We start from the raw sequence: 57,486 nt of genomic DNA on the forward strand, positions 1-57,486 counted from the left end.
ACTTGAGCAGCCATTGCTGGAACACCTCAAAGCCTGCTGAGTCATTGGTCAGCTTGCCTTTGGTGCGGTGCTTGCCGTTGCTCTGCAAGGTTGCGATGTCGAATGTGTGTTTGGCGATGTCGACGCCGACGACTATGGTCATGGTTTTCCTCCTCAGTGAACGGGTAGATCGTCACTGCATCCGTCCTACCTTGCTAATGCGAGCTCGTGGCTCAAGATACCGTTCGGACTTGCTGGATGAGTGCGGAGGAGTGCAGCGTTATCTACGTCACAAGCTCGAAGCTTAAGGGCGGGTACTACTTGCACTCTCTCCCCCGATGATCAGCCGGGGACTATCACCTCCTGAAAGGCTGCAGTCGAGATACAAGGTCGGGTCAGACTTCATCGACCCGACGGGCGGAGCCGAAGGCCCATGTCTACCTTTACGCCTGGTCTCCAGCGGAGCTAAACACGCCTGCTATTGGCTCGACAGCCGGTCGCCGCGCTCGAAACGCCAGGTCCTGATGATTTCCACCTGGTCGAAATGCTTTGCAAGCTCGCCCGCGAACGGGGCGAAGGGGGCCGCGAGGCGGACGATCCGCATGGCGGCTTCATCGAGTACGGTATGCCCGGAGGATTCCAGCACCCGTAGTTCCTGCACGCTGCCGTTGCGGTCCACCACCACCAGCATCCGCAGGCTGCCGTGGATGCGCTGGCGGCGAGCCTCTTCCGGGTAGTTGAGGTTGCCGACGCGCTCGACCTTCTTGCGCCACTCGTCGCGATACCAGGCGCTGATGTCGCGCATGGTGGCGGCGGTGTTCTGGCGGCTGACGCGGGGGCGCTTGGCGTATTGCTGGATATCCTGGGACAGTTGCGCTTCGAGGCTGGCGATCTCGGCGCTCAACTGCGAGCTGTCGAAGGTCGGCGCTGGTGGAGTCTGGGGCTGCGGCTTGTTCTTCTGCGGTGTGTCCGGGGTCTTTTCCGGTTGTGGCGCGCGCGTCGCGACGGCGGTTTTCGGTGCTTCGCTGCGATTGCTGGGCGGCGGTGCGGCTGCGGGCGAAACCTTGCGTACCTCGGTGTCCTGGAAGGGCGCCTGCTCGCTGGTTTTCGGCGCGGCCTTGTGCTCCAGGGTGCCGCTGCCCTGCTGATTGTCCTGGGCGAGAAAGTCGGCTTCCTTGGGCTTGTCTTCGCTCTTGAAGGTCGAAAGGGTGATTTCCAGTGTCTTGCTGATCTGGTTGGGCTCGGTCAGGGTAAAGCCGAGACCCAGGATCAGCGCCACATGCAGCGCAGCGGCGAGAAACAGGGTAAAGCCGAGGCGATCCGCAGGGCGGACACCGGGGCTGACGGGAACAGGTTGGCGTGTAGCGGCGTTCATCGCATTTCAGTCGACTCGAAGTGCGCGCAGTCTGCCGACTTTGCGCGGCAAGCCGCAAGTTTCACGCGCAAAGCTGTAGGTCGGGTCACGCTTCACCGACCCGACGAGCGGCGATGAGTCCAGCTTCCAGCCGCTATCGCTTCAACTTGTCGGCAATCGCATCCATCAGACGCTCTCCGATGCGGGTGTCGAAGGCGTTGTCGATCTCGCGGATACAGGTCGGGCTGGTGATATTGATTTCGGTGAGGTAATCGCCGATCACGTCCAGACCCACGAACAGCAGGCCGCGCTTGCGCAACTCCGGGCCGACGATGGCGGCGATCTCGCGGTCGCGATCCGACAGCGGCTGAGCCACGCCGCGCCCGCCGGCGGCGAGATTGCCGCGGGTTTCGCCGGCGGCAGGTATACGTGCCAGGCAATAGGGAATCGGCTCGCCGTCGATCATCAGGATGCGCTTGTCGCCGTCCTTGATGGCCGGGATATAGCGCTGCGCCATGATCTGGCGGGCGCCGTGCTCGGTCAGGGTCTCGAGAATCACCGAGAGGTTGGGGTCGCCTTCCCGGTGGCGGAAGATCGAGGCGCCGCCCATCTCGTCCAGTGGTTTGAGAATGACGTCACGCTGCTCGCGGGCGAACTCGCGGAGAATGTCCGCGCGCCGGCTGACCAGGGTCGGTGGCGTGCATTGCGGAAATTGCGTGGCGAAGAACTTTTCGTTGCAGTCGCGCAGGCTCTGCGGGCGGTTGACCACCAGCACGCCGGCGCGCTCGGCCATTTCCAGCAGGTAGGTGGTGTAGACGTACTCGCCATTGAAGGGCGGGTCCTTGCGCATCAGGATCACGTCGAGCCCGCCCAGAGGCGCGTCGATTTCCTCGCCGGTTTCATACCAGTGCTGCGGATCGTCGAATACCTGCAATGCGCGCATGCGCGCACGGGCTTCGCCGCCAAGTTGATAGAGATCGCACTGCTCCATGTAATAGAGCGTCCAGCTGCGTGCCTGGGCGGCCAACAGCATGGCGAGGGAGCTATCCTTCTTGAAAGCGATCCGCGCAATCGGATCCATGATGATCCCGACGCGAACAGTCATGTGGTGATCTCCGGCGATAAGGCAGTACGAGGCTGCGGGACATTGAAAATGTCGACGCAGATTGGCGGCGGTTGTGCGCTGGGTCAAGGAAAATCCAGCTCCTTTTCCGGTCGATAGCATGGGCATCAGGAGTGTGCTAAAAAGGTCCGGCGATTGGGTGCAGCCCATCGATGACAGGGCCTGTAGCGCACTGACATAACGATAAACTACGACTCACCGAGGCGATGGTAGGGCGAAATGGAACAGCACTCCGAGGGCTTGAAGGTCATGGTGATCGACGATTCGAAGACGATTCGTCGCACCGCCGAAACGCTGCTGAAGAAAGTAGGTTGTGACGTGATCACGGCGGTGGATGGCTTCGATGCGCTCGCCAAGATCGCGGACACCCATCCGCGCATCATCTTCGTCGATATCATGATGCCCAGGCTCGATGGCTATCAGACCTGCGCGCTGATCAAGAACAACAGTGCCTTCAAATCCACTCCGGTGATCATGCTGTCTTCCAAGGATGGCTTGTTCGACAAGGCCAAGGGACGCATCGTCGGGTCGGATCAATACCTCACCAAACCTTTCAGCAAAGAAGAGTTGCTTGGCGCGATCAAGGCCCATGTGCCTGACTTTGCGCCGATAGAGCAAGTATCCTGAAGTTCGGCCCTGTGTGCCGCTGAAGCCTTTCCCACGGAGAAACCATGGCTCGCGTTCTGATTGTTGATGACTCGCCGACCGAAATGTACAAGCTGACAGCCATGCTGGAGAAACATGGCCACGTCGTGCTCAAAGCCGAAAATGGTGCGGATGGTGTGGCGCTTGCCCGCCAGGAAAAGCCCGATGTCGTCCTTATGGATATCGTGATGCCGGGCCTCAACGGTTTTCAGGCTACCCGCCAACTGACCAAAGATGCTGAAACCAGTCACATTCCTGTAATCATTGTGACCACCAAGGACCAGGAAACCGATAAGGTCTGGGGCAAGCGTCAGGGGGCCAAGGATTACCTGACCAAGCCCGTCGACGAAGCGACACTGCTGAAGACCCTTAACGCCGTGCTTGCGGGCTGATCTGGCAAATCTGCAAACCGGACGAAGGGAAGTGGCAGCATGTCGGACAGGCCAACACCGTTTCAGCGACTTCTGGATATCGATGCACGTTGCCGGGCGCTGGCAGCCGGACTGCCTTCCCAGCAGGAAGCTGTCCAGACCTGGGCCGGTATCGGATTTCGGATGGGTGAGCGGTTGTTCGTCGCACCTATGGGGGAGGTCGGCGAGATACTGCATGAGCCACGTTACACGCTTCTTCCCGGCGTGAAGAGCTGGGTCAAGGGTGTGGCCAACGTGCGCGGCAGATTGCTGCCGATCATGGACCTGTGTGGCTACTTCGGGCTGGAATTGTCGCCGTTGCGCAAGCAGCGACGGGTATTGGTGGTCGATCACCAGGACGTGTTCGCCGGGCTGACGATCGACGAAGTGTTCGGCATGCAGCACTTTCCGGTCGATGCCTTTTCCGAACAGCTGCCACCAGTGGAAGCATCGATCCAGCCCTTTATCCATGGTGTCTTCCAGCGCGAGCAGCCCTGGCTGGTCTTCAGCCCGCATGCGCTGGCTTCGCATCAGGCATTTCTGGACGTGGCGTATTGATTTAGGCGGGTCGGCAGGCGCCGGCCTTTGGTTCTTGGAAGGAAACGTAAGGGTGGTCCAGGCGGGGGCCGGATAATGAAAAAAATGAACGCAAATGCGCTGCTGGCCGGTGTGCGCAGCAATACGCTGATCGCCGGGCTGTTTATTCTCCTGATCGTGTCGATGGTGCTGTTGTTCGCCAACTTCGCCTACGTCAGCACCCAGGCCGACAACGACAGTGAATACATCGGACACGCGGGCGAGCTGCGAGTTCTCTCCCAGCACATCGCGAAGAACGCGGTGGAAGCGGCTGCCGGTAAACCAGAGGCGTTCGACTCGTTGAAGGATGCGCGCAACGATTTCAGCCGTCGCTGGGGTTATCTGTCCCAGGGTGACGACAGCATCGGCCTGCCCGCCGTGCCTCAGTCGCTGCAGGGCGAGATTGCCGCCGTGCAGCAGGACTGGGATACCCTGCGGCAGAACACCGATGCCATTCTGGCCAGCGAGCAGACCGTACTTTCCCTGCACCAGGTCGCCGCGACCCTTGCCGAAACCATTCCGCAGCTGCAAGTGGAATACGAAGAGGTCGTCGACATCCTGATCGAAGGTGGCGCCCCCGCGGCCCAGGTTGCCGTTGCCCAGCGTCAGTCTCTGCTGGCCGAGCGTATTCTCGGCTCGGTGAACAAGGTGCTTTCCGGTGACCAGGACTCTGTTCAGGCTGCCGACATGTTCGGACGCGATGCCAGCCTGTTCGGTCGAGTGCTCAACGCGATGCTCGATGGCAACGAAGCCATGGGCATTGTCAGCGTAAGTGATGCCGAGGCGCTGGACCGCCTTGGCGCGATTGCCGAGCTGTTCCAGTTCGTTTCCGGCTCCGTGGACGAGATTCTGGAAACCTCGCCGGAGCTGTTCCAGGTGCGTGAATCGTCCAACAGCATCTTCGAGGTTTCGCAGACGCTGCTCGACAAGACCTCGGCGCTGACCGAAGGCCTGCAGGGCCGTGCTGATGCCCGCTACATCAACACCCTGGCCGGTTATGTGCTCGGCGCTCTGGCGTTGGCATCGATCCTGTTGATCGGTCTGGTCATGGTTCAGGAAGCACGCCGTCGGCTGACCGAGACTGCGGAAAAGAACGAGCGTAACCAGACGGCGATTCTGCGTCTGCTCGATGAAATCGGTGACCTCGCTGACGGTGACCTCACCGTAGCCGCAACGGTTACCGAAGACTTCACCGGCGCTATCGCCGACTCGATCAACTATTCCATCGACCAGTTGCGCGATCTGGTCGAGACGATCAACCAGACTGCCGTTCAGGTATCCGGTGCCGCCCAGGAAACCCAGGCCACCGCGATGCATCTGGCCGAGGCTTCCGAGCATCAGGCGCAGGAAATTGCCGGGGCTTCGGCGGCGATCAACGAAATGGCCGTGTCGATCGACCAGGTATCGGCCAACGCCGCCGAATCCTCGGCGGTAGCGGAGCGCTCGGTAGCCATCGCCAACAAGGGCAACGAAGTGGTGCACAACACCATCACCGGCATGGACAACATCCGCGAGCAGATCCAGGACACCTCCAAGCGAATCAAGCGCCTCGGTGAGTCGTCCCAGGAGATCGGTGACATCGTCAGCCTGATCAACGACATTGCTGACCAGACCAACATCCTCGCACTGAACGCGGCGATCCAGGCCTCCATGGCCGGTGACGCCGGTCGTGGCTTCGCGGTGGTCGCCGACGAAGTACAGCGCCTTGCAGAACGTTCCTCGGCGGCAACCAAGCAGATCGAGGCACTGGTCAAGACGATTCAGACCGATACCAACGAGGCGGTCATCTCGATGGAGCAGACCACCTCCGAAGTGGTACGCGGTGCACGCCTGGCGCAGGATGCCGGGGTCGCTCTGGAAGAGATCGAGAAGGTATCCAAGAGCCTTGCGGCGCTGATCCAGAACATCTCCAACGCCGCCCGGCAGCAGGCTTCGTCCGCCGGCCATATTTCCAACACCATGAACGTGATCCAGGAAATTACCTCGCAGACTTCCTCGGGCACCACCGCGACCGCCAAGAGCATTGGTAATCTCGCGAAGATGGCCAACGAGATGCGGCATTCGGTTTCCGGCTTCACCTTGCCGGAAAACCAGGATCAGGCCTGACTGGGACGCGGGGGCCTGTTAATGGTCTCCGTGGACGTTCATGAGTGAGGGGCAGGGCATGCAGCCGAGCGTTGACTGGTCACTGAGACCCTTGGCCGATATGTCATCAGCGGAGTTTCGCGAGTGGCAGGCCTTGCTTGAAGAGCGCTCCGGCATGGTGATTTCCGAGCAGCGTCGGTCATTCCTGCAGGCCAATCTGAGCAGCCGCATGCGCGAAGTCGGCGCTGCCGATTACGCCAGCTACTACCGCCAGGTCACTGCCGGTGCCCGTGGCGCGGTCGAGTGGTCGATGCTGATGGACCGGCTGACCGTACAGGAAACCCGCTTCTTCCGACATCCCCCCTCGTTCGCCCTGCTTTGCGAATATATCAGGCAGCGCCAGGCATCCCGTGACGCGGCCTTGCCATGGTCGTTGTGGAGTGTCGGCTGTTCCAGTGGTGAGGAAACCTACTCGCTGGCCATCTGTGCTGCCGAGGTGCTGGCTGCTGCTGACGGAGAAACCTGTTACGGCGTGACCGGCACGGATATCAGCCTCAGCGCCCTGAGCCGGTCCCGTGACGGTATCTATGGCCCTCGGCGGCTTGAGCAGGTGGAGCCGCAACTGCGTGAACGCTACTTTCAGTCCCTGCCGAATGATCGCTTTCAAGTGATACCCAGCCTGGCGGCACGCGTGTGCTTCGCCAGGCTCAATGTGCTGGAGCTGGCCGGTGCGCCAATGTCCGATATGGACGTCATTTTTTGTCAGAACCTGTTGATCTACTTCCGCCGCTGGCGTCGCCGCGAAATCCTCAACCGCCTGGCCGAGCGCCTGGCGCCTGGGGGATTGCTGGTTATCGGTGTGGGCGAAGTGGCTGGTTGGCAGCACCCGGAACTGCTGCCGGTGGCCGACAGTCGGGTTCTGGCCTTTACCCGGAAAAGTTTATGAGCGGAGTCGCTATGGGTGATCGGCACGATTATGTCGCCCTGGAGTGGGTGAAGGGCGAAATTGCCGAAACGCTGAAGCAGGCGCGGCAGGCGCTGGAAGCGTTCGTCGAAAACCCGCAGGACTCGACGCGGATGCGCTTCTGCCTGACCTATGTGCATCAGGTCCAGGGTACCCTGCAGATGGTCGAGTTCTATGGTGCGGCCCTGCTCGCCGAGGAAATGGAGCAGCTCGCCCGCGCCTTGCTGGATGAGCGTGTCGCCAGCCGGACCGAGGCGCTGGAAGTGCTGATGCAGGCGATCCTGCAGATGCCGGCCTACCTTGATCGAATCCAGAGTGCGCGCCGCGATCTGCCCATGGTCGTGCTGCCGTTGCTCAATGACCTGCGCGCCGCGCGTGGCGAGAAACTGCTGTCGGAGACCAGCCTGTTTTCGCCGGACATGTCCGCGCGCCGTCCGGCTCTTTCAGGGGAATTCCTGGCGCAGCGGCAAACCGCCGACTTGCCTGGCTTGCTGCGAAAGATGCGGCAGATGCTGCAGGTTGCCCTGGTCGGGGTCATCCGCAATCAGGATCTGCCCACCAATCTGGGCTACATGGCGCGTGTGTTCGCGCGCCTGGAAATGCTCTGCAAGGACGCGCCGCTTGGCGCCCTGTGGCAGATCGCATCGGGCGTGGTCGAAGGGCTGGCCAGTGGCGGGGTCGCCAATGGCACCACGATTCGCACCCTGTTGCGCCAGGTCGACCGGGAGCTCAAGCGTCTCGTTGAGCAGGGCGCAGACGGCATCAATCAGGCCGCCCCCGATGAATTGACCAAGAACCTGCTGTTCTACGTCGCCAAGGCGCCCGCTCAGTCTGCACGCATCCAGGCCCTCAAGGCCGAGTACAGCCTCGACGAGGCATTGCCCGACAGCACTGTCGTGGATGAGGAGCGCGCCCAGTTGGCCGGCCCGGATCGCGGCGCCATGCGCTCGGTGGTGGCAGCGCTGTGCGAAGAGCTCGTTCGGGTGAAGGACAGCCTGGATCTGTTCGTGCGCAGTGATCGCATGGACCTGGCCGATCTCGGCGCGTTACAGGTGCCTCTCAAGCAGATTGCCGACACCCTTGCGGTGCTGGGTTTCGGTCAGCCGCGGCGGATCATTCTCGATCAGATTGAAGTGGTCGAAGCCCTGGCGCGTGGCCAGCGCAAAGCCGACGATGCCGCCTTGATGGATGTTGCCGGTGCGCTGCTGTACGTCGAGGCGACGCTGGCCGGCATGGTGGGTGGCACCGCGGAGGAACGAGACGAGGCCAGTCACCTGCCGACCACCGATGTCGCACAGATCCATCAGTTGGTCGTTCGCGAGGCGCGTACCGGGCTCGAACAGGCCAAGGATGCCATCATCGAGTTCATTGCCTCGCAGTGGAATCACCAGCATCTGGCGCGGGTACCCGATTTGCTGACCCAGTCCCGTGGCGGATTGGCGATGATTCCGCTGGCGCGTGCGGCAGCCTTGCTGGATGCCTGCAACCGCTATATCCAGGAGCAGTTGCTGGCGCGCCAGGCAATCCCGGACTGGCAGAGTCTGGACATGCTTGCCGATGCGATCACCAGCGTCGAGTACTACCTTGAACGCCTCAGCGAAGACTGCGGTTCTCAGGGCGATCTGATTCTCGATGTGGCGCAGGAGAGCCTGGAAGCGCTGGGTTATCCGCTGAGCGAGCCTGCCTCGATCCTTGAGCCGGAGCCCGCTGACGCCGCGCCGGAATTCGAGCTGGCCAATCCGCTGGATGAGATAGAAGTGCTGCTGCCGGAGCTGCTTGCCGATGCCTCTGTCAGTGAGGACGTAGAGCTGGTTGCAGGGCCTGACGCTCTGACGAGCGAGGCGTGCACCATCGAATCGCCGGTGATTGGGCAGCCGCCTGCTGACGATCCTGATTCGCAGGCATGGGCTCTTGCACCAGAAGTCGCCGAATACGAGCAGGATGAATGGCTGCTGACAGCCGACGCCGAAGTGGGCGCATCCTTCGCTGAAACGTCGCCTGCCGAGCCTGTAGCCGCTGAATCGGACGAGCAGGCGAACACCGAGTCTCTCGACTATTCGATGGTGTGGAGCGAGGCCGAGATGGCCGGGATGGGCATGCCCGCAGTCGTCCTGCCGGAGCCGGTGGTAGCACTGCCGGGCAGCGAGCCGGCGATCAGCCTCGATGACGTCATGGCCGCTCCCGTCGTTGCCATCAACCCGCCTGCACAGGATGTGCCGCCGAGCCTGTTGCCGCCCCCGGAAGACAAGGAGCCGGTCGACGACGAACTGCTTGAAGTCTTCATCGAGGAAGCTGCCGAGGTCCTTGAGACGGTCGGCGAGTATCTGCCTCGCTGGCACGCCGATCACGACGACAAGGAAGCCCTGACCGAGGTGCGCCGCGCCTTCCATACGCTCAAGGGCAGTGGCCGCATGGTCCGCGCGCTGGTCATTGGCGAGCTGGCGTGGTCCGTCGAGAACCTGTTCAACCGAATCCTGGACCGCAGTATCGAGGTGAGTGAGTCGGTCAGCAAAGTCGTCGACGATGTCGTCCGGCTGATGCCGGCACTGATCGAGGAGTTCGCGGCCAAAGCCCAGCGCCAGCGTGATGATGTCGACCGGTTGGCGGCTGATGCCCATGCGCTTGCCAAGGGACAGCCGATTGCTGCCGAAGCGGTCGTGTCGCCTGGGCCGGAGCAGAGCGCGCGGGAAGAGGCACTGGACCCGCAGTTGCTGGAGATTTTCCGTAACGAGGCGGAAGCCCACCTTACAACCCTGGTGGATTTTCTCGCCGATTGCGCCCAGCGCCTGCCACAGCCGGTTACCGATGATTTGCAGCGTGCCCTGCATACGCTCAAGGGCAGCGCCCATATGGCGGGCATCCTGCCCATGGCGGAAATTGCCACCCCGCTGGAGAAAATGGCCAAGGAGTTCAAGGCCAACCTGATCGCCATGGAGCTGGCCGATGCGCAGCTTCTGCACAGCGCAGAGCAATTGCTGCGCCGAGGTCTGGAGAATCTGGATCATGATCCGCTGGCGCCCATCGAGGGTGCCGAGGCGTTCATTGAGCAGGTGCATGCCTTGCATCAGGCGCGCCTGGCCGCTGCCGGAGCGCGTGGCGAAACGGATCAGGGCGAGGCGCGCGATCCGGGAATGATTGCGCTGTTTCTCTCGGAAGGCATGAACATCCTTCTGGATGCCGAGGATCTTCTGCACAGCTGGCGCGAACATCCGGAGGAACGCCAGGAGTTGACCGCACTGCTGGAGGAACTGACGACCCTCGGGCTTGGCGCGCAGATGGCGGATCTGCCGCAGATCGATGCGCTCTGCCAGGTGCTGCTCGACCTCTATGCGGTTGTCCAGGATGGCCGTCTTGCGGTCAGCGAGCGGTTTTTCGACGATGTCGAGCAGGGCCACGAAGCGCTGGTTGGCATGATGGATCAGGTCGCGGCAGGCTTGCAGGTCAGCGCGCAGCCTGAGTTGGTCGCTCGTCTTGAGGCCTTGCTGGCTGAAGCGGGCGAGTCGGATGTCCTATCGGTCGATGACCCACTGCAGGCAGTTGCAACTCCTGAGGCCTGCGCCGTAGATACTGCTGAAGCCGAATTCCAACCTGTCGAGTTTCTCGCGCCGGACGACGAGCAGGACCGGGAAATGGTCGAGATTTTTCTCGATGAAGCCGTCGACCTGCTGGAAAGTGCCGGGGGGGCACTGGAGCGCTGGCTGGCCGATCCTGCCAACCAGTTGGCCCTGTCTGCGCTGTTGCGGGACCTGCATACCCTCAAGGGTGGTGCACGGATGGCTGCGATTAGGCCCATAGGTGATCTGGCCCACGAGTTGGAGGCGCTCTACGAGGGGCTCACCGACGGGCGTTATGCACATTCGCAGGAACTTGCCGCACTGCTTCTGAGCAGCCACGATCTGCTTGCGATGCAGTTGGAGCAGTTGCAGGCATACCAGCCGATGGACACGGCACTGGTACTGATCGAGCGTATCCAGGCGTACCGTCGGGGTGCTGCGCCGGGTTTCGAGAGCGACATGGCGGACAGCGATGAGCCGTCTGTGGCAGTAGCCGATGCCGAGCCGCTCGCGAATGAACCCGTTGATTCGGATTTTCCAGGCCTGATCGATGAAGCCTGGCTGGTCAGCGACGATGAGATGCAAGCCGAGCGCGCTGCAGCGCCGATAGATAACGATGCCGCCCCGACTGAGGTTGAGTGGACACCGGATCCCAGCTTCGATATCGAGTCATGGATGTCGGACGGCGAAATCGGAGAGCCCGCAGGGAATGTGTCGGAACCTCCCGCGGGCCAGTCCGCGACGGAGCCCACCGAGGCGGGCAGCGGAGGCTGGGAAGAGCGCGATCCCGAACTGGTGCAGATATTCCTTGAAGAAGGCTTCGATATCCTCGAGCGCGCCGGCTTGTCGCTGCAGCGCTGGATGAATGATGTCGACAACAGCTTCGAGGTCGAGGCACTGCAGCGAGACCTGCATACCCTCAAGGGTGGCGCGCTGATGGCCGATATCCGCGAGATCGGCGATCTCGCCCATGAACTCGAATACCTCTACGAAGGCCTGTGTGCCGGCCATTATCGGGCGAGTGAAGCCCTGTTCGCTCTGCTCCAGTCCTGCCATGACCGGCTTGCTGCGATGCTCGATGCGGTGCGCAGCTATCGCGAGCTACCCAGCGGACTGGACCTGATAGAAACCATTCGGCGCTTTCGGGCCAACCCCGATGAGCAGTTGAGCATACCCAGCAGCGTCGCTTTGAAGGCGGCTGAGGAGGTTGCTCGCAATGCGGCCGATGCCGAAATTCTGGACATCTTTATCGAAGAGGCCGATGACCTCCTGGAAGAGATGGAGGCGCTGCTGGCCCGTTGGGATGCAGCGCGTGACAGCGCGGCTCCGCTGGTTGACATGATGCGTATCCTGCACACGCTCAAGGGTGGTGCGCGGCTGGCCAGCCAGAGCGGTCTGGGCGATATGGCGCATGACCTGGAGCAGCGTCTCGGAGAAGCCCAGGCGCAGGGTGGAGCCTGGTCGGAGAGTCTTTTCCTCGATGTGCAGCGTGGCTACGACGCCCTGCTTGGTGAAGTGGAATCGATGCGCGCACTGTTGGCGAGCGAGCCGGAGACGATCAACGATGATCACAAGCCGGCGACGTCTGAACTGACTCGTACCGATGCTGCGGTGATCACGCTGGATACGCCGATCGTTGCCGCCAGCGTCCCGGCGCCGGTTGTCAGTACGCCGGCCAAGGTTCTGCCGTTCATTCGTCGTGCCGAGCAGGCCGCGCTGGATGCCGCATCGCGGCGTGCGCCGCAGGAACTGGTCAAGGTGCCGGCCGATCTGCTCGAGGGGCTGGTCAACCTGGCGGGTGAAACCTCGATCTTCCGCGGGCGGGTCGAACAGCAGGTCAGTGACGTCGGCTTCACTCTGGGTGAAATGGAAGCCACCATCGAGCGGGTCCGCGATCAGTTACGACGGCTGGATACCGAGACCCAGGCGCAGATTCTGAGCAGCTATCAGGCCGAAGCCGAGCGCGCCGGTTATGACGATTTCGACCCTCTGGAAATGGACCGGCACTCGCAGCTCCAGCAACTTTCCCGTGCGTTGTTCGAGTCGGCGTCCGACCTGCTCGACCTCAAGGAAACCCTGGCGGCGCGTAATCGCGATGCGGAAACGCTGCTGTTGCAGCAGGCACGGGTCAACACCGAACTCCAGGAAGGCCTCATGCGGACCCGCATGGTGCCCTTCGATCGACTGGTGCCGCGCTTGCGCCGCATCGTTCGGCAGATTGCCGGCGAGCTGGACAAGCAGGTCGAGTTCCACGTCGGCAACGCGACGGGGGAAATGGATCGCAGCGTCCTCGAACGTATCGTCGCGCCGCTGGAGCACATGCTGCGCAATGCCGTGGACCACGGCATCGAGGCCGGTCCCAGGCGTCTCGCCGCAGGCAAGCCCGAGCAGGGCAATATCCGCCTGGAACTGACGCGTGAGGGCGGTGACATCGTCCTGGCGCTCAGCGACGACGGGGCGGGGATCAATATCGAGGCCGTGCGGCGCAAGGCGCTCGAGCGCGGCCTGATGCTTGCCGGTGCCGAGCTGAGCGATCATGAAATCCTGCAGTTCATTCTCGAGGCGGGTTTCTCCACGGCCGAGCGGGTCACGCAGATCTCGGGTCGTGGTGTCGGCATGGATGTGGTGCACTCGGAGGTCAAGCAGCTTGGTGGCTCCATGGGCATCGAGTCGAAGCAGGGCGTCGGTACGCGCTTCCTGATCCGCCTGCCTTTCACCGTATCGGTCAACCGCGCCCTGATGGTGTATTCCGGTGAGGATCTTTATGCAATCCCGCTGAATACCATCGAAGGTATCGTGCGCGTTTCGCCTTATGAGCTCGAAGCCTATTACCAGCCGGGCGCCCCGCGTTTCGAGTATGCCGGGCAGACTTACGAGCTGCGCTACCTGGGCGAGCTGTTGAACAACGGCCAGCGGCCCAAGCTGGTCGTTCAGAGCCTGCCGTTGCCGGTGATCCTGGTGCGCTCGAAGGAGCACAGCGTCGCGGTGCAGGTCGACAGCCTGGCCGGCTCGCGGGAAATCGTGGTGAAAAGCCTGGGGCCGCAGTTCGCCACGGTGCCGGGCATTTCCGGTGCGACCATTCTCGGTGACGGTCGCGTGGTGGTGATTCTCGACCTGCTGGCGACCATTCGCGTGCTTCATGCCCATCTGCTGACACAACAGCAGCCGCTGCGACTGATTGGCGAAGACCCGCCAGCCGAAGTGGAAATCGACAGGCCGACCCTGGTCATGGTGGTGGACGATTCCGTCACCGTGCGCAAGGTCACCAGCCGCCTGCTGGAACGTAACGGCATGAACGTACTGACCGCCAAGGATGGTGTCGATGCGATCACCCAGCTGCAGGAACGCAAGCCGGACATCATGCTGCTGGATATCGAAATGCCTCGCATGGACGGTTTCGAGGTGGCGACACTGGTGCGCCACGATGAGCGGCTCAAGCAGCTGCCGATCATCATGATCACCTCGCGAACCGGCGAAAAGCACAGGGACAGGGCAATGGCCATCGGCGTGAACGAGTATCTCGGCAAGCCGTACCAGGAATCGCTGCTGCTCGAAACGATCCAGCGACTGGTTATGCATCATGAGTGAGCTGGAGGCGGCACGCATCGGGGTGATTGCCGACACCTCGCTGCAGCGCCATGTGTTGCAGCAGGCATTGAGCGCCAATGGCTACCGGGTGGTGCTCAACAATGATCCCGCTCGGCTGGAGGAGGCGGACCTGGCAGCGGTCGATGCCGATCTGTGGCTTGTCGATCTGGCCCAAACCGAGGATTCGCCCCTGGTCAATGCGCTGCTGGAGAGCGACCGCTGTCCGGTTCTCTTTGGTGAAGGGCATGCGCCGGAGCGGCAGTCGGAACACTACCCGCGCTGGGAGCGCCGCCTGTTCGGCAAGCTCAAGCGGTTGGTCGGCGATCCGTCGCGTGTGGTCGGTCCGCGTCTGGAGATCATGCGTGACGACATGCAGCGTCCCGCCTGCCTGACATTGCCGAGCGCTCTGGCTGCTACCGGTTCGGCAGTCGGTGAACCAGCAAATGAGGTCTGGTTGCTGGCTGCGTCGCTGGGTGGGCCAGAGGCGGTCAAGGCATTCCTCGATGCACTGCCAGCCGGGCTGCCGGTTGGCTTCGTCTACGCACAGCACATCGGAGCGAGTTTCGAGTCGGCACTGTCGCAAGCCGTCGGTCGCCATAGCCTGTGGCAGGTCAACCAGAGCCGCGCCAGCGACAGGATTCGCTGCGGCGAGGTGGTGATCGCGCCCATCGCCCAGGAAATGAGCTTCGGTCAGGAAGGCGCCATGCTGCTGAACGGACGCAGCTGGCCCGAGCCCTACAGCCCTTCCATCGACCAGATGATGCTGAATCTGGCGCAACAGTTCGGCAGTCGCTGTGGCGTTATCGCCTTCAGCGGCATGGGCAGCGACGGCAGCGCCGCGGCGGCCTATCTGCTGCGCCAGGGCGGGCGGGTCTGGACCCAGCGTGCCGACTCATGCGTGTGCTCAAGCATGCCCGACAGCCTTCGCGAAGGGGGCTACAGCTCCTTCAGCGGAGACCCGCGAGAACTGGCCCAGGCCATGCTCGACCATCTTGCGCGGCAGGCCGGCAGGCCTGCCGTCGCCCTGCAACCGGATACTCCATGAGCCAGTCGCTAACCACTCAGGACGCTGCCAGCAGCCTCACCGGCCTGCTGGTGCCACTCGCCGATCGCACGCTGCTGCTGCCTAACGTGGCGGTTGCCGAACTGATTCCCTACCGCGCGCCGCAAACTGTTCAGGGCAATGCGCCCGCCTGGTTTCTCGGCCAGGTCCCCTGGCGCGATCTGATGCTGCCGCTGCTGTCGTTCGAGGCGGCCTCGGGGGGGCAGACAGAAACCGGTTCACGGGCTCGGGTCGTGATCCTCAACGCCCTGGGCGGTCGCGATCACGTGAAGTTCATTGCCTTGCTGGTCCAGGGCATCCCGCGTTCGATCAAGGTCGATGCCAGCCTGGCACGTACGGATGCGCCGTTGGCGCCGCTGGAACTGGATGCGGTGAACCTTGGCGATATCCAGGCGCGTATTCCTGACCTTATCGCTCTCGAACAGAAACTGGCCGATGCCGGATTGATATAAACGCCTCGACAGGCTTCGGGTGGGCTGTCGCTTTCAAGTCGTCGGATCAGGCATTCCGAACGTCGGATTACGCCTTCGGAAACCCGGATTACGCCTTCGGCTAATCCAGGCTACGGTCTGGCGTAGGTCGGGTCACGCTTCACCGACCCGACGAGCGAGGCCAAGGTGATATAAAAAACGACATTCCCCTGCATTTGCGTTCACTTGACGCTTGCGGCTCAGAAATCTCCCCATAACTGCTGCGCCACGCTCAGAGCGACCACCGGCGCGGTCTCCGTGCGCAGTACACGCGGGCCGAGGCGGGCGGGATGGAAGCCTTGGTTTTTCGCCTGTTCCACCTCGATCTCCGTCAGACCACCTTCCGGGCCGATCAGAAAGGCCAGTGAGTCCGGGCGCTGATGGCCTGACAACGGTTCGGCGACAGGATGCAGGACCAGTTTCAGCGCGGCCTCAACCCCGAGCCATTGCGCGAGAGGCGTCGGTGGGTGGATCACGGGGATGACCGAGCGTCCACATTGCTCGCAGGCACTGATGGCGATCTGGCGCCAGTGGGCCAGGCGCTTGTCGGCCCGCTCGTCCTTCAGCCGCACTTCGCAGCGTTCGCTGACGATCGGCGTGATGTCCGCAACACCCAGTTCGACGGCTTTCTGGATCGCCCAGTCCATCCGCTCGCCTCGGGACAGGCCCTGGCCGAGATGAATCCGCAGGCGCGACTCGGGCAGGCCGGCCAGTTGCTGGCGCAGCTCGACACGCACCTGCTTCTTGCCCACCTCGACCAGTTCGCCCTGGTATTCCTGGCCACTGCCGTCGAACAGCTGCACGGCAGCGCCAGGCGCAAGACGCAGGACACGACCGATGTAGTGGGCCTGGGCTTCGGGCAGTTCGTGCTGGCCGAGGGAGAGCGGGGCGTCGATAAAGAAGCGGGATAGGCGCATAGGGGGGAACCGAAAAAGCCGCTGGAGGCTGAAGGCTGGACGAGGACGGCATGGTGCAACCCTGGCTTCCTTTCGTCCAGCCTTCAGCGCTGTTCCCGGTTGTTATCCCGGATCGTGGAAGTTCGCTGGCGCGCCCGGCGTCATGGCCACGCTGACCGCTGCCCGGGTGGCGATATCGATGCCTTCGCTGGCAACTTCGGCGAGGAAGTCGATCTGCTCCTCGGTAATGGTATAGGGCGGCAGGAAGTAGACCACGCTGCCCAGCGGGCGCAGCAGGGCGCCGCGTTGCAGGGCGTGCTGGTAGACCTTGAGGCCGCGACGTTCCTGCCACGGATAGGGCGTCTTGCTGGCTTTGTCAGCGACCATCTCGATGGCGACGGCCATGCCGGTCTGCCTGACTTCGGCAACGTGCGGGTGATCGGCCAGGTGCGCGGTGGCGGTTGCCATGCGCGCGGCCAGCGTCTTGTTCGCCTCGATCACGTTGTCCTGCTCGAAGATATCCAGTGTCGCCAGTGCCGCCGCGCAAGCCAGCGGGTTGCCGGTGTAGGTGTGTGAATGGAGGAAGGCGCGCAGGGTCGAGTAGTCGTCGTAGAACGCCTGGTAGAGCCTGTCCGTCGTCAATACCGCCGCCATCGGCAGATAGCCGCCGGTGAGGGCCTTGGACAGGCAGAGGAAGTCCGGGGTGATGCCGGCCTGTTCGCAGGCGAACATCGTCCCGGTACGCCCGAAGCCGACGGCGATTTCGTCATGAATCAGGTGCACCTCGTAGCGATCGCAGGCCTCGCGCAGCAGTTTGAGGTAGACCGGGTGATACATGCGCATGCCGCCCGCGCCCTGGATCAGCGGTTCGACGATCACGGCGGCGATTTCCCCGTGATGCTCGGCCAGGGTCTGTTCCATGTGCGCGAACATCGTGCGCGAGTGTTCTTCCCAGCTCACGCCTTCGGGGCGCAGGTAGCAGTCCGGGCTCGGCACCTTGAAGGTGTCCAGCAACAGCGGCTTGTAGGTATCGGTGAACAGTGCGACATCGCCCACCGACATCGCCGCGACGGTTTCGCCGTGGTAACTGTTGGTCAGGGTGACGAAGCGCTGCTTGGTCGGCTGCCCGCTGTTGCGCCAGTAATGAAAGCTCATCTTCAGGGCGACTTCGATGCCGGTCGAGCCGTTGTCGGTGTAGAACACCCGCTCCAGTCCCGGCGGCGTGAGCGCCACCAGTCGCTCGGAGAGTTCGATCACCGGCTGGTGGCTGAAACCGGCGAGCATCACGTGTTCGAGCTGATCGAGCTGATCCTTGATGCGCTGGTTGATGCGCGGGTTGGCGTGACCGAACACATTGACCCACCAGGAACTGACGGCATCGATGTAGCGCTTGCCATCGAAATCCTCCAGCCAGACGCCTTCGCCGCGGCGGATGGGAATCAGTGGCAGCTGTTCGTGGTCCTTCATCTGGGTGCAGGGATGCCAGAGCACGGAGAGGTCGCGCTGCATCCAGCTGTCGTTCAGGCTCATCATTGCTCCTTGTCGGTCGTGCGGGATGCGCAGCCTAGCAGAAAGTGGCTGCCCGGCATTTGTGGGCCGGCGACCTATCTATCCGTTCGATATTTTGAAACTAAAAAATACGCCTTACTTCGATGAGTTAATCGTTAGGCTTGTCATCTATCGATTTCACGGAGCTGTAACGATGCAGTGGCGAAACTCCTCAACCAACTACGGTCTGATCAGCATCCTGATGCACTGGCTGGTTGCGCTTGCCGTAGTGGGCCTGTTCGCGCTGGGTTACTGGATGGTCGGGCTGAACTATTACAGCAGCTGGTATCGCACGGCTCCGGACATTCACAAAAGCGTCGGGATCCTGCTGTTTGGTCTGATGCTGGTACGGGTCATCTGGCGCTTCGCCAGCGCCGGTCCGGCTCCCCTGCCGAGCCATGGCCGCGGGACGCGCCTGGCGACCAAGGCCGGGCATGGCCTGCTTTATGTGGGGTTGTTCGTTCTGATGTTTTCCGGCTACCTGATTTCCACCGCCGATGGCCGTGCCATCAGCGTATTCGGCTGGTTCGAGGTGCCTGCGCTGATTACCTCGCTTCCGAACCAGGCGGACGCAGCCGGCCTGGTTCACGAATACCTGGCCTGGGGGTTGCTGATCTTTTCCGCTCTGCACGCCCTGGCTGCACTCAAGCACCACTTCATCGACCGCGATCCGACCCTGAAAAGGATGGTCGGTCGCGCTGATGAATAACTTTAGATAAGGAGAACTCACCATGCTCAAGAAAACTTTCGCCGCCCTTGCCCTGGGTTCGCTGATCTTTGCCGGACAGGCTGCCGCCGCCGATTACGCCATCGACAAGGAAGGCCAGCATGCCTTCATCAATTTCAAGATCAGCCACCTGGGCTATAGCTGGTTGTACGGCACCTTCAAGGACTTCGATGGCAGCTTCAGCTTCGATGCGGCGCAGCCGGAAGCCAGCAAGGTCGAGGTGACGCTGAAAACCGCCAGCCTGGACTCCAACCATGCCGAGCGTGACAAGCACCTGCGCAGCGATGATTTCCTCAATGTCGCCAAGCATCCGACGGCCACCTTCAAGTCGACGTCGGTCAAGTCCACCGGCGAGGGTACAGCCGACATTACCGGTGACCTGACCCTCAATGGTGTGACCAAGCCCGTGGTGATCGCGGCGAAATTCATTGGCGAAGGCCAGGACCCATGGGGCGGCTACCGCGCCGGTTTCGAAGGCGCCACCACGCTGACGCTGAAGGATTTCGGCATCAAGATGGATCTTGGCCCGGCTTCGCAGACCGTAGACCTGATCATCTCCGTCGAGGGTGTTCGCCAGTAAGCGGAGAGCCGCAGCAGGCGCCGGCGCAAGCCGGCGTTCTGCTTTTAGGTGCGCTAAAAAGACATCGGCTTCGAGCGTGCTGACGGCGAGATAATCTGTTTACAGACAAGGCTGAATGTAAGTATATTTCCACCACTCTGCCATTCGAGTCTGCCGGTGCTGTCCTGCACCGGTACTGTCCGTTCAACGAGGTTTCTTTTCATGTCATTCAAGCCAGCCAGCGCTGCCCTGATCACTCTCTTCGCCGCATCCTTGCTCGCCGGTTGCCAGGAAGAGGCCGCAGCACCCGCAGCCCAGCAAGCACCGCAGGTTGGCTTTGTGACGCTGAAGGCCGAGCCTTTTGCGCTCACCACTGAACTGCCGGGGCGTGCCCAGCCCTTCCGCATCGCCGAGGTGCGCCCGCAGGTCGATGGCATCATCCAGAAGCGCCTGTTCACCGAAGGCAGTGACGTCAAGGCCGGGCAGCAGCTGTACCAGATCGATGATTCGGTCTACCAGGCCGTCTACAAGAGCGCCCAGGCCAGCCTGGCCTCGACCAAATCCCTCTCTGACCGTTATGCCCTGCTGGTCAAGGAGCAGGCGGTGAGCAAGCAGGCCTATGACGAGGCGCGTGCGGCCAACCTGCAGGCCGAGGCGGATCTGGAGCGTGCGCGGATCAATGTGCGTTACACCAAGGTGCTGGCGCCCATTTCCGGGCGGATCGGTCGTTCAAGCGTGACCGAGGGCGCGCTGGTCGGCAGCGGCCAGGCACAGGAAATGGCGATCATCCAGCAGCTGGACCCGATCTATGTCGATGTCACCCAGCCGGCCCGTGACCTGCTCAACCTGCGTCGCGACCTGGCCGAGGGGCGCCTGCAAAAAGCCGGTGAGAACGCGGCGAAGGCGACTCTGACCCTGGAAGACGGCACTGCCTACGCGCATGAGGGCAAGCTTGAATTCTCCGAGGTGTCGGTGGATGCCGGAACCGGCTCGGTGGTGCTGCGCGCGGTATTTCCCAATCCGGACAAGGTGCTGATGCCTGGCATGTTCGTACATGCCCAGTTGGTCGCCGGGGTGAAGAGTGAAGCCATTCTGGCGCCCCAGCAGGGCATCACCCGGACCCCGACCGGCCAGGCGACCGCGCTGGTGGTCAATGCCGATAACAAGGTCGAGGCGCGTCAGGTCACGACGGCGCGTACCGTTGGCAATCGCTGGCTGGTGACCGAAGGTCTCAATGCCGGTGATCGTCTGATCACCGAGGGGTTGCAATTCATCGCTCCGGGCGTCGAGGTCAACCCCGTTCCGGCCAGCAATGTCGCCGCCGCCCAGCCACAAGCCGAGTAAGGCTGAGCCAAGGATAATCCCCCATGTCCAGATTCTTTATCGACCGGCCCATTTTCGCCTGGGTAATTGCCCTGGTGATCATGCTCGCCGGCGGCCTGTCCATTCTCGGCCTGCCCGTCAATCAATACCCCAGTATCGCGCCGCCCGCAGTCGGCATTCAGGTCAGCTATCCCGGCGCGTCCGCACAGACGGTGCAGGACACCGTGGTGCAGGTCATCGAACAACAACTGAACGGCATCGACGGCTTTCGCTATATGTCCTCGGAGAGCAACTCCGACGGCAGCATGACGATCACCGTAACCTTCAACCAGGGCATCGACCCGGATATCGCCCAGGTGCAGGTGCAGAACAAGCTGCAGCTGGCCACGCCATTGCTGCCCCAGGAAGTCCAGCAGCAGGGCATCCGGGTCACCAAGTCGGTGCGCAACTTCCTCATGGTGCTCGGCGTGATCTCGACCGATGGCAGCATGACGCGTGGCGACCTGTCGGACTACATCGTTTCCAACATCCAGGACCCCATTTCCCGTACCGCGGGTGTGGGTGACTTCCAGGTGTTCGGTTCGCAATACGCCATGCGCATCTGGCTCGATCCGGCCAAGCTGAACAATTTCGCCCTGACGCCCGTGGATGTCGGCGATGCCATCCGTGCGCAGAACGTGCAGATTTCGGCGGGACAGTTCGGCGGCTTGCCTGCGGTGCCGGGCCAACAGCTCAGTGCCACCATCATTGGCAAGACGCGGCTGCAAACGCCCGAGCAGTTCCGTGACATCCTGCTCAAGGTCAACAGTGATGGTTCACAGGTGCGCCTGGGCGATGTCGCCAGGGTCGCGCTGGCCGAGCAGAACTCGGCCATCAGCGCCCTGTACAACGGCATGCCGGCATCGGCCATCGGTATCAAGCTGGCAACCGGTGCGAATGCGTTGAACACGGCCAAGGCCGTACGCGCCACCATTGCCGAGCTGGAGCCCTTCTTTCCGCCAGGTATGGAGGTGGTCTATCCCTACGACACCTCGCCCGTGGTATCGGCCTCGATTACCGGTGTGGTCCACACCCTGTTCGAGGCCATCGTCCTGGTTTTCCTGGTGATGTATCTGTTCCTGCAGAACTTCCGCGCCACGCTGATTCCGACGCTGGCGGTGCCAGTGGTGCTGCTGGGTACTTTCGGTGTGCTCGCGGCATTCGGCTTCAGCATCAATACCCTGACGATGTTCGCGATGGTGCTGGCCATCGGACTGCTGGTGGATGATGCCATCGTGGTTGTGGAGAACGTCGAGCGGGTCATGGCCGAGGAAGGGCTGTCGCCGCTGGAGGCGACACGCAAATCCATGGGGCAGATTCAGGGCGCACTGGTCGGTATCGGCCTGGTGCTGTCGGCGGTGTTCGTGCCCATGGCGTTCTTTGGTGGCTCCACGGGGGTCATCTATCGGCAGTTCGCGATCACCATCGCCTCGGCGATGACGCTGTCGGTGCTGGTGGCGCTGATCTTCACTCCGGCGCTGTGCGCAACGATGCTCAAGCCGATTCCCAAGGGACAGCACCACCAGAAAGGCGGCTTTTTCGGCTGGTTCAACCGCACTTTCGAGCGAGGTGTCGGGCGCTATGAAAATGGCGTGCGCAGCGTGCTCAAGCGCAAGATTCCCTATCTTCTGCTGTATGTGATCATCGTTGCCGCCATGGGGCTGCTGTTCACCAAACTGCCCACTTCGTTCTTGCCCGAAGAGGACCAGGGCGTACTGTTTGCCCAGGTTCAGACGCCAGCCGGCTCGACGGCGGAGCGCACTCAGCGGACCATCGATGCCGTGCGCGAGTATCTGCTCAAGGAAGAGGGTGACGTGGTCAACTCGGTGTTCACCATTACCGGCTTCAACTTCGCCGGTCGTGGACAGAACTCCGCGATGGCCTTTATCGGGCTCAAGCCCTGGGGTGAGCGTACCGCCGAAGGTCAGGACGTCGCTTCGCTGGCACTGCGCGCACAGGAGCGTTTCGGCACCTTCCGTGATGCCATGGTGTTCGCTTTTGCGCCGCCTGCGGTCATGGAGTTGGGTACCGCAACCGGCTTCAACTTCTTCCTGCAGGACCGTGCCGGTGTCGGTCACGATGCGCTGATGGCGGCACGCAATCAGTTCCTCGGCCTTGCCGGGCAGCATCCGATGCTCGCTGGCGTACGTCCCAACGGCCTGAATGACGAGCCGCAGTACAAATTGCTGATCGATGACGAGAAGGCACGGGTGCTCGGGCTTTCACACAGTGCGATCAACAATGCGCTGTCGATTGGCTGGGGTTCGAGCTACATCAATGACTTCATCGATCGTGGCCGCGTCAAGCGCGTGTATATGCAGGGCGAGGCCAGTGCGCGGATGAATCCGGAAGACCTCAACAAGTGGTTCGTGCGTAACGATCAGGGCGAAATGGTGCCGTTCAGCGCCTTTGCCAGCGGCGAGTGGATCTACGGCCCGCCCAAGCTGTCGCGCTACAACGGCGTATCGGCGATGGAAATCATGGGCCAGGCCGCACCGGGTTACAGTTCCGGCGATGCGATGGCGGTCGTGGAAGAGCTTGCCCAGCAACTGCCGGAAGGCGTGGGGATTTCCTGGACGGGTCTGTCCTACGAGGAACGGCTTTCCGGTGATCAGGCGCCGGCGCTCTATGCCCTGTCGCTGCTGGTGGTGTTCCTCTGTCTGGCAGCGCTTTATGAAAGCTGGTCGATCCCCTTCGCGGTGATGCTGGTGGTGCCGCTCGGGGTTATCGGTGCATTGCTGGCGACCATGGGGCGTGGCCTGTCCAATGACGTGTTCTTCCAGGTCGGCCTGCTGACTACCATCGGTCTGACCGCGAAGAACGCCATTCTTATCGTCGAGTTCGCCAAGGATCTGCACGAACAGGGGTTGAGCCGCTTCGATGCCGCCGTACAGGCGTGCCGCATGCGCCTGCGTCCGATCATCATGACCTCGCTGGCCTTTACCCTTGGCGTGGTTCCGCTGGCACTGGCCAGTGGCGCCGGCGCCGGCAGTTCCCATGCCATCGGTACCGGTGTCATTGGCGGGATGGTTACGGCAACCGTGCTGGTGATTTTCTGGGTGCCGCTGTTCTACCTGCTGGTGTCTTCACTGGAGCGCAACAAGGCCGCTCCTGACGAGCAGAAAGGAGACGCGCAATGAACAAGTCCGTATTGACTCTGGCGCTGGCGGCAGCCCTCGGCGGTTGCTCGCTGATTCCGGACTATCAGCGCCCGGATACTCCCGCAGCTGCCAGCTGGCCCGAAGGCGAAGCTTATGCACAGGGCTTCGCGAGTCAGGGGCAGGCGCAGGATCTGGACTGGCAGCGATTCTTTCGCGACCCTCAGTTGCGCCAGCTGATTGGTGTCGCACTGGAAAACAACCGCGATCTGCGCGTTGCTGCGCTCAACGTCGAGGCCTATCGCGCGCTGTACCGTATCCAGCGTGCCGATCTGTTGCCGGCGATCAGTGCCGACGGCTCCGGCAGTCGTACCCGTACGCCCGGCGATCTCAACCAGACCGGCCAAAGCAATATCGGTAGTCAGTACAGTGCGACGCTCGGTGTGGCCTGGGAACTGGACCTGTTCGGCCGTCTGGGCAGCCTTCGCGAGCAGGCGCTGGAAGAGTATTTCGCCACCGAGGCGGCGCAACGCAGCGCGCGCATCAGCCTGATTGCCAGCGTCGCCAACGCCTGGTTGACCCTGCAGGCCGACCAGGCGCTGCTCCAGGTCAGCCGCGATACACTCAAGACTTTCGAGGAAAGCCTGGCGCTGACTCAGCGCAGTTTCGATGTGGGTGTCGCCTCGGCGCTTGAGCTGAGTCAGGCTCGCAGCTCGGTGGATAGCGCCCGCGTGCGCATCGAGCAGTACACGCGCCTGGTGGCTCAGGACCGTAACGCCCTGAGCCGACTGCTGGGGCAGAATGTCGAGCCCGAGCTGTCACCTGACGGCGCGCTGGAGCGCGATCAGCTGGCGGATCTGCCGGTCGGTTTGCCTTCCGATCTGCTCTATCGACGCCCCGACATCATTCGTGCCGAGCACCAGCTGCGTGCGGCCAATGCCAATATCGGTGCGGCCAGGGCGGCGTTCTTCCCACGCATCAGCCTGACGGGCGCTGTGGGCAGTGCCAGCAGCGAGCTGTCCGGCCTGTTCGACAGTGGCTCCGATTACTGGACCTTCTCGCCAAGGATCAGCGTGCCGATCTTCAATGCCGGACAGCTGCGGGCGAACCTGGACTACGCCGAGATCAGCCGCAACATCCAGGTGGCGCAATACGAGTCGGCCATCCAGACCGCTTTCCGCGAAGTCTCCGATGGCCTGGCTGCGCAGGCGACCTATGCAAGGCAGGTGCAGGCACAACGCGATCTGCTGGAAACCAGCGAAGACTACTTCCGCCTGGCGGAATGGCGTTATCGGACCGGCGTGGACAGCTATCTGACCCTGCTCGATGCCCAGCGCCAGCTGTTCAGCGTGCGGCAGCAGTTCATCGGCGATCGTTTGGCGCAAATGGTCAGTGAGGTGGATCTGTTCAAGGCGCTGGGTGGTGGCTGGGATCCCGAAGCCGAGTCGGTGGCCGGTAGCGAAGGCTGAGACTTAGCTGGTTGCTGTTCTGGAAATGAAAACGCCACCCTAGGGTGGCGTTTTCATTGGCGTTCCGACTCAGCGATTGCGAGTCAGCAATGCCGGCTTCTCACCGCGTGGGCGCGTAGGTAGCTGATCGAGCTGATCGAGGCTGGGTAAACGATCGATCTTCGACTCCTTGTGAATGATCAGTGGCTGTTTGTCCTTTGGCTTCGCCATGGCTTCCTGGCGGGAGCCACCATCACCATCGATCCGGCGGCCTTCATTCTTGCGCCTTGGCTGGCCTCCACGAGCGGCCTGGCCCTGGCGCTTGCCTTTGCCCTGATTGGCGCCGCCTGACGAGGCGCCTGCACCGCGAGGGCCTGCCGCTGCGCGTGGCTGCGCGTTGCCGGGCTGAGCCGGAGCGCCGGGGCGACGACCACGGCCCTGCTTGCCCTGATAGGGGCTGACGTAATCGACGCTGTTGCCGAAGTTGTCCAGTTCGTCGTCGAGAAAGACTTCCGGATCACGATCACTGGGCAGGCGCGGCGGACGGCTGATCGGTGTGGCGGCACCCTGTGCGGACGAACCCTGAGCCGAGGCTTTCGGCTTGTTGCGACTGCGGCGCTTGCGCTCGCGTTCTTTCGGTTCGCTACTCGATTCCGGGGCCTTGGCGGCGCGCGGCTTGCGCTCGCTGTTGCGCGCCGGGCGCGGTTGGCGGGGTTCGCGGACTTCGGGTTTCTCCGCTTCGACAGTGCTGGCGTCGAAGCCCATCAGGTCGCCATCCGGAATTCTCTGCCGGGTCATGCGCTCGATGCCCTTGAGCAGTTTCTCCTCGTCGGGGGCGACCAGCGAGATCGCCTCGCCGCTGCGTCCGGCACGGCCGGTACGACCGATACGGTGCACGTAATCCTCTTCGACGTTGGGCAGCTCGAAGTTGACCACGTGGGGCAACTGGTCGATGTCCAGGCCGCGTGCGGCGATATCGGTGGCGACCAGAATGCGTACCTGGTTGGCCTTGAAGTCGGCCAGTGCCTTGGTGCGGGCGTTCTGGCTCTTGTTGCCATGAATGGCGGCAGCCGGCAGGCCGTGCTTGTCGAGGTACTCGGCCAGGCGGTTGGCGCCATGCTTGGTGCGGGTGAAGACCAGCACCTGCTCCCAGGCGCCCTGGGTGATCAGGTGCGCCAGCAGGGCGCGCTTGTGCGAAGCCTGCAGGCGGAACACGCGCTGCTCGATGCGCTCGACCGTGGTGTTCGGCGGCGTCACTTCGATGCGCTCCGGCTCATGCAGCAGCTTGCTGGCCAGATCGGTGATGTCTTTCGAGAAGGTGGCCGAGAACAGCAGGTTCTGGCGCTTGGCCGGCAGCTTGGCCAGGACCTTCTTGACGTCGTGGATGAAGCCCATGTCGAGCATGCGGTCGGCTTCATCGAGAACGAGGATTTCCACGTGGGAAAGATCGATGGCCTTCTGGTTGGCCAGGTCGAGCAGTCGACCGGGGCAGGCGACCAGCACGTCGACGCCCTTGGCCAGCGCCTGCACCTGCGGGTTCATGCCGACGCCGCCGAAGATCACCGCGCTCTTGAACGGCAGGTCGCGAGCGTAGAGTTTGAAGCTGTCATGCACCTGGGCGGCGAGTTCGCGCGTCGGTGTCAGTACCAGTACCCGCGGCTGGCGCGGGCCGTGGCGCTGTTCGCGGTCGGGGTGGCCGCCGGGGAACAGAATTTCCAGTACGGGGAGGGCGAAACCACCGGTTTTACCGGTTCCCGTCTGTGCGGCGACCATCAGGTCGCGGCCCTGCAACACGGCGGGAATGGCCCGCTGTTGCACGGGGGTAGGCTGGGTGTAACCGGCGGCCTCGACGGCACCGGCCAAAGCCTCGGAGAGACCGAGGGAAGCAAAGGACATGAGTAATCCTGTCTTGTATAGGGCGAGGCCCTGGGATGGTCATGCCTGGCTTGAATCGCGACTGGCGTGCGATCCCGTCCGGTCCTGCCGCATTGGGATATGCTGGCATCCGGGCGTAAGCCTGGCGGAAGTGCGGAGTATAACAGAGCTTGTCGACGCCGCATTGGTGGGACAGTGTGTCAGTTCGCAGGTTCATTGACCAGCCCCTGTTTTTGCAAGGAGCTGGAGCAGGACACTGTGAATCAACGGGTCAGCTTGAGGTTTTCCCGGATCGCCAGACTCGGCTCGGCCTGGTTCAGGGTGTAGAAGTGCAGGCCCGGCGCGCCGCCGGCAAGCAGCTTCTCGCACATCTCGCTGATGACCTGAGTGCCGAAGGCCTGGATGCTGGCCATGTCGTCACCATAGGCTTCCAGCTGCTTGCGCACCCAGCGCGGAATTTCCGCGCCGCAGGAATCGGAAAAGCGTGCCAGCTTGCTGTAATTGGTGATCGGCATGATGCCCGGCACGATCGGTGTTTCCACACCCAGCTTGCGCACCCGCTCGACGAAGTAGAAGTAGCAATCGGCGTTGAAGAAGTACTGGGTGATGGCGCTGTCGGCACCGGCTTGAGCCTTGCGCACGAAGTTGCGCAGATCATCCTCGAAATTGCGCGCCTGCGGATGCATCTCCGGGTAGGCAGCGATTTCGATATGGAAGTGATCGCCCGTCTCGGCGCGGATGAACTCGACCAGCTCGTTGGCGTAGCGCAGCTCGCCGCTGGCCATGCCCATGCCGGACGGCAGATCGCCGCGCAGCGCGACGATGCGGCGGATGCCGGCGTCCTTGTAGGTGTTCAGCAACTCGCGCAGTTCGGTTTTGCTGTCGCCGACGCAGGACAGGTGCGGTGCTGTGGGCACCTTGATCTCGCCGTCGAGCTGCAGCACGGTATTGAGGGTGCGGTCACGGGTCGAACCGCCCGCGCCGTAGGTGCAGGAGAAGAAGTCCGGCTTGTATTCGGCCAGCCGCCGCGCGGTGGCCAGCAGTTTTTCATGCCCGGCTTCGGTCTTGGTGGGGAAGAACTCGAAGCTGATTGAAGGGCGGGATTGGGGTGTGCTCATGACGAATCCAGGGTTGTCGGGCAGGTGCTGCCCGAGACGTCCTTTTATCGATGAAGGCTGAGGCTGGAGGCTGGACGAAAAAGAAGCGCGGTGTTGCCTCTCGTCCAGCTTTCCAGCCTCCAGCCTCCAGCGGCTCTTAGTAGCGGTAGCTATCCGGCTTGAATGGTCCTTCGACCGCCACGCCAATGTAGTCGGCCTGGGTCGGGGTCAGTTGGGTGATGACGCCACCGAAGCCCTTGACCATCTCCAGCGCCACTTCCTCATCGAGTTTCTTCGGCAACACTTCCACGGTCAGGCGTGCGGCCTTCTGCTCTGCGCTCATGCCGGCGAACTTCTGCTCGAAGAGGAAGATCTGCGCCAGCACCTGGTTGGCGAAGGAGCCGTCCATGATGCGGCTCGGGTGGCCGGTGGCGTTGCCCAGGTTCACCAGGCGTCCTTCGGCCAGCAGGATCAGGTAGTCGTCGTTGGCCGGGTCGAAGGTGCCTGCGCCGGTACGGTGGATCTTGTGCACCTGCGGCTTGACCTCTTCCCATGCCCAGTTCTTGCGCATGAAGGCCGTATCGATTTCATTATCGAAGTGACCGATGTTGCAGACCACGGCGCGCTTCTTCAGCGCCTTGAGCATGCCCGCGTCGCAGACGTTGGCGTTGCCGGTGGTGGTGACGATCAGGTCGATCCGGCCCAGCAGCACGGCGTCGATGCAGGCGTCGGTGCCGTCATTGATGCCGTTGTTGTAGGGGGAGACCAGTTCGAAGCCGTCCATGCAGGCCTGCATGGCGCAGATCGGGTCGATTTCCGAGACCTTGACGATCATGCCTTCCTGACGCAGCGACTGCGCCGAGCCCTTGCCCACGTCGCCGTAGCCGATCACCAGCGCCTGCTTGCCCGACAGCAGGTGGTCGGTGCCGCGCTTGATGGCGTCGTTGAGGCTGTGGCGGCAGCCGTACTTGTTGTCGTTCTTGCTCTTGGTCACCGCGTCGTTGACGTTGATCGCCGGGACTTTCAGGCTGCCGGCCTTGAGCATGTCGAGCAGGCGGTGCACGCCGGTGGTGGTTTCCTCGGTGATGCCGTGAACCCGGTCCAGCACCTGCGGGAATTTCTCATGCAGGATCTGCGTGAGGTCGCCGCCGTCGTCCAGCACCATGTTGGCGTCCCACGGCTGGCCGTCCTTGAGGATGGTCTGCTCGATGCACCACTCGTATTCTTCCTCGGTCTCACCCTTCCAGGCGAATACCGGGATGCCGACGGCGGCGATGGCGGCAGCGGCCTGATCCTGGGTGGAGAAGATGTTGCACGAGGACCAGCGTACTTCTGCCCCCAGCGCGACGAGGGTCTCGATCAGCACGGCGGTCTGGATGGTCATGTGGATGCAGCCGAGGATCTTCGCGCCCTTGAGCGGTTGTGCGGCGGCGTACTTGCGGCGCAGGCCCATCAGCGCGGGCATTTCCGATTCGGCGATGATGATCTCGCGGCGGCCCCAGGCGGCCAGGGAAATGTCGGCGACCTTGTAATCGTTGAAACCGGCAGGCGTCATGACAGCACTCATTGAAGAGTCTCCATTCGTTTTGTGCGAATGGGCGCCGTTGATGCGTATGGTTAACGCCCCATCCGAGCCTGACAGGTGAAGCCTGATCTGGATCTGCCGCGGCGCGACAGGTCAGCCGCGAGGTTAAGATCCAAAACAGGCTTTCGCCCTGCTGCAGCGCCCCTCGGACGGGTGGCGGGCACGACCGAACAGCGTCGGCGGTGTGAAGCGCGGCGATTATAACTGCGCCACCGGCTGCGGCCAATCCCGCACGGGTGGTTCCGTGGTCGAACTTGACTATCGTAAAGACGGTCAACCGCACAGGTTCGGTGAACCCCGCCGGGCGCCTTCCCAGGAGTTTCCAGAATGACTCTGCTGCGATCCATCCTGCTTGCCATTGCCGCCGTATTGAGCCTGCCGGCGGCTGCCAATTCCTGTTATGTGAGCGCCGAAACCTCCGGCGCGATACCGCCGCCCGTGGTCACCGAAATGTGTTTTGAATACCAGGGCATGGATGCTGACGCCATCGACTGGGTATGCCAGGACAACGAGGCGATCGAGAGCTCTCGCCGCGAGATACGTGACAGCTGCCCTTCCGGTCACTTCGGTATCTGCACGGCGGCCATCACCCCGGAAACCCTCGCCAACGAACGCGCCACCGGCAGCCAGGCCACGGATACGCCGATGCCGACGACGGTGCCGAAAGATGCGCGCATCCTGACCTATCACTACGAAGCGAGCGACCGCGCCCAGGCCCGGATCGATTGCGAAAGCGCTGGGGGCGAGTGGTCGCAGTAGGCCCTCCAGAATGCGCCCGCAAACGCTTCAAGGTTGGTGAATCGAGCGCCAGCAGGGATAATTGCCGGCTTTCGTATTGCCGGGTGGTCGAACCATGAAACTGATGTCGTTGATTCTGCCGCTGGTCGCATTGCTGGCGTTGGCCGGTTGTGACCGCATCGATCCCGATTCTCCCTTGGGTAAGCGCAAGGCGATCTATCAGGCGATGCTCGATACCAAGGAAGACCTGGGCGGCATGCTGCGGGGGCGTCTGGCGTTCGACGCGCAGGCCTTCGTTGCCGGCGCGGCCCGGCTCGACGAGCTGTCGCGTCAGCCCTGGCAGCACTATCCCGAGGCCAGGGAAGCGCAAAGCGATGCGCGTGACGAGGTCTGGCAGCGCCAGGAGCGCTTCAACGAAATGGCCCGCGAGCTGGAAAGCCATACCGCCGCGCTGGTTGCCGTGACCACTGCCGCAGAGCCAACGCCCGAGGGCGTGGCGCCGACGCTGCAACGGGTCGAGGATGCCTGCGAAGCCTGCCACAAGGAATTCCGCGCCTACTGATCCGGCACCATCAGGGCCGCAGGGTTTCGAGCTTTTCGCGCGTCCTGGCCAGCTGGTTGCGGCGCAGTTCGATCAGCTGGGCATCGCCGGTGCCCAGTGCCTCGCGCAGCAGCGTCTCGCGGCGTTCGACCTGGCGCATGGTCTGCTGGCGCTCCACCTGGGGCGTGCGCAAGGAGGTCAATCCGCTGCACTCTTCGGCCAGGCCCTGCAGTTCGGCGCCGAGCCGGTTCTGCAGTGGCCTGTCGCCTTGCAGCCGCGCCTGCTGCAATTGTTCGCGCAATGACTGGCGCTGCTCGTGACAGGTCGTGTCGGGTTCGATGGCCATTGCCGGCAACGGGCCGATGGCAGCACAAGCGAGTATCAGGGCAGTCGGCCAATGTCTGAATGACATGCCTCGCCTCCATAATTGTTCTCTGATTTCTATCGACCGCACTCTTGGCTGAAAGTCCCTCAGAAGCCGGATATCCCTGCCTGACGCAGACGTTCGCGCAGCGGCTGCAGCTGTTCGGCGTTGAAGAAGGCCTGCAACTGGCGCGCCCGTGTCGCTCCGATGCCGGGCTCGGCTTGCCACTGGGCGGCGCTGCGGCCAGCCAGGGCGTGCCAGTCGCCAGTGGCGTCGAGTGCGAGGTTGGCCGGCAGGCCGAGGGCTTGCAGCCATTGCGCCAGCGGCCTGCTGCGCGCCTGAGTGAAGCTGTTGGCCATGGCATCGGCTCGCGTCTCGCCGATGCCGGCGACTTTTTGCAAGGCGTCTGCATCCAGCGCCAGCCAGGCGAGCAGGTCGGGCAGCAGACCGGCGTCCAGCAGTGCCTGCCAGCTTCCGGCGCCGATACCGGGGAGGTCGAGGCCTTTCTTGCCGCTCAGCCAGTGCAGCCGCGCGAGAAACTGCTGCCGGCAGCCGGGCGTGGGCTGCCAGCAGCTGTGCGGGTGATATTGCGCCGGATCGGGTGTGATCACGTCGGGACGTTCGCTGGCGCGCCAGATCACCCTGTCCAGTTGCGGGATGGTCTGGCCGGAGAGCGTGATGGAAACCTGATCGCCGGGGCGAATGTCCAGCGCCTGCCAGCGTTTCAGCGAGCCCAGGCTGAGCGTGCGGATGCGGCGGTCGTCCAGCTGTACCGGTTCGAGTTGCAGCAGCGGCGTGATCCGACCGCTGCGACCGATGCGAAACTCTACCGCGCGCACCTGCGCCAGTGCGCTGCGCGGCGGATACTTCCAGGCACTGGCCCAGTGCGGCTCGGCCTGCCAGCGCTCGGCGGGCGGTCGCTGGCTCTGGCGCAGCACCACGCCGTCGGTGGCGAAGGGCAGCGACTGGCGATACCAGTGGTTGCGCCAGTGCCGGGCCTGCTCGAAATCCGCCAGTGGCTGGGTGAAGCGCTGGCTATCGGCGAAACCCAGTGCCGCCAGACGTTCGAGTCGGGTCGGCATGGCCTGCGGGCCGTTGGGCCAGTCCCAGACGAACAGGCCGATAGCTGCCGCAGTGCGGGCGTCGAGGCGGTTTCTCGCCATGGCGCCGGCGACTTGGCTGCGCGCACCGCGGCCACCGGCCTCGGCCTGCACATGGTGTTCCAGTCGCCAGTAGAGTTCGCCCTGCAGGATCACCTCGCCGGAAGCTGGCAGTCGTTGCGGGATCGCGAGCAGTTGCCGGGCATTGGCGGTCCAGTCCTGGCCGCTGATGCCGTCGCCACGACTGATGGCCTGTTGCAGCAGACCATTGCGATAGATCAGGGTGACGGCCACGCCATCGACCTTGGGTTGAATCCACAGGTCCGAGCGCCGCTCGATCCAGTTGCGCACGGCAGCTTCGTCTGCGAGCTTGGCCAGCCCGGTCTGCCGGACAGGGTGGCTCAGTGGGCCGGCGGCACCGGCCAGCGGATCGGCTTGCTGATGGCTCGCCGCAGAAAAACAGCGTTGCCAGTCGAGCAGGCGGGCGCGGCTCTGGTCGTAGATATCATCATCGACCAGCGACAGGCCGCGTTGGTGATAGGCTTCGTCCCAGAAGGCCAGTCGTTGCCGCAGGTCGAGGATTTCCCGCTGCGCGTGCCCGGCGCTCCAGTCGGGGCAGGCGGCCAGACAGAAGGGCGAAACGAGACATAGCGCTAGTGCGATCGGTTTTTTCATACTGAGCGTCCTTGCTCCGCTAGAGGATGCCTCGGCGCCGAGGCCGAGCCGCAACCATTGTCACTCCGTTCGTGGCGGTTGACTGTGCGTCAGCGCATATCGAACAGTTCCTGATGGAAATCCTCCGCTGCCAGGCCGCGCTGTTGCAGGTCCTTGCGCAGGTCGCGGGCGAAGCCCGTCGGGCCACAGAACCAGATATCGCAATCCTGCCAGTGCGGCGCCAGCTGCCGCAGACGGTCGGGCGTCAGGCGTCCGTCCTGGCTGGCCACCAGCACATGCAGGCGTACCCTGGCCTGTTCGGCCAGTCGCCGGACGCGCTCGATGAAGCCGTTGTCCGGTGCGCTGGTGCTGTAGAAAAGATCGACATTGGCCTCGTTGCCGCTGTCGGCCAGCGCCTGTAGCCGACCGATAAAGGGCGCGATGCCGATGCCGCCAGCCACCCAGATCTGCCCTGGCTTGTCGCCGCAGAAGTCGAAGCAGCCGTAGGGGCCTTCAACCTTGACCGGATCACCCACGCGCAGGATTTGCGGCAGGGTGCTGGTGTAATCGCCGAGGCCCTTGATGGAAAACGCCAGCCTGCCGTCATTGCGCCATGCCGAGGACAGGCTGAAGGGATGTGGGCCTTCCTTGCTGTCGAAGGTGACGAAGGCGAACTGCCCGGCCTTGTGCCCGGGCCAGGCGCCATCGAGCATGATCTCGACCCGCAGGACGTGGTTGTCGCGGTGATGGGTCAGGCTTTCGATACGACCGACCACCTGATGCTTGCGACCGATGCGGCGTGTCAGGGAAATAAAGGCGGCTACGCTGCCCGCGACCATCATGACGATCAGCGCCACGCCCAGCGGCGAACTCCACCAGGCCGGCGGCGTCAGCACCACCGAATGCAGCACGAATGCCAGATAGAGCAGTGCCAGCCAGCGGTGGGTCCTGAAGAACCAGCGGTAGGGGAAGCGCTTGATCAGCGCCAGCGCGAGCAGGGTCGCCGCCGCATAGAAGGCCCACTCGCCGATATCCTCGGCGGTGCCGCGAAAGCTGCGCAGCAGGCCGAAAAATCCCTCGATTTGCTGGGCACCGCCCTTGTCGGGCTTTTGCAGCCAGCCGAAACCCACCAGCCATTTCGGGATCTGCCCCCAGGCCCAGTGAAAGGTGCCGATCACCAGAGCGCTGATGCCCAGCCATTTGTGCAGCCGGTAAGTCTTGTCGAGGCCGTCGAAAAAGCGCTCGAAGCGGCCCGGTCGCGCGGCCAGCACCATCGCCACGCTCATCACGCCGATGGCCAGTACGCCGCTGTATTCGACCAGCATCTTGCGGATCGGCCAGAAGTGGTAACGCGGCAGCAGGAAATCATCGACCAGCAGCCACAGCAGCGTCAGACTGACGAGCAGTGCCACGAAGGTGAGCTTTATCTGCTTCATTACAGGCAGGCCTCCCTTGTGCGCCGGCACGAACGCCGGGTTTCGCTCAGCATGCCTGCAGTGTCGGAAGCAGGCCATGATCGTGGTCAGCAGTGTCTAAATGGCCTGTATGAAAGCCGCGCACGCTTTGCCTATACAATCCTGCCTCGATTCCTCTGGAGAGACGATTCCGTGCAACCCGTGATCAGCATCGAACAGCTGAGCAAGACCTATGCAACCGGGCATCCGGCGCTGAAAAACATCGACCTGCAGATCCGCAAGGGCGAGATTTTCGCCCTGCTCGGCCCCAACGGCGCCGGCAAGACCACGCTGATCAGCATCATCTGCGGCATCGTCAATCCCGGCGGTGGGCGGGTGCTGGTCGATGGCCATGACATCGTCCGCGACTACCGCGCGGCGCGCTCGAAGATCGGCCTGGTGCCGCAGGAGCTGTACAACGAAGGCTTCGAGAGCGTCTGGGCGACGGTGCGCTTTTCCCGTGGGTTGTTCGGCAAGAAACCCGATGATGCGCATCTGGAGAAGGTCCTGCGCGACCTCTCGCTGTGGGACAAGCGCGATGCACGCATCCTCGACCTCTCCGGCGGCATGAAGCGCCGGGTGATGATCGCCAAGGCGCTGTCCCACGAGCCGGCGGTCCTGTTTCTCGACGAGCCGACGGCGGGCGTCGACGTCGAGCTGCGGCGGGATATGTGGGCGATGGTGCGCGGCCTGCGTGAGCGTGGTGTGACCATCATCCTCACCACCCACTACATCGAGGAAGCCGAGGAAATGGCCGACCGCATCGGCGTGATCCGCAAGGGTGAGATCATTCTGGTGGAGGACAAGGACGTGCTGATGCACAAGCTCGGCAAGAAGCAGCTCACGCTGATCCTTCAGCAGCCGCTGAGCGCGCTGCCGGCTGGGCTCGAGGCTTTCCAGCTGGCGCTTTCCGCCGAGGGAACGCAACTGGTCTACACCTTCGATGCCCAGCACGAGCACACCGGCATCGCCGAGCTGCTCAGACGCCTGGGCGAGCGGGGCATCGACTTCAAGGACCTGCAGTCGAGCCAGAGTTCGCTGGAAGAAATCTTCGTCAGTCTGGTCAAGGGCAGCCGCACATGAATTTTTACGCGATCCGCGCCATCTACCTGTTCGAGCTGGCGCGTACCTGGCGCACCCTGCTGCAGAGCATCGCCACGCCGGTGATCTCCACCTCGCTGTATTTCGTGGTGTTCGGCTCGGCCATCGGCGCGCGGATGGAGGCCATGCACGGCATTCCCTACGCCGCCTTCATCATTCCCGGCCTGATCATGATGGCGCTGCTCACCGAGAGCATTTCCAACGCCTCGTTCGGCATCTATATGCCGCGCTATTCGGGGACCATCTACGAGGTGCTGTCGGCGCCGGTGTCCTATGTGGAAATCGTCATCGGCTACGTCGGTGCGGCGGCGACCAAGTCGATCATCCTCGGCGTGATCATCCTGCTCACCGCACGGCTGTTCGTCGATTACGAAATCCAGCACCCGCTGCTGATGGCGCTGTTCCTGGTGCTGACGGCGGTGACCTTCTGCCTGTTCGGCTTCATCATCGGCATCTGGGCCGATGGTTGGGAAAAGCTGCAGATCGTGCCGTCGCTGATCGTCATGCCGCTGGCCTTCCTCGGCGGCAGCTTCTATTCCATCGAGATGCTGCCGCCGCTGTGGCAGAAGATCACCCTGTTCAACCCGGTGGTGTACCTGATCAGCGGCTTCCGCTGGAGCTTCTACGGCGTCTCGGACATCGGCGTCGGCATCAGCCTGGCGATGATCCTCGGTTTTCTTGCGCTGTGCCTGGGGTTGATCTGGTGGATCTTCCGCACCGGTTACCGGCTGAAGAACTGACGCCCAACAAAAAGCCCCGCGCGGTCTTCACCGGCGGGGCTTTTTTCTGCTGCTGTAGGGCGGATCACGCTTCATCGATCCACCGGGTGGCGATCCACCGAGCGGAGCCGCGGTGGATGTAAAAAGCGACATCCACCCTACGCTTGTCGCTGCCTTACAGACCTGCGGCAGCGCGCAGGGCGTCGGCCTTGTCGGTCTTTTCCCAGGTGAAGGCGGTGAAGGTGTCGCTGCCCACCGTCATTTCAATCGGGGTACGACCGAAGTGGCCGTAGGCGGCGGTAGCCTGGTACATCGGGTGCAGCAGGTCGAGCATGGTGGTGATGGCGTAGGGGCGCAGGTCGAAGACGTCGCGCACCAGCTGGATGATCTTCTCTTCGGCGATCTTGTGGGTGCCGAAGGTGTTGATCGAGATCGAGGTCGGCAACGCCACGCCGATGGCATAGGAGACCTGGATTTCGCAGCGCTCGGCCAGGCCGGCGGCGACGATGTTCTTGGCCACGTAACGCCCGGCGTAGGCCGCCGAGCGGTCGACCTTGGACGGGTCCTTGCCGGAGAAGGCGCCGCCGCCGTGACGGGCCATGCCGCCGTAGGTGTCGACGATGATCTTGCGCCCGGTCAGGCCGCAGTCGCCCACCGGGCCGCCGATAACGAACTGGCCGGTGGGGTTGATGTGGTACTGGGTGTCCTTGTGCAGCAGTTCGGCGGGCAGGCAGTGCTTGACGATCAGCTCCATCACCGCTTCGCGCAGGTCGTTCTGCTTCACTTCCGGGTTGTGCTGGGTGGACAGCACCACGGCGTCGATGCCTACCACCTTGCCGCCCTCGTAGCGGCAGGTGACCTGGCTCTTGGCATCCGGACGCAGCCAGGGCAGCAGGCCGTTCTTGCGCGCTTCGGCCTGGCGCTCGACCAGACGGTGGGAGAAGCAGATCGGCGCCGGCATCAGCACGTCGGTCTCGTTGCTGGCGTAACCGAACATCAGGCCCTGGTCGCCGGCGCCCTGGTCTTCCGGTTTGGAGCGGTCGACGCCCTGGGCGATGTCCACCGACTGCTTGCCGATGATGTTGAGTACGCCGCAGGTGGCGCCGTCGAAGCCGACTTCCGAGCTGGTATAGCCGATATCGATGATGACGTCGCGAACGATCTGTTCCAGATCGACCCAGGCGTTGGTGGTGACTTCGCCGGCGACGATCGCCACACCGGTCTTGACCAGGGTTTCGCAGGCCACGCGGGCGTGCTTGTCCTCGGCGATGATGGCATCCAGCACCGCATCGGAGATCTGGTCGGCGATCTTGTCCGGGTGCCCTTCGGACACGGACTCGGAGGTGAAAATCGAGTATTCGCTCATCTATCGGTTTCCTGTTACCGGTGGGTGAGTCGGTTGTCAGCGGCAGGCCGGGAGAAGTGCCGCGCCTGGATCTGAAAACCGTTCTTCAAGCCAATGTAGAGACTCTCGCCGGGCGTGAGCCCTGCAGCATCGGCCCAGTGGGCCAGATCGTCCTGTTCGAAGCCCAGCCAGAGATCGCCGCAGGCCTCCCTGGCCCAGCTCTGGTTATGGCTGCACAGCTCGGTGATCAGCAGGCTGCCGCCCGCCTTCACCAGTCGTGCCAGTTGTTTCATCGCCTCGCCCGGTGCCGCCAGATGGTGCAGGACCATGTTCAGCACCACGCAATCGGCTGCCGGGCAATCGTCTTGCAGGGCATCGGCGAGCTTCAGTTCGACGTTGCCCAGGCCTTCCTGTTCACAATGGTTGCACGCCAGCTCCAGCATCGCCGGGCTGTTGTCCAGCGCCACCACACGGGCGAAGCGCCGGGCCAGCTCGGGCAGGAAGCTGCCGTCGCCGGGGCCGACTTCCAGGGCCGTGGCGCTGGTGTCCAGATTCAGTGCATCGAGCAGCGCCAGCACGCTGTCGCGGTACTGCGGCAGCCCGGCGATCAGGTCCTGGCGCGCCTGGAAGCTGTCGGCCATGCGCGCGAAGAAATCCTCGCTGACGGCGCTGCGCTGGGCGTGTACCGCCGCGATCCGGGCCTGCACATCGACCGGCAGAACCAGCTGGTCGACCTCTTCCAGCAATGCCGCGTGCAGTGTGCCACCGAGGCTGTCGCTCTGGGGCAGGGCGCGGCGATAGAAGATCGCATTGCCTTCGCGCCGCGTTGCCAGCAGACCGGCCTGGGTCAGCACCTTGAGGTGATGGCTGATGCCGGACTGGCCGGTGGCGAAAATCTGCGCCAGCTCCAGTACGCCAAATGAATCGCTGGCCAGCGCCCGCAATACCCTCAGGCGCAATGCATCACCGCCGGCCTTGCACAGGGCGGCGAGCTGGTCGCTGTCATCGGCTGAAATTCGGGAAATGCGCAGGCTCATGGAGGCGCAGTCTAGTCGCAGGTTTTTCGTCCAGCAACGGCAATATCAAAATATTTTGATATTGGACAGGCTGGGTCGTCAGCCTGCCAGATTGCCGATTCCCATTGCGCAGGAAGTCAGACCAAGCCCCAGCAGGCAGAGGTTGGGCAGGATATGCAGCAGTCGCTGCATGTTCTGGCTGCCGCCGAGGCGTCGCGACAGCAGGCTGTAGGCCAGCAGGACGCTCAGGTCGATGCTCACCCAGATGGCGATCAGCGTTGTCGCCTGGCTGGCGAAGGACTGCGTGGGCAGGATGAAGGTGGGCAGGAAGGCGAGAAAGAACAGGATGTCCTTGGGGTTCGACAAGCCTACGATCAAGGCCCGCCAGAAATGATGTGCATCGCTGCGCGGTCCTGAAGCGGCTTCGCCATCGCCGCACAGGCCGTTCGCGCCAAGCCAGAGCAGATAGAGCCCGCCGAGCACCTGGCCCCATTCGAGGATGAACGGCTCCAGGCCCAGCGCCAGATGGATCAGCAACAGTGCGGCGCTCAACAGAATCAGTGCGGAGATCGCGCCGCCGAGAATGGTCCACAGGGGCCAGCGTTGCCGGGCGTCGCTTACCACCAGCGCCACCACCGGGCCGGGCGAGGCGATCAGTACGGCGACTGCGGCGGCGAAGCCGAGGTAGGTGCCGGTCATGGCTTGCAAGGCTCGTTGTGCATGGCATTCTCCAATGAGTTTAATTGATGAGTCTTTGCCGAGCTTGTTCAGCAAAGGCTCAAGGCCATCGTAGGGCCGAATTTATTCGGCCAAGGGCAGTTCCGAGCGAAGGCCGAATAAATTCGGCCCTACAAGTCAGGTTTTCATAACCGTAGGGCCGAACTTGTTCGGCCTTGTAGGTAAGGGCCGCGTGAAGTATTGAAAAAGAGGCCCACGCCTGAAAAATGGAAAAAACAACCGGAAAGGATGAGTTTTACTCATGACGATGCTAGCGCCACGCTTACCCCCGCTCTATGCCCTGCGCGCCTTCGAGGTGGCGGCGCGCCTGGGTTCGTTCACGCAGGCGGCCCACAGCCTGTGCATCACCCAGAGCGCCGTGAGCCGGCACGTGAAGACGCTGGAGGAACACCTCGGTTGCCAGCTGTTCGAGCGCTGCGGCTCGCGGCTGGCGTTGACCGACACCGGGCGGCGACTGGCGCAGGAGCTCAAGACGGGCTTCCGCACCCTTGAAAATGCCTGCGCCGCGGTTAGTCGCCGCCAGGGCGGCCTCAGGCTCAAGGCACCGTCGACGCTGACCATGCGCTGGCTGCTGGAGTCGCTGGAGAATTTCCATCTGGCCCAGCCGCACAGCCGCGTGCAGCTCACCAGCGTCTGGATGGACCTGGATACGGTGGACTTCCACAGCGAGCCCTTCGACTGCGCGATTCTGCTCGGCAACGGTGATTTTCCCGCCGACTGGCAGCGGCTCAAGCTCTTCGATGAATGGCTGGTGCCGGTCTGCGCGCCTGCGTTGTGTGGCGATGGGCCTTGGGCGCCGGGACAATTGGCCAATGCCGAACTGATCCACCCGTCGCGCGACTGCCGCGACTGGCGGCGCTGGTTGCAGCGGGTCGGGCTTGCCGATGCCGTCTCCTGGCAGCGGGGCGTCCTGTTCGACAGCCTGGAGCTGGGTATCTGCGCGGCGATCCAGGGTCGCGGGGTATCGGTGGCCGATCTGGCGCTGGTGAGTGCAGAGTTGCGCAGGGGTACGCTGGTGCTGCCGTTCGAGCAGGCGGTGCGTACCGGCGACAGCTACTATCTGGTCTGGCCCGCCGGTGGTGACGAGCCGGTCGCACTGGCGCACCTGCGTGAGCATCTGCTTCAGCATCTGCCGAAGATGGCCGATCAGCAGATCACCCTGCTGGACTGAGGTCTGAAAGGCGCGCAAGCCATTCAGTCATTGCTCCGCCGTCGCCACTGGGGGAAAATGCCGGCCTTTCCGTGATAGCCCCCGCAGGAGATTCAGCGATGCCCAGCCGTCGTGAGCGAGCCAATGCCATCCGCGCCCTCAGCATGGATGCCGTGCAGAAAGCCAACAGCGGCCACCCCGGTGCCCCCATGGGCATGGCGGACATCGCCGAAGTGCTCTGGCGCGACCACCTCAAGCACAGCCCCACCAATCCGCAGTGGGCCGACCGCGATCGCTTCGTGCTGTCCAACGGGCACGGCTCGATGCTGATCTATTCGCTGCTGCACCTGACCGGTTACGACCTGTCCATTGAAGACCTGAAGAATTTCCGTCAGCTGCACAGCAAGACCCCCGGCCATCCTGAGCTTGGCTACACCCCCGGCGTGGAAACCACCACCGGGCCGCTGGGCCAGGGTATCGCCAACGCTGTGGGCTTCGCCCTGGCCGAGAAGATCATGGCGGCGCAGTTCAACAAGCCCGGCCATGAAATCGTCGATCACAACACCTACGTGTTCCTCGGTGACGGCTGCATGATGGAAGGCATTTCCCATGAAGTCTGCTCGCTGGCTGGCACCCTGGGGCTGAACAAGCTCACCGCCTTCTACGACGACAACGGCATCTCCATCGATGGCGAAGTGCATGGCTGGTTTACCGACGACACCCCGCGTCGCTTCGAGGCCTACGGCTGGCAGGTGATCCGCAACGTCGACGGCCATGACGCCGACGAGATCCAGATCGCCATCGAGACCGCGCGTAAGAGCGATCGCCCGACGCTGATCTGCTGCAAGACCATCATCGGCTTCGGCTCGCCGAACAAGCAGGGCAAGGAAGACTCCCACGGCGCCGCCCTGGGCGAGGCCGAAATCGCCCTGACCCGCGAAGCGCTGGGCTGGAAGCACGGTCCGCTCGAGATTCCTGCCGAGATCTATGCCGAGTGGGATGCCAAGCAGAAGGGCGCCGATGCCGAAAACGAGTGGAACAAGCGTTTCGCTGCCTATGAAACCGAGTTTCCAGGGCTGGCATCCGAATTCAAGCGCCGCATGGCCGGCGAACTGCCCGCCGACTTCGCCGAGAAGGCCAGCGAATTCATTCGTGAAGTTGCGACCAAGGGCGAAACCATCGCCAGCCGCAAGGCCAGCCAGAACTGCCTGAATGCCTTCGGCCCGCTGCTGCCGGAACTGCTCGGCGGCTCGGCGGACCTGGCCGGCTCCAACCTGACCCTGTGGAAGGGCTGCAAGCCGGTGGTGCAGGAAGACGCCTCGGGCAACTACATGTACTACGGCGTGCGCGAGTTCGGCATGAGCGCCATCATGAACGGTGTCGCCCTGCACGGCGGCCTGATTCCCTACGGCGCGACTTTCCTGATGTTCATGGAGTACGCGCGCAACGCCGTGCGCATGTCGGCGTTGATGAAGCAGCGCGTGCTCTATGTCTTCACCCACGACTCCATCGGCCTTGGCGAAGACGGTCCGACCCACCAGCCCATCGAACAGCTGACCAGCCTGCGCACCACGCCGAACCTGGACACCTGGCGTCCGGCGGATACTGTCGAATCGGCGGTGGCCTGGAAACATGCCGTCGAGCGCAAGGATGGCCCGAGCGCGCTGATCTTCTCGCGTCAGAACCTGCCGTACCACATCCGCGACAACGAAACCGAAGCGGCCATTTCCCGTGGCGGCTACATCCTCAAGAACTGCGCAGGCGAGCCGGAACTGATCTTTATCGCCACCGGCTCGGAAGTGAGCCTGGCGGTCGAAGCCGCCGACCGGCTGACCGCGCAGGGGCGCAAGGTGCGCGTGGTGTCCATGCCCTGCACCAGCGTGTTCGATGCTCAGGACGCTGCCTGGAAGCAGGCCGTGCTGCCGGTGGAAGTCGGTGCGCGCATCGCCATCGAAGCGGCGCACGCGGACTACTGGTACAAGTATGTCGGCCTCGACGGTCGCATCATCGGCATGACCACCTACGGCGAATCGGCTCCGGCTGGCCAGCTGTTCGAGGCGTTCGGCTTTACCGTCGATAACGTGCTGGCGGTGGCTGAAGAGCTGCTGGAAGACTAAAAGACGCTGGAGGCTGGAGGCTGAAGGCTGAACGAGAAACGGCAGCGAGCTGCTTTTTCGTCCAGCCTTCAGCCTTAAGCCTTCAAGCGGCTTGAAACAGGCCGAATATCCATGCCGCAACAGCGTCCTCGTCCTTATCGCATCGCCCTCAACGGCTACGGCCGCATTGGCCGCTGCGTGCTGCGCGCCTTCTACGAGCGCGGCGCGGCGTCCGATTTTCAGTTCGTCGCGCTGAACGACCTGGCCGACATGGCCAGCCTGGAATACCTCACCCGTTTCGACTCCACCCATGGCCGCTTTCCCGGCGAGGTGGGCGTGGACGGCGATTGCCTGCATATCAATGGCGATTGCGTGAAGGTGCTGCGCGAATCGACGCCGGAAGCCATCGACTGGCGCGCACTGGGTGTGGACCTGGTGCTGGAGTGCTCCGGCGCCTACAACACGCGCGCCGGCGGCCAGCGCTTTCTCGATGCCGGCGTGCCACGGGTACTGTTCTCCCAGCCCATGAGCGGGGCCGGCGACGTCGATGCCACTGTGGTGATGGGCGTCAATCATCAGCAACTGAGCGGTACCGAGCGGCTGGTGTCCAACGCTTCCTGCACCACCAACTGCGGCGTGCCGCTGCTCAAGTTGCTCAACGATGCGGTGGGCATCGAGTATGCCTCGATCACCACCATTCATTCGGCGATGAACGATCAGCCGGTGATCGACGCCTACCACCACGATGACCTGCGCCGCACCCGCTCGGCCTTCCAGTCGGTGATCCCGGTGTCCACCGGTCTGGCGCGCGGCATCGAACGGCTGCTGCCGGAACTCTCCGGACGGATTCAGGCCAAAGCCGTGCGGGTGCCGACGGTGAACGTGTCCTGCCTGGATATCACCTTGCAGACATCACGCAATACCGATGCGCACACCATCAATCGGGTGCTGCGTGAAGCCGCCGAATCCGGGCCGCTGAAGGGCCTTCTGGCATACACCGAACTGCCCCATGCCAGTTGCGATTTCAACCATGATCCGCATTCGGCCATCGTTGATGGCAGCCTGACGCGGGTTTCCGGTCCGAGATTGGTGAACCTGCTGGCCTGGTTCGACAACGAGTGGGGCTTCGCCAATCGCATGCTGGATGTCACTGATCATTACTTGCGCGTGGCCCACCGCGCCTGAATCGCCGTTCTTGAATTTAAGGAAGACCCCATGACCGTTTTGAAGATGACCGACCTCGACCTGCAGGGTAAGCGCGTGCTGATTCGCGAGGACCTCAACGTGCCTGTGAAGGATGGCGCGGTGAAGAGCGATGCACGCATCCTGGCCTCGCTGCCGACCATCCGGCTGGCGCTGGAGAAGGGCGCGGCGGTGCTGGTCTGCTCGCATCTTGGGCGCCCCGAAGAGGGCGTGTTCAGCGAGGAAGACAGCCTCAAGCCGGTGGCCGACTACCTGAGCAAGGCGCTGAATCGCGAAGTGCCGCTGGTCCGCGACTATCTCCATGGCGTCGAAGTGAAGCCCGGTGAGCTGGTGCTGCTGGAAAACGTGCGCTTCAACCAGGGCGAAAAGAAGAACACCGACGAGCTGGCGCAGAAATACGCCGCGCTGTGCGACGTCTTCGTCATGGATGCCTTCGGCACCGCCCACCGCGCCCAGGGCTCGACTCACGGCGTGGCCAAGTTCGCCGATATCGCCTGTGCCGGCCCGCTGCTGGCCGCCGAGCTGGATGCGCTGGGCAAGGCGCTGAAGAGCCCGGCCAAGCCGATGGCCGCCATCGTCGCCGGCTCCAAGGTCTCGACCAAACTGGACGTGCTGAACAGCCTCAGCCAGGTCTGCGACCAGCTGATCGTTGGCGGCGGTATCGCCAACACCTTCCTGGCTGCCGCGGGTTTCCCGGTGGGCAAGTCGCTGTACGAAGCCGACCTGGTCGACACCGCCAAGGCCATCGCGGCCAAGGTCAGCGTGCCGCTGCCGGTGGACGTGGTGGTGGCCAAGGCCTTCGCCGAGGATGCCGAAGCGACGGTCAAGGCGGTGGGCGAGGTGGCCGAGGACGACATGATTCTCGACATCGGCCCGCAGACCGCGGCCAATTTCGCCGAGCTGCTCAAGTCCTCGAAGACCATTCTCTGGAACGGCCCGGTCGGTGTGTTCGAGTTCGATCAGTTCGGCAACGGTACCAAGGTGCTGGCTGAAGCCATCGCCGAAAGCCCGGCGTTCTCCATCGCCGGTGGTGGCGACACCCTGGCGGCCATCGACAAATACGGCGTGGGCGAGCGGATTTCCTACATCTCCACCGGTGGTGGCGCCTTCCTCGAATTCGTCGAAGGCAAGGTGCTGCCCGCCGTGGAAGTGTTGGAGCAGCGCGCCGCGCAATAAGCCAGGCAGCCCATGCAGGGCTCGCGCTACGGCGTAATGGTTCGATAAAAAGCGCTGGAGGCTGGAAAGCTGAACGAGAAAACGCAGACCCTGGAGTCAGGTGGCTGTTCGTCCAGCCTTCAGCTTTCCAGCGCTGTTTCGGCTTTTTGGACGCGTAGCGCGATTGCCCTGGCAACCCCCGACGCTTGATGCTGTCTCTGTTCTGTCCGATCACGGAATGGAGACTCACCATGCGTTATGCCGCAATTGCTGTTTGTTGCCTGGGGCTGGCCGGTTGTGCCGGTGGCGCGCCGGATTCGGCCTGCGAAGTGTTCGCGCCGCCGCCGGTGGAAAGTCCGACCGCACAGGGAGATCAGCGGATGCAGATGCAAAGTACCGGCGACCCTACCGCCGGCACCGCCGCCGATGCACAGGATTGCTGATGGGCCGGAGTGCGCCCACCCAAGGAGCTGTGATGAAAGGTCTGTTCGTGCTGATGGCGGCCATGCTGCTCGGTGGCTGCCATCATTGGCAGTCCGGCCCCGATGCGCCCTTCGTGCGCTGGAAATGCCAGAGCCAGCAGAACATTGCCTGGCGTTACGCGGATGCCGAACGCCAGAGCGTGGATCTGAAGATCGGCAACAGCGAGAAGGTTCATCATCTGCGCAAGGAACCCGCTACCCGTGGTGCTTTCTATAGCGATGGCGTGGTGGCTTTCCATGACAAGGGCAACCAGGCGCTGGTTTACCGACTGGCCGATGACAAGCTGCTGGCTCATGGTTGCAGTGCTTCGCTGATTACTTTTTGATGCCGTAATTGTCGCGGGAGCTTGGCTGCGATTTACCGCTCCTGATGGCTTTTGCCTCATCCACCACTACAATGCCGCGCCATACCGCGCGGTGCTTGAACAGCGCCGGCCTCTGCGGCAGGCTTTACCGGGCCGTTGAAAAACATAGATAGTTTTTCAACGGCCTGTTACACGATCAAACGACCCAAACCGGGAGAAAGGAAAACATGGCACTTATCAGCATGCGCCAGATGCTCGACCACGCCGCCGAATTCGGCTACGGCGTGCCGGCCTTCAACGTCAACAACCTCGAGCAAATGCGCGCCATCATGGAAGCGGCCGACAAAACGGACTCCCCGGTGATCGTTCAGGCTTCCGCCGGTGCGCGTAAATACGCCGGCGCGCCTTTTCTGCGCCACCTGATCCTGGCGGCGATCGAAGAATTCCCGCATATCCCTGTGTGCATGCACCAGGACCATGGCACCAGCCCGGATGTCTGCCAGCGCTCGATCCAGCTCGGCTTCAGCTCGGTGATGATGGACGGCTCGCTGCGTGAAGACGGCAAGACGCCCGCCGACTACGACTACAACGTCCGCGTGACCCAGCAGACCGTAGCCTTCGCCCATGCCTGCGGCGTGTCCGTGGAGGGTGAGCTGGGTTGCCTCGGCAGCCTGGAGACCGGCATGGCTGGCGAGGAAGACGGCGTCGGCGCCGAAGGCGTGCTCGACCACAGCCAGCTGCTGACCGACCCGGAAGAGGCTGCCGACTTCGTCGCCAGAACCAAGGTTGATGCCCTGGCCATCGCCATCGGTACCAGCCACGGCGCCTACAAGTTCACCAAACCGCCGACTGGCGACGTGCTGTCGATCCAGCGCATCAAGGAAATCCACGCGCGCATCCCCGACACCCACCTGGTGATGCACGGCTCTTCCTCGGTGCCCCAGGAGTGGCTGGCGATCATCAACCAGTACGGTGGCGACATCAAGGAAACCTATGGCGTGCCGGTCGAGGAAATCGTCGAGGGCATCAAGTACGGTGTGCGCAAGGTCAACATCGACACCGATCTGCGCCTGGCCTCCACCGGCGCCATTCGCCGCATGATGGCCGAGCAGCCGAGCGAGTTCGACCCGCGCAAGTTCTTCGCCAAGACCATCGAGGCCATGCGCGACATCTGCATCGCCCGTTACGAAGCCTTCGGCACCGCCGGCAATGCCAGCAAGATCAAGCCGATCTCCCTGGAAGGCATGTTCCAGCGCTACGCCAGCGGTGAGCTGGACCCGAAGATCAACTGATTCTTCGGTAAATGAAAAGCCCGCTCAATGCGGGCTTTTCATTGCTGCGCAGACGTTCAATCCGCCAGCAGCAGCCGAACCTGGTTGTACAGCGAGTCCAGCGAAAAGGGTTTGGCCAGTACTGGCGTAGTACGTGCGATGGCGCTGCCGGACTCATAGATCTCGATAGGGTAGCCGCTGATGAAGAGCACCTTGAGATCGGGACGCAGCTTGAGCGCAGGTTCGGCGATCATCACGCCCGAAACATTGCCCGGCAGGCGAAAGTCGGAAATCAGCAAATCGAGATGCGGCCTGGTCGCAATGATTTCAAAGGCCCTGGTCGAATTTTCGGCAGCCAGTACCCGATAGCCTTCGTCGGACAGATAGTCGCTCAGCAGATGGAGAATCTGTGGTTCGTCTTCGACAATCAGGACGACTTTTGCTGACGCTTGATTCATTGAGGCTTTCTCGATGTCTTCGAACGTACGGTGTCGATAATGGCAAGTCCTGATCTTCGACCGCCGGTGTTTCTTGGGTTCAGCAGGATCAGCCGTGCGGTCATCCCGCTGGGCAGGGCATAGGTCGGTCGAGGTTTCACAGACTGTTGCCAGGCAGTCATCGTTGCCCCAGCGTCGCGGTCGCAGGGTAGCAGCGCAATACGACAAACGGACACCATGGCGCCCGCTGACATGGCGCATGTTTCCTCCTTTTCTATGTGTGGTCCGAAAGTCTTGGCTGTAATCAATTCACTTCAGAATGCATGCTCTGTCATTAGCCTTCTTGCGTTTTGCATGGCTTCAAAGTGCCACTGTTCGCTGTATATATTTGATTTAAAAGGTTTTTTAATGTGAGTGCGTTGGCATGAAGGCTGCTCTGATTATGGGGGCTGGACCATAATCGGAGTACATAACAATGATCGTCGCTGAAAAAGTTCTCACTGCCGCTTTCCCCGAGTTTGAAGTACTGACCACCCAGCGTCCGGATGGCGGGTTGCTGCTGAGCCTGCGTAACGATGGCCGCGAGGTCATCAAGCGAGCGGTTTCCAAAGGACAGACGCAAACCGCAGTGCAGTTGGAGTGGGTCATCAGCTCGATTCGCCGAGACTTGGCCCTCGAGGCCGGAATGTCACCGGCCATTGCCCGTTTGCAGAGTCAGAGCCGCACACGGCTGCCCACTTACGATTACGCCTGAGCAAGCTAACGATCCGACCGGGCCGCAGAGTCCGGAGCGTCGTAAACCTGATAAGGATGAGGAATTTCGCATGAATGCCATTGACCTGCTGATCGAAGACCATGAACGAGTGAAAGAGATACTGACGCGCCTGACGGACAGCACGGAGCGGGCCGTCAAGACGCGCACCGAGCTGCTGGGCAAGCTTGAAATGGAAGTCACCATTCACACCCAGCTGGAAGAGCAGATCCTCTATCCCGCCTACAAGGAAGCCGGTGGCAAGGAAGAAGCGAAGATGTACCACGAGGCCAAGGAAGAGCACCGGGCCGTGGATGCCCTGGTACTGCCTGATCTCAAGGCGACGGACCCAGGCAGCCTGGAGTTTTCCGGGCGTGCCAAGGTGTGCAAGGAGCTGCTCGAGCATCACATAGAGGAGGAGGAATCGGAGATGTTCCCCACGGCTCGTGAGCTGTTCGACAAGGCCCGGTTGGAAGAGATGGGTGAGCAGATGGTCGAGCTGAGGAATCGTCTGAAGAAGGAATTCAGCGCCAGACAGGCCGCCTGAAGCATCTGGAGCTGATCTCGCTTCGGGCTTGTGACGATGCGGGATCAGGCTCTGGCTGGGCAATGACCTCGGGCCGGCATGGCGCATGCGGGGCACTCTGTCCCCCGCGCGGGGTCAATTGCCGAGAGGATCGTAGATCCGACTGTCGTCGGCGACCTGGCCGGCTCAATCTTTGGAGGTTTTTCCCATGCGTCTTGCTTATTTATCTGCACCGATTCTCGGTCTGTTGCTGGTTGGTTGTGGCCCGGATGAAGACCGTGAACGCGAGGTGCCGCCGCCGCAGCCAACCACCGAGCAGCCTGCCGCGCCCGTGCCTGGCACGCCGCCTGCCGATACCGGAACCACTGGCAGTGGCACGGGAACCGGCACTACCGGCACCACGGGCGGCGCTACCACTGGCACGGGCACGGCAGGTGGCGTGGAAACGAACAGCGGTACCGGTGTTGCCAATCCTGGCGCCATGGACAATTCCGATACGGATGGCAGCCTGGAAACCGAGCCGGGTACGGGGACTGGGCCTAACCCCACTGGCAGCGGGCAATAACAAGCCGTTGAAAAACTACCTGCGTTGGCAATACTGCGCCAAACAGCCTCAGCAAGCCGCTTGCGGCTAACGCGCCTGGTCTTGCCTGCCTCGCCTAGGTTTTCAAAGGCTTGGTAAACGCCTGCACGAAGCGTCATTGCGGGAGAACGAACGACATGAAATCGCACTTGTTGGTTGCCGCGGCGGCGCTTCCTGTTTCGTTGCTGCTGATGGCCTGCTCGCCGGAGGAAGAGCCTTCGGCGCTGGATAACAACAGCAGGAATCAACAGGAATACCAGAACACCGCAACGGACCCGGCGGGGCCTCGAGAAATCTCGCCGCCGTCGAACAGGACCAATGAATAGCCGTAGGCTTTGTGCCTGTTCGACGGTCTGGTGGGCCGAACGTACACGCCTCTTGCAAAGGCGAACGAAGGTGGTCGAAAAATGCGGCCCTACGGATACCCGGTCCTACGCATATTGCGCAGCCGCATAGCCCGAGGCCCAGGCCCACTGGAAGTTGAAACCGCCCAGGTGACCGCTGACATCCAGTACTTCGCCAACAAAATACAGGCCGGGTGATTTCATCGACTCCATGGTCTTGGAAGAAACCTCGCGTGTATCGACCCCGCCCAAGGTAACTTCGGCGGTGCGATAGCCTTCGGTGCCGGCGGGCACCAGTTGCCAGGCGGCGAGCCTTGTGGCGATCCGTTCGAGTTCGCTTGGGGTGTATTGCTTGAGCGGCCTGGAGGTGAACCAGTGTTCGCTCAGCAAGCCTGCCATCTTGCGTGTGAACAACTCTCCCAGAATCGTCTTCAGCTCGCTGTTGGGGCGCTCGCGCTGCTGCTCGGCAAGCCACTCGGCAAGGTCGAGGTGCGGCAGCAGGTTGATCTCGATGACATCGCCAGCCTGCCAGAAGGACGACACCTGCAGAATCGCCGGTCCGGACAGGCCGCGATGGGTGAACAGGATGTTCTCGCGAAAACTCTGCCCGTTGCAGCTCACCAGACAATCTTCCACCGAAGTGCCGGACAGCTCGCCACAGATGGCCTTGAGTTGCGGATCGGTGATGGTGAAGGGCACCAGTCCGGCGCGGGTCGGCAACACGTTGTGGCCGAACTGGCGCGCCACCTGATAGCCGAAACCGCTGGCGCCCAGCGTCGGGATCGACAGACCGCCGGTGGCGATCACCAGTGACTGGCAGTCGATGGCGCCAGCGCTGGTTTGTAGCTGGTAGCCCTCGGCGACTTTTTCAATTGTTTGTACCGCGGTATCCAGGCGCAGCTCGACGCCGGCCTGTGCGCATTCATCCAGCAGCATCTGCAGGATGTCGCTGGATTTGTGATCGCAGAACAGCTGGCCGAGTTTTTTCTCGTGATAGGCAATGCCGTGGCGGGCGACCATCTCGATGAAGTCCCACTGGCTGTAGCGGGCCAGTGCCGACTTGCAGAAGTGCGGATTGGCGGACAGGAAGTTCGCCGGCTCGGTATACAGGTTGGTGAAATTGCAGCGCCCGCCGCCGGACATGAGGATCTTCTTGCCGGCCTTGTTGGCATGATCGAGCAGCAATACCCGGCGCCCGCGCGCGGCGGCGCTGAATGCGCACATCAAGCCGGCGGCGCCGGCGCCGATGATGGTGACGTCTGTGGTTGGCACTGCATGGCCCTCGTTAGAACAGCCGCATTAGAACAGCCGCGTATGTTAGCGCGCGGTTGTCTCGGCAGGCGCGCCCGTTTGCTTGAGCAGGTGCACCGCCATGCTGCGCAGCGGAGCCAGCTGGCGGCAGATCAGCCCCAGTTGCGTCTGCAGCAGGCGGTGGGCATCGTCCATGTCGTCGGAGGTCTGTTCGAGCTGCTGCGCCAGCGCTTCTTCCGCTTCGCTGTGTACCGCCAGGGGCTGTTTGTTCTGCAGCGCCGCCGCCATCTCGTCGAGGCTGCTGGCCAGCTGTTGCGCAGCGCTTTCGAGCAGTTCGTCGCGGGCATCGTCGGGCAGGCTTTCACGGTGCGCGCCGAGGCCGGACAGGTAGTTGAGCAGGGTGTGCGAGAGGATCAGGAAGCGAAAGCCGGTCTCGGCATCCCGGCGGAAGTGGCCGGGCTCCAGCAGCATGTTCGACAACGTGGTCGAGAGCGCCGCATCGGCATTGTGCGCGTTGCGCCGGGCCAGTCGATAGGCCAGGTCGTCACGCTTGCCGCTCTCGTACTGGTGCATGATCTGGCGCAGGTAGTCGGCGCTGCGGCTCAGGGTATTGGCGACCACCTGGTTGAGGCGACGGCCCTGCCAGTCCGGCAGGATCAGGAAGACTGCGGCGGCGGCGATCAGGCTGCCCAGCAGGGTATCGATCAGGCGTGGCCAGATCAGTCCGTAGCCATCGCCGACCTGATTGAAACAGAACAGCACCAGCAGCGTGATGGCCGCCGTCGCCAGGGTGTAGCGGCTGCTGCGCATGGCGAAGAACACCACGCCGGCGATCACCGCGAACAGGGCCTGGATCTGCTGGCCGGGAAACAGGTCGAACAGCGCCCAGCCAGCGACCAGGCCGAGGACGGTGCCGGTCACCCGCTGTACCAGCTTGATCCGCGTTGCGCCATAGTTGGGCTGACAGACGAACACGGTGGTCAGCAGTACCCAGTAGCCCTGTTCCGGGTGGATCGCGTGCAGCACCGCATAGCCGCAGACCAGCGCCAGGCTCATGCGCAGGGCGTGGCGAAACAGCAGCGAGGTGGGCGTCAGTTGCAGGCGGATACGGTTGCCGGCATCGCGCAGCGACTGCGGCTGGCGATCCAGCAGGCTGCTGTCCTGCTCGCCTTCCAGAGCGTCGGGATTGCTCGCGCTGGACAGCTGGCGCTGCATCGTCGAGAGGTTGCGCGACAGGGCGCGCAACGAACGCAGCAAACCGCGCCAGGCCGGGTTGTTCTGCTGGCGCAGGTAATCGAGCGAGGCTTCGAGGTCGGTCAGCGCCTGGGCATTGGCCTCGCTGTAGCGAAACGGCTGTCGCAGCCGGATCGCACTGGCCAGCTCGCGGCAGGCGACACTCTGCAGGCGCAGCAGGCGCCCGCAGCGAAACAGCACGTCGCTGTGGAAGAATGCCTCGGTCAGTGCCTGATAGGGATGGTGCGAGGAGCTGACGCGCTCGTGCAGATCCTGGGCAAGAAAATACAGCTTGAGGTAATGGTTGATCTTCACCCCCGCCCGACCATTGCCGAGACGATGCAGCAGGGTTTCCTTGGTGGCGTTCAGGGCGCTGACCACGCGCCCGTTCTGCTGCGCCAGCTGCAGGCGCTGCTGCTCCACGTCGAGCTGGTGGATCGGCTCGAACAGCGCGGCCTTGAGCTTGAAATACTGCCCCAGCTCGCGATACAGCCTGGCCAGGCTCTGCTGCACCGGTTGATGTGCGAACAAAGCGTTCCAGAACACCGACAGCAGGCCGTACCACGCTGCGCCGGCGAGCAGCAGCAAGGGGTCGCGCCAGGGGTGCAGCATCGCACCGTCGCGCTGGTCGGCAGCGATCATGCTGTAAATGGAGAGGATCAGCGTGGCCTGGGCAATGGTCGCGTAACGCTCGCCCAGTGCGCCGAGCATGATCAGGCTGAAGGCCGCCGCCGCCATGCCCAGCGTGAACAACCAGGGGTAGGGAAACAGCAACTGTACCGACACGGCGGCAATGCTGAAGCACAGCAGCGTCACCAGCAGGGCCGTGAGTCGTCCGAACCAGCTGTCATCGGTTTCCGCCAGGGCGCTGGCGATGACGCCGAGGAACAGTGGGATCACCATCCCTGGCTCATCCAGATACCAGCTCAGCCCCATGCTGGCCGACAGTGCGATCAGCACCCGCAGGCTGTAACCGAACTTGTCCAGCGCCCAGAGGCGACGCAGGGAGTGGCCAACAGAGGGTGAACGCATCGGATCGAATCCTAATGGTAGGTCGGATTGGCCGAAGGCGTAATCCGACGATCGGAAGACGTCATTTGACGCATCGGGTGCCGGCCTTTACAACGTCTGATGATCCGCTCGTCGGGTCGGTGAAGCGTGACCTGACCTACAACACCCTGACCTTCAACGAGCGGCCCTTGATTTTCCCGGCATTGAGGCGATGGAGCGCCTGTTTGGCGACACTGCGCTCGACGGCCACGAACGCCTGAAAGTCGAAGATGGCGATCTTGCCCACCTGAGTGCCGGGGATGCCGGCATCGCCGGTCAGGGCGCCGAGGATATCGCCGGGACGGAGCTTGTCCTTGCGCCCCGCGCCGATGCACAGGGTAGCCATCGGCGGTTGCAGTGGCTCGCCCGGTTGTGCCTTGAGGTTGCCCAGCGGTTGCCAGTTCAGCGGCGCCTTCTGACGTTCCTCGATGGCGCGTGCGCGATGGGCTTCGGCGGGCGCGACCAGGCTGATGGCGATGCCCTTCCTGCCGGCGCGCCCGGTGCGGCCAACGCGATGGATATGAATTTCCGAATCACGCGCCAGCTCGACATTGATCACCATGTCCAGGGCGTCGATATCCAGCCCGCGCGCGGCGACATCGGTGGCCACCAGTACCGACAGGCTGCGGTTGGCGAACATCGCCAGCACCTGGTCACGATCACGCTGTTCCAGATCGCCGTTGAGCGCCATGGCGGAAATGCCCTTGGCGCTGAGCTGCTCGACCAGTTCCTGGCATTGCTGTTTGGTGAAACAGAAAGCCACACAGCTTTCCGGGCGGAAACTGGCGAGCACACGGACCACGGCATCCATGCGGTTTTCCGGGTCGATCTCGTAGAAACGCTGCTCGATCTGTGCATCGTCATGCAGCGCCTCGGCTTTCACCTGCTGAGGATCGCGCATAAAGGTGGCGGACAGCTGCTTGATGCCGCTCGGGTAGGTTGCCGAGAACAGCAGGGTCTGTCGTCGGCTCGGCGTCTGTTCGATGATCTCGGCGATGGCGTCGTAGAAGCCCATGTCGAGCATGCGATCGGCTTCGTCGAGTATCAGGGTATTGAGACCATCGAGCTTCAGCGTGCCCTTCTTCAGGTGCTCCTGAATACGCCCTGGCGTGCCGACGATGACATGGGCGCCATGCTCCAGCGAAGCGATCTGCGGGCCGATGGAAACACCACCGCACAGGGTCAGGATCTTGATGTTGTCGGCGGCGCGGGCCAGCCGGCGCAGCTCCTTGGCGACCTGATCGGCCAGCTCGCGGGTCGGGCACAACACCAGCGCCTGACAGCCGAAGTAGCGTGGGTTGAGCGGTTCCAGCAGGGCGATGCCAAAGGCAGCGGTCTTGCCGCTGCCGGTCTTGGCCTGGGCGATCAGATCCATGCCCTTGAGCATGACCGGCAGGCTCTGGGCCTGGATCGGCGTCATCTCGGCATAGCCGAGGGCGTCGAGGTTGGCCAGTGTGGCCGGGCTGAGGGGCAGGGTGGAGAAGGCTGAACTGGGCACAGGGGCATCATCTATAAGGAACCGGCAAGCAGTCTAACAGACCGGCCCGGGCTGCCTCACGAAAGCGCAGCGTCAACGCACCCGTGGCAACGCCTGCATCGAGAGTTTTGCCATTGCGCAGCAAGTGGACCCCAGAGAGATCGGATTTTACTTTCCAGGCGGCTGAAGTGATTCCGGCAAGATTGAAGTGTGGCTGTAATATGGATGTGAAAGAATGGCCGATGAGTTGTTTGTCTCTGCCAGATCAAACCTGAGTTGTTCCTGTTTTCTTTGATAGCTGATTGATCTCTGGCTCCTTGATTTTATTTAATGACGTTTATTTGTAATTTCCTGGAAGTTGTTGTTGCACCGTTCTAGAGGAATATGTTTTTCCGTCAATTCAATTAATGGTGCACTTGCGCGCTCTTTGTCGCTTCCTTTTTTTGGCTGCCTGTGAGCTTGTCGCAAACCGCAAGGTCATGGCTTTGCGCGGCTGACGTCTGGTGTCCGGTTGGCTGCTTTTGCTCCTCATCGACGTCGTGCATCCGCCTCGGCCCGGACCGACATCGAGCATCTGCCAGCGATGCTTTAGCTGCTCCCGAGAGAATTCGCGCAGACGCTCTGGCTCAATGGACAGCGCGCGTTGATCAGGGTGTTCAGACTAAAGTCGGGGCTTACTTTCGAGAACCCACCTTTGCTAAATTCAGCGTGTGGGTTTCCCTCACTTGCATAACAATAAGGCGGAAAACGGCGATGACCGAAGAAGATAAGAAAAACGCTGCGGCGTACTGGAAGGCGAACGTTCGCCTCATAACATGGAGCCTGGTGGTCTGGGCTCTGGTCTCATATGGCTTTGGCATTCTCTTGCGTCCATTGGTGTCCGGTATCCCGGTCGGGGGAACGGATCTGGGCTTCTGGTTCGCTCAACAGGGTTCGATCATTACGTTCATTTTGATCATCTTCCACTACGCGTGGCGGCTGAACAAACTGGACAAAGAATTCGGCGTTGAGGAATAACCCATGAGCCAGTATTGGATTAACATGTTGTTCGTGGGCGCATCCTTCGCGCTCTATATCGGGATTGCGGTGTGGGCTCGTGCCGGATCCGCCAAGGAGTTCTACGTTGCCGGTGGTGGCGTCCATCCCGTGACCAACGGGATGGCGACTGCGGCTGACTGGATGTCTGCGGCTTCCTTCATTTCCATGGCCGGTATCATCGCTGCCGGCGGTTACGGTACGTCCGTCTACCTGATGGGCTGGACCGGTGGTTACGTGCTGCTGGCGATGCTGCTGGCACCCTACCTGCGCAAGTTCGGCAAGTTCACGGTACCGGATTTCATCGGTGACCGTTTCTACAGCCGTGGTGCGCGTCTGGTAGCGGTTATCTGCCTCATCCTGATCTCCGTAACCTATGTGATCGGCCAGATGGCCGGTGCCGGTATTGCCTTCTCCCGCTTCCTGGAGCTGAGCAACGAAGCCGGCATCTGGATCGCTGCAGCGATCGTGTTCGCCTACGCGGTATTCGGCGGCATGAAGGGCATCACCTACACCCAGGTGGCTCAGTACATCGTACTGATCATCGCCTATACCATTCCGGCCGTGTTCATTGCCTTCCAGCTGACCGGCAACCCGATCCCGATGTTCGGTATGTTCGGTACCCACGTCGAGACCGGCATGCCACTGCTGGATCGACTGGATAGCGTCGTTCAGGACCTGGGCTTCGCTGCCTACACCGCAGATGTCGACAACAAACTGAACATGTTCCTGTTCACCCTGTCGCTGATGATCGGTACCGCTGGTCTGCCACACGTCATCATCCGTTTCTTCACTGTACCGCGCGTAGCTGATGCCCGCTGGTCCGCTGGCTGGACGCTGATCTTCATCGCCCTGCTGTACCTCACTGCTCCGGCGGTGGCGTCCATGGCGCGTCTGAACCTGGTCGATACCATCTATCCGGAAGGTCCGCAGGCTGAGGCGATTCTTTATGAAGAGCGTCCGGGCTGGATCAATACCTGGGAGCAGACTGGCCTGATCAAGTGGGAAGACAAGAACAACGATGGCCGTATCCAGATGTACAACGACGCCAACGCTGCCTTCGCTCCCACTGCGCAGGAGCGCGGCTGGAACGGCAACGAGCTGACCGTCAACAACGACATCATCGTTCTGGCCAACCCGGAAATCGCCAACCTGCCAAGCTGGGTAATCGGTCTGATCGCTGCGGGTGCCATTGCTGCTGCACTGTCCACTGCTGCGGGCTTGCTGCTGGCAATCTCCTCGGCTGTCAGTCATGACCTGATCAAGACGATCATCAATCCGAAGATCAGCGAGAAGAGCGAGATGCTGGCGGCTCGTCTGTCCATGACCGGCGCGATTATCCTGGCTACCTGGCTGGGGCT

Annotated in this window: 47 protein-coding genes and 1 riboswitch (1 of these 48 only partly in view); of the genes, 30 read left to right on the plus strand and 17 right to left on the minus strand. The window is 62.6% G+C overall.

Annotation, left to right across the window (positions count from 1 at the left end; genetic code table 11):
* Positions 1 to 457: 457 nt before the first annotated feature.
* Together G7020_RS08280 and gshB are read right to left on the minus strand one after the other, a co-directional pair.
* Entirely contained in the window at positions 458 to 1,354 is an 897-nt protein-coding gene (locus tag G7020_RS08280) for an energy transducer TonB (protein WP_181083618.1), read from the minus strand.
* Between the two features lie 133 nt (positions 1,355 to 1,487).
* Positions 1,488 to 2,438, minus strand: coding sequence for a glutathione synthase (gshB, locus tag G7020_RS08285; RefSeq protein WP_181083620.1), 951 nt, complete (start codon positions 2,436 to 2,438; stop codon positions 1,488 to 1,490).
* Positions 2,439 to 2,675: 237 nt separating this feature from the next.
* On the opposite strand from gshB, the gene pilG reads away from it, so the two are divergent.
* From pilG to G7020_RS08325, 8 genes are all read left to right on the plus strand, one after another.
* On the plus strand, positions 2,676 to 3,083 hold the full coding sequence (gene pilG / locus G7020_RS08290; RefSeq protein ID WP_181083622.1) for a twitching motility response regulator PilG: 408 nt from the start codon (positions 2,676 to 2,678) through the stop codon (positions 3,081 to 3,083).
* A gap of 44 nt (positions 3,084 to 3,127) precedes the next feature.
* Positions 3,128 to 3,493 carry a twitching motility response regulator PilH gene (gene pilH, locus G7020_RS08295; RefSeq protein WP_158186391.1) on the plus strand — a complete coding sequence of 122 codons (366 nt, stop codon included), beginning with the start codon at positions 3,128 to 3,130 and terminating at the stop codon, positions 3,491 to 3,493.
* Between the two features lie 39 nt (positions 3,494 to 3,532).
* Complete coding sequence (locus tag G7020_RS08300) at positions 3,533 to 4,069, plus strand: chemotaxis protein CheW (protein WP_181083624.1); 537 nt, start codon at positions 3,533 to 3,535, stop codon at positions 4,067 to 4,069.
* Positions 4,070 to 4,144: 75 nt separating this feature from the next.
* Positions 4,145 to 6,193, plus strand: coding sequence for a methyl-accepting chemotaxis protein (locus G7020_RS08305; protein WP_181083626.1), 2,049 nt, complete (start codon positions 4,145 to 4,147; stop codon positions 6,191 to 6,193).
* 58 nt (positions 6,194 to 6,251) lie between these two features.
* On the plus strand, positions 6,252 to 7,118 hold the full coding sequence (locus tag G7020_RS08310; protein ID WP_181083628.1) for a protein-glutamate O-methyltransferase: 867 nt from the start codon (positions 6,252 to 6,254) through the stop codon (positions 7,116 to 7,118).
* An 11-nt stretch (positions 7,119 to 7,129) separates the two neighbouring features.
* Positions 7,130 to 14,278 carry an Hpt domain-containing protein gene (locus G7020_RS08315; RefSeq protein WP_181083809.1) on the plus strand — a complete coding sequence of 2,383 codons (7,149 nt, stop codon included), beginning with the start codon at positions 7,130 to 7,132 and terminating at the stop codon, positions 14,276 to 14,278.
* Complete coding sequence (locus tag G7020_RS08320) at positions 14,271 to 15,323, plus strand: chemotaxis protein CheB (protein ID WP_181083630.1); 1,053 nt, start codon at positions 14,271 to 14,273, stop codon at positions 15,321 to 15,323. Before G7020_RS08315 ends, G7020_RS08320 begins: the two co-directional genes overlap by 8 nt.
* Positions 15,320 to 15,793: a chemotaxis protein CheW gene (locus tag G7020_RS08325; protein WP_181083632.1), complete on the plus strand. Its 474-nt coding sequence runs from the start codon at positions 15,320 to 15,322 to the stop codon at positions 15,791 to 15,793. The genes G7020_RS08320 and G7020_RS08325 overlap by 4 nt, the downstream gene beginning before the upstream one ends.
* A 218-nt stretch (positions 15,794 to 16,011) precedes the next feature.
* Here the strand turns inward: G7020_RS08325 and G7020_RS08330 are convergent, their stop codons facing one another.
* Both G7020_RS08330 and G7020_RS08335 read right to left on the minus strand, forming a co-directional pair.
* The gene (locus tag G7020_RS08330; protein ID WP_181083634.1) at positions 16,012 to 16,728 is read right to left on the minus strand and encodes a 16S rRNA (uracil(1498)-N(3))-methyltransferase; all 717 of its coding nucleotides are present in this window, start codon (positions 16,726 to 16,728) and stop codon (positions 16,012 to 16,014) included.
* A 102-nt stretch (positions 16,729 to 16,830) separates the two neighbouring features.
* A complete protein-coding gene (locus G7020_RS08335; protein WP_181083636.1) occupies positions 16,831 to 18,237 on the minus strand; it encodes an adenosylmethionine--8-amino-7-oxononanoate transaminase in 1,407 nt (468 codons plus the stop codon).
* A 172-nt stretch (positions 18,238 to 18,409) separates the two neighbouring features.
* On the opposite strand from G7020_RS08335, the gene G7020_RS08340 reads away from it, so the two are divergent.
* The 5 genes from G7020_RS08340 (at position 18,410) to G7020_RS08360 (ending at position 25,470) form a co-directional block, all read left to right on the plus strand.
* Entirely contained in the window at positions 18,410 to 18,964 is a 555-nt protein-coding gene (locus G7020_RS08340; protein WP_181083638.1) for a cytochrome b, read from the plus strand.
* Between the two features lie 22 nt (positions 18,965 to 18,986).
* Positions 18,987 to 19,562 (plus strand): YceI family protein, encoded by a 576-nt coding sequence (locus tag G7020_RS08345; protein ID WP_181083640.1) that lies wholly within the window; start codon positions 18,987 to 18,989, stop codon positions 19,560 to 19,562.
* Between the two features lie 201 nt (positions 19,563 to 19,763).
* A complete protein-coding gene (locus G7020_RS08350) occupies positions 19,764 to 20,885 on the plus strand; it encodes an efflux RND transporter periplasmic adaptor subunit (RefSeq protein WP_181083642.1) in 1,122 nt (373 codons plus the stop codon).
* Positions 20,886 to 20,908: 23 nt separating this feature from the next.
* Positions 20,909 to 24,043, plus strand: a complete 3,135-nt coding sequence (locus tag G7020_RS08355) for an efflux RND transporter permease subunit (RefSeq protein ID WP_181083644.1) — start codon at positions 20,909 to 20,911, stop codon at positions 24,041 to 24,043.
* A complete protein-coding gene (locus G7020_RS08360) occupies positions 24,040 to 25,470 on the plus strand; it encodes an AdeC/AdeK/OprM family multidrug efflux complex outer membrane factor (protein ID WP_181083646.1) in 1,431 nt (476 codons plus the stop codon). Before G7020_RS08355 ends, G7020_RS08360 begins: the two co-directional genes overlap by 4 nt.
* A gap of 69 nt (positions 25,471 to 25,539) precedes the next feature.
* On the opposite strand, the gene G7020_RS08365 is transcribed toward G7020_RS08360, so the two are convergent.
* The 3 genes from G7020_RS08365 to ahcY all read right to left on the minus strand — a co-directional run bounded on the left by G7020_RS08365 (position 25,540) and on the right by ahcY (position 29,988).
* The gene (locus G7020_RS08365; RefSeq protein WP_181083648.1) at positions 25,540 to 27,345 is read right to left on the minus strand and encodes a DEAD/DEAH box helicase; all 1,806 of its coding nucleotides are present in this window, start codon (positions 27,343 to 27,345) and stop codon (positions 25,540 to 25,542) included.
* A gap of 242 nt (positions 27,346 to 27,587) precedes the next feature.
* Complete coding sequence (gene metF / locus G7020_RS08370; protein ID WP_181083650.1) at positions 27,588 to 28,442, minus strand: methylenetetrahydrofolate reductase [NAD(P)H]; 855 nt, start codon at positions 28,440 to 28,442, stop codon at positions 27,588 to 27,590.
* A 136-nt stretch (positions 28,443 to 28,578) separates the two neighbouring features.
* The gene (gene ahcY / locus G7020_RS08375; protein ID WP_181083652.1) at positions 28,579 to 29,988 is read right to left on the minus strand and encodes an adenosylhomocysteinase; all 1,410 of its coding nucleotides are present in this window, start codon (positions 29,986 to 29,988) and stop codon (positions 28,579 to 28,581) included.
* A 22-nt stretch (positions 29,989 to 30,010) separates the two neighbouring features.
* A riboswitch (S-adenosyl-L-homocysteine riboswitch) is annotated at positions 30,011 to 30,159 on the minus strand.
* 174 nt (positions 30,160 to 30,333) lie between these two features.
* Here ahcY and G7020_RS08380 point away from each other — a divergent pair.
* Both G7020_RS08380 and G7020_RS08385 read left to right on the plus strand, forming a co-directional pair.
* Positions 30,334 to 30,765: a hypothetical protein gene (locus tag G7020_RS08380; RefSeq protein ID WP_181083654.1), complete on the plus strand. Its 432-nt coding sequence runs from the start codon at positions 30,334 to 30,336 to the stop codon at positions 30,763 to 30,765.
* Between the two features lie 94 nt (positions 30,766 to 30,859).
* Positions 30,860 to 31,306, plus strand: a complete 447-nt coding sequence (locus G7020_RS08385) for a c-type cytochrome (RefSeq protein ID WP_181083656.1) — start codon at positions 30,860 to 30,862, stop codon at positions 31,304 to 31,306.
* 10 nt (positions 31,307 to 31,316) lie between these two features.
* Here G7020_RS08385 and G7020_RS08390 read toward each other — a convergent pair whose 3' ends face one another.
* From G7020_RS08390 to G7020_RS08400, 3 genes are all read right to left on the minus strand, one after another.
* Positions 31,317 to 31,697, minus strand: coding sequence for a DUF1090 domain-containing protein (locus G7020_RS08390; protein WP_181083658.1), 381 nt, complete (start codon positions 31,695 to 31,697; stop codon positions 31,317 to 31,319).
* 59 nt (positions 31,698 to 31,756) lie between these two features.
* On the minus strand, positions 31,757 to 33,424 hold the full coding sequence (ligB, locus tag G7020_RS08395) for an NAD-dependent DNA ligase LigB (RefSeq protein WP_181083660.1): 1,668 nt from the start codon (positions 33,422 to 33,424) through the stop codon (positions 31,757 to 31,759).
* 89 nt (positions 33,425 to 33,513) lie between these two features.
* A complete protein-coding gene (locus G7020_RS08400) occupies positions 33,514 to 34,839 on the minus strand; it encodes a ferredoxin reductase family protein (RefSeq protein WP_181083663.1) in 1,326 nt (441 codons plus the stop codon).
* 171 nt (positions 34,840 to 35,010) lie between these two features.
* Here G7020_RS08400 and G7020_RS08405 point away from each other — a divergent pair, with 171 nt between their 5' ends.
* Both G7020_RS08405 and G7020_RS08410 read left to right on the plus strand, forming a co-directional pair.
* A complete protein-coding gene (locus G7020_RS08405) occupies positions 35,011 to 35,940 on the plus strand; it encodes an ATP-binding cassette domain-containing protein (RefSeq protein WP_181083665.1) in 930 nt (309 codons plus the stop codon).
* Complete coding sequence (locus tag G7020_RS08410) at positions 35,937 to 36,698, plus strand: ABC transporter permease (RefSeq protein ID WP_181083667.1); 762 nt, start codon at positions 35,937 to 35,939, stop codon at positions 36,696 to 36,698. Before G7020_RS08405 ends, G7020_RS08410 begins: the two co-directional genes overlap by 4 nt.
* A gap of 154 nt (positions 36,699 to 36,852) precedes the next feature.
* Here the strand turns inward: G7020_RS08410 and metK are convergent, their stop codons facing one another.
* The 3 genes from metK to G7020_RS08425 form a co-directional block, all read right to left on the minus strand.
* Positions 36,853 to 38,043: a methionine adenosyltransferase gene (gene metK / locus G7020_RS08415; protein ID WP_181083669.1), complete on the minus strand. Its 1,191-nt coding sequence runs from the start codon at positions 38,041 to 38,043 to the stop codon at positions 36,853 to 36,855.
* 14 nt (positions 38,044 to 38,057) lie between these two features.
* On the minus strand, positions 38,058 to 39,059 hold the full coding sequence (locus G7020_RS08420; protein WP_181083671.1) for an ArsR/SmtB family transcription factor: 1,002 nt from the start codon (positions 39,057 to 39,059) through the stop codon (positions 38,058 to 38,060).
* Between the two features lie 78 nt (positions 39,060 to 39,137).
* Positions 39,138 to 39,737 (minus strand): LysE family translocator, encoded by a 600-nt coding sequence (locus G7020_RS08425; protein WP_181083673.1) that lies wholly within the window; start codon positions 39,735 to 39,737, stop codon positions 39,138 to 39,140.
* Positions 39,738 to 40,023: 286 nt separating this feature from the next.
* On the opposite strand from G7020_RS08425, the gene G7020_RS08430 reads away from it, so the two are divergent.
* From G7020_RS08430 to fba, 7 genes are all read left to right on the plus strand, one after another.
* On the plus strand, positions 40,024 to 40,947 hold the full coding sequence (locus G7020_RS08430) for a LysR substrate-binding domain-containing protein (RefSeq protein ID WP_181083811.1): 924 nt from the start codon (positions 40,024 to 40,026) through the stop codon (positions 40,945 to 40,947).
* 98 nt (positions 40,948 to 41,045) lie between these two features.
* Positions 41,046 to 43,043: a transketolase gene (gene tkt / locus G7020_RS08435; RefSeq protein ID WP_181083675.1), complete on the plus strand. Its 1,998-nt coding sequence runs from the start codon at positions 41,046 to 41,048 to the stop codon at positions 43,041 to 43,043.
* Positions 43,044 to 43,154: 111 nt separating this feature from the next.
* Positions 43,155 to 44,207: an erythrose-4-phosphate dehydrogenase gene (gene epd / locus G7020_RS08440; protein WP_181083677.1), complete on the plus strand. Its 1,053-nt coding sequence runs from the start codon at positions 43,155 to 43,157 to the stop codon at positions 44,205 to 44,207.
* A 30-nt stretch (positions 44,208 to 44,237) separates the two neighbouring features.
* Positions 44,238 to 45,401 carry a phosphoglycerate kinase gene (locus G7020_RS08445; RefSeq protein ID WP_181083679.1) on the plus strand — a complete coding sequence of 388 codons (1,164 nt, stop codon included), beginning with the start codon at positions 44,238 to 44,240 and terminating at the stop codon, positions 45,399 to 45,401.
* A 230-nt stretch (positions 45,402 to 45,631) separates the two neighbouring features.
* Entirely contained in the window at positions 45,632 to 45,823 is a 192-nt protein-coding gene (locus G7020_RS08450) for a hypothetical protein (protein ID WP_181083681.1), read from the plus strand.
* A 29-nt stretch (positions 45,824 to 45,852) separates the two neighbouring features.
* Positions 45,853 to 46,188, plus strand: a complete 336-nt coding sequence (locus G7020_RS08455; protein ID WP_181083813.1) for an MliC family protein — start codon at positions 45,853 to 45,855, stop codon at positions 46,186 to 46,188.
* Between the two features lie 206 nt (positions 46,189 to 46,394).
* A complete protein-coding gene (gene fba, locus G7020_RS08460; RefSeq protein ID WP_181083683.1) occupies positions 46,395 to 47,459 on the plus strand; it encodes a class II fructose-bisphosphate aldolase in 1,065 nt (354 codons plus the stop codon).
* 56 nt (positions 47,460 to 47,515) lie between these two features.
* Here fba and G7020_RS08465 read toward each other — a convergent pair whose 3' ends face one another.
* Positions 47,516 to 47,896, minus strand: a complete 381-nt coding sequence (locus tag G7020_RS08465; protein ID WP_181083815.1) for a response regulator — start codon at positions 47,894 to 47,896, stop codon at positions 47,516 to 47,518.
* Positions 47,897 to 48,350: 454 nt separating this feature from the next.
* Here G7020_RS08465 and G7020_RS08470 point away from each other — a divergent pair, with 454 nt between their 5' ends.
* The 4 genes from G7020_RS08470 (at position 48,351) to G7020_RS08485 (ending at position 50,061) form a co-directional block, all read left to right on the plus strand.
* Positions 48,351 to 48,629 (plus strand): DUF3509 domain-containing protein, encoded by a 279-nt coding sequence (locus tag G7020_RS08470; RefSeq protein WP_181083685.1) that lies wholly within the window; start codon positions 48,351 to 48,353, stop codon positions 48,627 to 48,629.
* A gap of 70 nt (positions 48,630 to 48,699) precedes the next feature.
* The gene (locus G7020_RS08475) at positions 48,700 to 49,173 is read left to right on the plus strand and encodes a hemerythrin domain-containing protein (protein WP_181083687.1); all 474 of its coding nucleotides are present in this window, start codon (positions 48,700 to 48,702) and stop codon (positions 49,171 to 49,173) included.
* Positions 49,174 to 49,360: 187 nt separating this feature from the next.
* Positions 49,361 to 49,717 carry a hypothetical protein gene (locus G7020_RS08480; RefSeq protein WP_181083689.1) on the plus strand — a complete coding sequence of 119 codons (357 nt, stop codon included), beginning with the start codon at positions 49,361 to 49,363 and terminating at the stop codon, positions 49,715 to 49,717.
* Positions 49,718 to 49,872: 155 nt separating this feature from the next.
* On the plus strand, positions 49,873 to 50,061 hold the full coding sequence (locus G7020_RS08485; RefSeq protein WP_181083691.1) for a hypothetical protein: 189 nt from the start codon (positions 49,873 to 49,875) through the stop codon (positions 50,059 to 50,061).
* 105 nt (positions 50,062 to 50,166) lie between these two features.
* On the opposite strand, the gene G7020_RS08490 is transcribed toward G7020_RS08485, so the two are convergent.
* The 3 genes from G7020_RS08490 to dbpA form a co-directional block, all read right to left on the minus strand.
* Positions 50,167 to 51,351 (minus strand): aminoacetone oxidase family FAD-binding enzyme, encoded by a 1,185-nt coding sequence (locus G7020_RS08490; protein ID WP_181083693.1) that lies wholly within the window; start codon positions 51,349 to 51,351, stop codon positions 50,167 to 50,169.
* Between the two features lie 45 nt (positions 51,352 to 51,396).
* Entirely contained in the window at positions 51,397 to 53,595 is a 2,199-nt protein-coding gene (yccS, locus tag G7020_RS08495) for a YccS family putative transporter (RefSeq protein WP_181083695.1), read from the minus strand.
* 136 nt (positions 53,596 to 53,731) lie between these two features.
* Positions 53,732 to 55,111, minus strand: coding sequence for an ATP-dependent RNA helicase DbpA (gene dbpA / locus G7020_RS08500; RefSeq protein ID WP_181083697.1), 1,380 nt, complete (start codon positions 55,109 to 55,111; stop codon positions 53,732 to 53,734).
* Positions 55,112 to 55,843: 732 nt separating this feature from the next.
* Here dbpA and G7020_RS08505 point away from each other — a divergent pair.
* Positions 55,844 to 56,107: a DUF4212 domain-containing protein gene (locus tag G7020_RS08505; RefSeq protein WP_181083699.1), complete on the plus strand. Its 264-nt coding sequence runs from the start codon at positions 55,844 to 55,846 to the stop codon at positions 56,105 to 56,107.
* Between the two features lie 3 nt (positions 56,108 to 56,110).
* Positions 56,111 to 57,486 carry the 5' portion of a sodium:solute symporter family protein gene (locus tag G7020_RS08510; RefSeq protein WP_181083701.1) on the plus strand. The gene runs 394 nt beyond the window's last position, so the window shows 1,376 of its 1,770 coding nt (coding positions 1–1,376); its start codon is at positions 56,111 to 56,113; its stop codon lies off the right edge, out of view.

Origin of the sequence: Stutzerimonas stutzeri, from assembly GCF_013522825.1 — a bacterium.
Classification (GTDB): domain Bacteria; phylum Pseudomonadota; class Gammaproteobacteria; order Pseudomonadales; family Pseudomonadaceae; genus Stutzerimonas; species Stutzerimonas stutzeri_AK.

Excerpts from the sequence above, each read along its gene's own strand:
- G7020_RS08280 (WP_181083618.1), bottom strand. The coding sequence starts at position 1,354 with ATGAACGCCGCTACACGCCAACCTGTTCCCGTCAGCCCCGGTGTCCGC.
- gshB (WP_181083620.1), bottom strand. The coding sequence starts at position 2,438 with ATGACTGTTCGCGTCGGGATCATCATGGATCCGATTGCGCGGATCGCT.
- pilG (WP_181083622.1), top strand. The coding sequence starts at position 2,676 with ATGGAACAGCACTCCGAGGGCTTGAAGGTCATGGTGATCGACGATTCG.
- pilH (WP_158186391.1), top strand. The coding sequence starts at position 3,128 with ATGGCTCGCGTTCTGATTGTTGATGACTCGCCGACCGAAATGTACAAG.
- G7020_RS08300 (WP_181083624.1), top strand. The coding sequence starts at position 3,533 with ATGTCGGACAGGCCAACACCGTTTCAGCGACTTCTGGATATCGATGCA.
- G7020_RS08305 (WP_181083626.1), top strand. The coding sequence starts at position 4,145 with ATGAAAAAAATGAACGCAAATGCGCTGCTGGCCGGTGTGCGCAGCAAT.
- G7020_RS08310 (WP_181083628.1), top strand. The coding sequence starts at position 6,252 with ATGCAGCCGAGCGTTGACTGGTCACTGAGACCCTTGGCCGATATGTCA.
- G7020_RS08315 (WP_181083809.1), top strand. The coding sequence starts at position 7,130 with ATGGGTGATCGGCACGATTATGTCGCCCTGGAGTGGGTGAAGGGCGAA.
- G7020_RS08320 (WP_181083630.1), top strand. The coding sequence starts at position 14,271 with ATGAGTGAGCTGGAGGCGGCACGCATCGGGGTGATTGCCGACACCTCG.
- G7020_RS08325 (WP_181083632.1), top strand. The coding sequence starts at position 15,320 with ATGAGCCAGTCGCTAACCACTCAGGACGCTGCCAGCAGCCTCACCGGC.
- G7020_RS08330 (WP_181083634.1), bottom strand. The coding sequence starts at position 16,728 with ATGCGCCTATCCCGCTTCTTTATCGACGCCCCGCTCTCCCTCGGCCAG.
- G7020_RS08335 (WP_181083636.1), bottom strand. The coding sequence starts at position 18,237 with ATGAGCCTGAACGACAGCTGGATGCAGCGCGACCTCTCCGTGCTCTGG.
- G7020_RS08340 (WP_181083638.1), top strand. The coding sequence starts at position 18,410 with ATGCAGTGGCGAAACTCCTCAACCAACTACGGTCTGATCAGCATCCTG.
- G7020_RS08345 (WP_181083640.1), top strand. The coding sequence starts at position 18,987 with ATGCTCAAGAAAACTTTCGCCGCCCTTGCCCTGGGTTCGCTGATCTTT.
- G7020_RS08350 (WP_181083642.1), top strand. The coding sequence starts at position 19,764 with ATGTCATTCAAGCCAGCCAGCGCTGCCCTGATCACTCTCTTCGCCGCA.
- G7020_RS08355 (WP_181083644.1), top strand. The coding sequence starts at position 20,909 with ATGTCCAGATTCTTTATCGACCGGCCCATTTTCGCCTGGGTAATTGCC.
- G7020_RS08360 (WP_181083646.1), top strand. The coding sequence starts at position 24,040 with ATGAACAAGTCCGTATTGACTCTGGCGCTGGCGGCAGCCCTCGGCGGT.
- G7020_RS08365 (WP_181083648.1), bottom strand. The coding sequence starts at position 27,345 with ATGTCCTTTGCTTCCCTCGGTCTCTCCGAGGCTTTGGCCGGTGCCGTC.
- metF (WP_181083650.1), bottom strand. The coding sequence starts at position 28,442 with ATGAGCACACCCCAATCCCGCCCTTCAATCAGCTTCGAGTTCTTCCCC.
- ahcY (WP_181083652.1), bottom strand. The coding sequence starts at position 29,988 with ATGAGTGCTGTCATGACGCCTGCCGGTTTCAACGATTACAAGGTCGCC.
- G7020_RS08380 (WP_181083654.1), top strand. The coding sequence starts at position 30,334 with ATGACTCTGCTGCGATCCATCCTGCTTGCCATTGCCGCCGTATTGAGC.
- G7020_RS08385 (WP_181083656.1), top strand. The coding sequence starts at position 30,860 with ATGAAACTGATGTCGTTGATTCTGCCGCTGGTCGCATTGCTGGCGTTG.
- G7020_RS08390 (WP_181083658.1), bottom strand. The coding sequence starts at position 31,697 with ATGTCATTCAGACATTGGCCGACTGCCCTGATACTCGCTTGTGCTGCC.
- ligB (WP_181083660.1), bottom strand. The coding sequence starts at position 33,424 with ATGAAAAAACCGATCGCACTAGCGCTATGTCTCGTTTCGCCCTTCTGT.
- G7020_RS08400 (WP_181083663.1), bottom strand. The coding sequence starts at position 34,839 with ATGAAGCAGATAAAGCTCACCTTCGTGGCACTGCTCGTCAGTCTGACG.
- G7020_RS08410 (WP_181083667.1), top strand. The coding sequence starts at position 35,937 with ATGAATTTTTACGCGATCCGCGCCATCTACCTGTTCGAGCTGGCGCGT.
- metK (WP_181083669.1), bottom strand. The coding sequence starts at position 38,043 with ATGAGCGAATACTCGATTTTCACCTCCGAGTCCGTGTCCGAAGGGCAC.
- G7020_RS08420 (WP_181083671.1), bottom strand. The coding sequence starts at position 39,059 with ATGAGCCTGCGCATTTCCCGAATTTCAGCCGATGACAGCGACCAGCTC.
- G7020_RS08425 (WP_181083673.1), bottom strand. The coding sequence starts at position 39,737 with ATGACCGGCACCTACCTCGGCTTCGCCGCCGCAGTCGCCGTACTGATC.
- G7020_RS08430 (WP_181083811.1), top strand. The coding sequence starts at position 40,024 with ATGCTAGCGCCACGCTTACCCCCGCTCTATGCCCTGCGCGCCTTCGAG.
- tkt (WP_181083675.1), top strand. The coding sequence starts at position 41,046 with ATGCCCAGCCGTCGTGAGCGAGCCAATGCCATCCGCGCCCTCAGCATG.
- epd (WP_181083677.1), top strand. The coding sequence starts at position 43,155 with ATGCCGCAACAGCGTCCTCGTCCTTATCGCATCGCCCTCAACGGCTAC.
- G7020_RS08445 (WP_181083679.1), top strand. The coding sequence starts at position 44,238 with ATGACCGTTTTGAAGATGACCGACCTCGACCTGCAGGGTAAGCGCGTG.
- G7020_RS08450 (WP_181083681.1), top strand. The coding sequence starts at position 45,632 with ATGCGTTATGCCGCAATTGCTGTTTGTTGCCTGGGGCTGGCCGGTTGT.
- fba (WP_181083683.1), top strand. The coding sequence starts at position 46,395 with ATGGCACTTATCAGCATGCGCCAGATGCTCGACCACGCCGCCGAATTC.
- G7020_RS08465 (WP_181083815.1), bottom strand. The coding sequence starts at position 47,896 with ATGAATCAAGCGTCAGCAAAAGTCGTCCTGATTGTCGAAGACGAACCA.
- G7020_RS08470 (WP_181083685.1), top strand. The coding sequence starts at position 48,351 with ATGATCGTCGCTGAAAAAGTTCTCACTGCCGCTTTCCCCGAGTTTGAA.
- G7020_RS08475 (WP_181083687.1), top strand. The coding sequence starts at position 48,700 with ATGAATGCCATTGACCTGCTGATCGAAGACCATGAACGAGTGAAAGAG.
- G7020_RS08480 (WP_181083689.1), top strand. The coding sequence starts at position 49,361 with ATGCGTCTTGCTTATTTATCTGCACCGATTCTCGGTCTGTTGCTGGTT.
- G7020_RS08485 (WP_181083691.1), top strand. The coding sequence starts at position 49,873 with ATGAAATCGCACTTGTTGGTTGCCGCGGCGGCGCTTCCTGTTTCGTTG.
- yccS (WP_181083695.1), bottom strand. The coding sequence starts at position 53,595 with ATGCGTTCACCCTCTGTTGGCCACTCCCTGCGTCGCCTCTGGGCGCTG.
- G7020_RS08505 (WP_181083699.1), top strand. The coding sequence starts at position 55,844 with ATGACCGAAGAAGATAAGAAAAACGCTGCGGCGTACTGGAAGGCGAAC.